Genomic DNA, 44,122 nt, shown 5'->3' with positions numbered 1-44,122 from the left:
CCTGACGGGCGTTCAGGTTGCTAAAGCAGCCTGTGTGAGCACTGCCCGGGGCCAGAATGGCAAATAAAATAGCCTGACCCGTCAGGCGTACATTGTTGCAGTCAGTCTGGTCATTTACAGCGCGCAACAACCGGAGCGTACACATAGTACGTGAGGATTACTCGCTGTGCTCGCCCCTTCAGGGCCGCCCTGACGGGCGTTCAGGTTGCTAAAGCAGCCTGTGTGAGCACTGCCCGGGGCCAGAATGGCAAATAAAATAGCCTGAAGTGGCGCTTAGCGACCGCCGCGGATCAATCCACCCAGCCCGCGACGCTCCATAAAGGTCGAGACCAGATGACGAACCTCGGTGGCGGTATGAGCATTCATACCCTGCTCGCTGAGTTGCTGCGCTTCTTCGTGATCCAGATGGCGCAGCAGGTATTTCACCCGTGGTACGTTTTTGCCGTTCATGCTGAGATGGTGATACCCCAGCCCGACCAGCAGCGCCACGCACATTGGATCGCCGGCCATTTCACCACACAGGCACAATTCCAGATTGGCCAGACGGGCTTCCTGCGCAATCGTATTCAGTGCACGCAGCATCGCCGGATGCAGCGAGTCGTAGAGATTGGCCACGCGGGTGTTGTTGCGATCCACCGCCAGCAGATACTGGGTCAGATCGTTGGTGCCAACCGAGACAAAATCGACCCTTGACGCCAGATGCGGGATCATAAACAGCATCGACGGCACTTCAATCATGATGCCGATGCGCGGCGCGGGGATCGTATAGCCCAGCATCTCTTCGACTTCGCGTCCTGCGCGATCGATCAGCTTTTTCGCTTCGTCGATCTCATCGATATGGCTGATCATCGGCAGCAGAATACTGAGGTTGCCGGATGCGGCGTTGGCACGCAGCATCGCGCGCACCTGCACCAGGAAAATTTCCGGCTGGTCAAGCGTCAGGCGGATGCCGCGCCAGCCCAGACAGGGATTCTCTTCACTGATAGGCATGTAGGGTAGCTGTTTATCTGCTCCTACATCCAGGGTACGCAGCGTCACAGGCTTGTTGTGAAACAGCTGTAACATGCCCTGATACTGTGCCACCTGCTCCTCTTCCGACGGGAAGCCGTTCTGCAGCATAAACGGGATTTCGGTGCGGTAGAGACCGATGCCATCCACCCAGTTGCCCAGCGTCTGCTCATGCTCCGGGCTTAAGCCAGCATTCAGCATCACCTGCACGCGCTCGCCGCTTTTCAGCTCACCGGGCTGATCGACCACGCCTTCCGCCATTTTGCTCAGCGCATTCTCTTCGCTGATCAAACGCTGGTACTCCTGCACCAGCACCGGCTCGGGATCGATCAACAGCTCACCGCGATACCCATCGACGATAAGCAAACGTTTGTTGAGCTGATGAGGCTGGATGTCAGCGCCCATGACCGTCGGGATCCCCATCGCGCGGGTCAGAATCGCCGCATGGGAGTTAGCTGCGCCGTCACGCACCACCACGCCCGCCAGCCGCTCATGCGGCAGCTCAGCTAAAGTGGTGGCGGTCAGCTCATCGGCCACCAGCACAAAGCGTTCCGGCCAGGCATTGGTCCCGACCAGCGTATCGTCAAGGTGAAACAGCAGGCGCTGACCCAGCACCCGCAGATCGCCTGCGCGTTCACGCAGGTAGGTGTCCGTCAGGCTGGCAAACTGTTCAGCAAACTTCTCGATCACCTGTTTCACTGCCCATTCGGCGACCGATCCGCGTTCGATCTCATCGAACAGATCTTTTTTCAGTCGGGCATCGGTTAACAGGTGAGAGTAAAGGTCGAAAATGGCCGCACTCTCTTTCTGAGCGCTGGCGCTGAAGCGTTTACTGAAGCGACGAAATTCACTGGTGGCTTCACTCATGGCGAGCGACAGACGCTCACGTTCGCGATGAACATCCAGCGTTGAGGCAGCCGAAACCTGATCGAGCAGTGGCTGCGTCTCATCTACCCAGCCCGGTGCCACCGCCACGCCAGGCGCAGCTGCAATCGCGCGCACCCGCGTCTGCCGGAACTGACCAAACAGCTGGGCCATCTGCGACTGCGACAGCAATGCCGCCATCTGGGTGGCAAGGGTGACCAGAAACGACTCTTCGCTTTCATCAAACTGACGGTGCTCGCGCTGCTGTACCACCAGCACGCCCAGTAACTGGCGACGGCTGATAATCGGCACGCCGAGGAAGGAGCGGTAGCGCTCCTCTTTCACTGCGGGGATATATTTAAAGCTGGGATGACTCTGGGCGTCAGCAAGGTTAATCGGTTCGGCCAGACGGCCCACTAAACCGACGATCCCCTCGTCAAACGCCAGGGTCACGGTGCGGCCACGCGGTTTTTTAAGTCCGCGCGTCGCCATCAGGTAGTAGCAGTGACGATCGTGGTCGGCGAGGTAAACGGAACAGACTTCCGTATCCATCGCCAGACAGATCTCATTAACCAGGATGTCGAGTGCTTCATTGAGACGCGGCGCACTCGCCACTTTTTCTACAATTTCGCGCAACTGAGTGAGCATAAAGGGCGTGGCCTATCCTCTCTTACGTCGATGGGCAGGATTATTTCGCTGCCCCGCACTCTCCTGCATAGACATCACCACGCCAGCGAATTCCTTCATCACCCGACGATAAACGTCGCGCTTAAAGGAGACAACCTGACGCACCGGATACCAGAAACTGACCCAGCGCCAGCCATCGAACTCGGGCGTGCTGCTGTGCTGCACATTGATATCCGCGTCATTACACATTAACTGCAGAAGAAACCACTTTTGTTTCTGGCCGATACATACCGGCTTTGTGTCCCAACGCACCAAACGTTTTGGCAACTTGTAACGTAACCAGTTACGGGTAGAAGCAAGTATTCGAACATCTTTCCGGTGTAATCCGACTTCTTCGAACAGTTCGCGATACATCGCCTGTTCTGCGGTTTCACCGGGATTGATGCCTCCCTGAGGAAATTGCCAGGAGTGCTGTCCAAAGCGCCTGGCCCATAACACTTGTCCCTGCCGGTTACAGATTACGATACCAACATTCGGGCGGTAGCCATCATCATCGATCACCGGACTACCTCAAAGCAAAATTTGAATGAGCTGATTGTTTCACACTCCTTACAGGCGGTAAACCACTGGATTCATGGGGGGTTAAGCCATCATCGCCGGGATAACTCACAGAAAATGGCAAAGTTATAAACAATGACCGAGAAAAAGATCGATCTTATTCACCTTTTCTGTGGATAGCTTTGTGCAGAACGCGGGAGTTATCTGAATAACCTTTTCCGTGCGCGCTGAAGAGCCAAAAAGAACCAACAACACATCAGTATGATTTTTAATGACATTAAATCGAAAATCTTACCGGTAAATCTTTTATAAACAGTGAATATTTTCATGGTAACTGACAATTGCTTAAAATATAAGCACACTGCTTTTTATCCACAGATAATCGCTCAGGGTTAGGCCAGAGCGACGAAATTATGGCCAGATCGTGAAAAGTCAAGGCTGTAAATGGAACCAGTACCGCACTCAGACGGTGGTTATCCCATTTTTCTGTGGATAACCGGGCTGGAGATCCTGTTCATTGTTGCGGGTAAGCTGGGATAACCCTGAAGCACCTGGGGCGGCGAGCGTGCAATCCGCTAAAAAAAGCACGATCTATCATGTTATTATCGATACCTGACGCGGATTATTTATGTGAGAAACGTGACTCACCTGCTACTGTACAAATTTTAATCATTGCGAGTGTTCACCATGAGTTACCAGCCAGGACCACCTGAAGATGAAGCCAGCCTGCTGGCACGCGCGCAGGATTTAGCCGGTTTGACCCTGGAAACCCTGGCCGCGCGCGCCGGTCTGCCCATGCCTGCGGATCTCAAACGTGATAAGGGCTGGGTCGGCATGCTGCTGGAGTGGCATCTTGGTGCCAGCGCAGGCAGCAAAGCGGAGCAGGACTTTGCCCATCTGGGTATCGAACTGAAAACCATCCCGATTGATGCGCAGGGTAAACCGCTGGAAACCACCTTTGTCTGCGTGGCACCTCTGACCGGCAACAGCGGCGTGACCTGGCTCACCAGCCATGTGCGACACAAGCTGGCGCGGGTATTGTGGATCCCGGTTGAAGGCGGGCGTGAGATTCCGCTGCGGGAACGCCGTGTCGGCGCGCCGCTGTTATGGAGCCCCGATGCGGAAGAAGATGAGATGCTGCGACAGGACTGGGAAGAGCTGATGGATATGATTGTGCTGGGTCGCGTAGAGCAGATTACCGCGCGACATGGTGCCTGGCTGCAAATCCGGCCCAAAGCCGCCAATAGCAAAGCGCTGACAGAAGGAATCGGCGATCAGGGCCAGCCAATCATGACGCTGCCGCGCGGTTTCTACCTGAAGAAAAGCTTCACCGGGCCCCTGCTGGCGCGTCATTTTCTCCTCTGAACGTCGCCACCCGCGTTGATGTGTCGCAATTTTGTGGGAGATCGGCGAAATGAATGCGTATAATCGCCGTTTACTTTTCGTTTAGGATTAAATGTCGGTATGTTTGAGTGGATTTCCGATCCCAACGCCTGGCTGGCGCTGGGCACCCTGACCATCCTTGAGGTGGTGCTGGGTATTGATAACATCATTTTCCTGTCGCTGGTGGTCGCTAAACTGCCAAAACACCAGCAAGCCAGCGCACGTCGCATTGGTCTGATGGGCGCGATGCTGATGCGTCTTGGCCTGCTGGCTTCTATCGCGTGGGTAGCCCGTCTGACTAACCCGCTCTTTACGCTGATGGATCATGCGTTCTCGGCGCGCGATCTGATTCTGCTGTTTGGCGGACTGTTCCTGCTGTGGAAATCGAGCATGGAGATCCATGAAACGATCGAAGGCAGCGAAGGCGAACACAACACCCGCGTCCATTCCTTCCTGGGTGCGATTGTACAGATCATGATGCTCGACATTATTTTCAGCCTCGACTCGGTGATCACGGCCATCGGCCTCTCCGATCATCTGTTCATTATGATGGCGGCGGTGGTTATTGCCGTGCTGATGATGATGTTCGCTGCGCGCGCGATCGGTGAGTTTGTTGACCGCCATCCGTCAGTGAAAATGCTGGCTCTCTCTTTCCTGATTCTGGTCGGTTTCACCCTGATCCTGGAGAGTTTTGCGGTCCACGTACCAAAAGGTTACATTTATTTCGCTATGTTCTTCTCAATGGCGGTTGAGTGTCTTAACCTGATGCGCAGTAAGAAAAAGCACGCCTGATAAAGTCAAGGGCGAGCCTGCTCGCCCGGTTATTTTCAGATTCATACGATTAACCCTGCCGGCAAAACCATTTATTACTACACTGTTTGCACTTGACCATTTGTGAGGATTAGGCGTGATGAAAGGGTTGGCAGGAGTAGCACTGGTGATGGTAACCGCCGCATTCTTAAGTGGATGCAGTTCTGATTATGTCATGGCGACCAAAGATGGCCGGATGATCATGACCGAAGGCAAGCCGAGCATTGATAAAGAGACCGGCCTGGTGGAGTACACTGACCAGACGGGTCATATGGTGCAGATTAACAGCGATGAGGTTTCTACGATCATTGAACGTTAAGTGCCCGATTTAATCACCTGCCACCGATTCCCGGCTGGCAGGTGATTTCCCCGACTTTTCCCCCTTCCTTCCCCGCCATTGCTCGCGCTATAGTCCCTGAGGACACAACATTCCATTCCATAAAGAAAAGGAAGCTGGCAATGCACTATCATCGTATTCCCCACAGCACGCTGGAAGTGAGTCAGCTGGGGTTGGGCACCATGACGTTTGGCGAACAGAACAGCGAAGCCGACGCCCATGCTCAACTGGATTTAGCTATCCGTTCCGGCATCAACTTTATTGATACTGCCGAGATGTATCCGGTGCCCCCGCGTCCGGAAACCCAGGGTCTGACCGAACAATATATTGGCAGCTGGCTTAAACAGCGCGGCAGCCGCGACAAAATCATTCTTGCCAGTAAAGTGGCCGGGCCTTCACGTGGCAATGATGCGTCGATTCGCCCGGATATGGCGCTGGACCGTAAAAACATCCGCGCAGCACTCGATGCCAGCCTGAAACGCCTGAATACTGACTACCTTGACCTCTACCAGCTGCACTGGCCACAGCGTCAGACCAACTATTTTGGCAAGCTTGGCTATCAGTACAGCGAAACCACTGCTCAGGTGACGCTGCTGGAGACGCTGGAAGCGCTGACCGAACAGGTGCGCGCTGGTAAGATCCGCTATATCGGGGTGTCGAACGAAACCGCGTGGGGCGTGATGCGCTATCTGCAGCTGGCGGAGAAGCATGAGCTGCCGCGCATTATCAGCATTCAGAATCCCTACAGCCTGCTGAACCGCAGCTTTGAAGTGGGTCTGGCCGAAATCAGCCAGCATGAAGGCGTAGAGCTGCTGGCGTATTCCAGCCTGGCGTTTGGAACGCTGAGCGGCAAATACCTGAATGGCGCGCAGCCTGCGGGCGCACGCAACACGTTGTTCAGCCGCTTTACCCGCTACAGCGGCGAGCAGTCACAAAAGGCGATTGCCGAATATGTGGCACTGGCTCAGCAGCATCAGATCGACCCGTCGCAGATGGCCCTGGCCTATGTGCGTCAGCAGCCGTTTGTGGCCAGCACGCTGCTGGGCGCTACCACGCCTGAACAGTTGCAGATCAATATCGACAGCTTCAATCTGACCTTAAATGCAGAGATCCTGGAAGGCATTGAGGCGATCCACCGTCGTTATACTTATCCGGCTCCCTGAGCGTTCTGTTGCCAGCTGCCGCGTGGCGGCTGGCATCACTTACAGGTCGCGATAATAGAGTTTTACCGGCTTAGCGGGATACTCCAGCGCTTCACCCTGTGGCAGCCAGCCATAACGTTCGTAGTAACCCTCAAACGTTGACCATAACCACAACTGTGGATAGCCCCGTGCCTGTGCATAGGCGATGACATGCTGCTGCAGCGCTTGACTGACACCTTTGCCGCGCACCGACTCATCAACATAGAGCGCCGCCAGCCAGGGGAAAAGATCCTGACGGCTGATCAGGTCGCAGCGCCAGAATCCCACCGTGCCGACTGCCCTGCCCGCCTCCACGGCAACGAAAGTCACTGGAAAATCAGCACCGATAAGGCTGCTGTTCACCACACTGGCAAAGAACGCCCGGCTGGTGGCTTCACCAAATGCGCGCCACTGCCAGTCGATGATCTGATCGGCAAATTGGGGGGCATCGCTGAGCGATACAATCTCAATCACATCAGTTTCCCCTGAAAGATCGGGACTGAATCAAACAGGTAGCCATCAAAGTCAGGCGCATCGGCGTCGGAAAGCTCCAGCAGCGTATTCTTGACGTTCTCAAGGTGCTGCCAGGTGGATTGCCAGGCCCCCATCACATCACGCCGACGCAGAGCGGCCAGGATTGTCTGGTGATCGCCGAGCCACTTCAGGCGATAGGCGCGGGTTTCAAACTGCGGGCGCAGCTGCTGCCAGAGCGGGCTGCTGTCATGATGTCGCCAGATACTGGTGACGGTATCGAGCAGCATCTGGTTCTGACTGGCACCCGCCAGCAGCAGATGAAACAACTTGTCGTTGTCCTGACTGCTGTCGTTGGCGGCGATAGCACGCTGCTCCTGTTCCAGCGTTCGGCGCAGATTTTCAATGTCCGCTTTGGTCGCCATTTTTGCGGCAAAGGCTGCAATATTGCTCTCCAGCAACTGACGTGCCTGTAGCATTTCAAACGGGCCAACGTCGCTGCGGAAGAAGGCCTCTTCTTCGTCATCACTGGCGGAAGGAATACGCATCACATAGACGCCGGAGCTCTGGCGGATATCCACCGTACCTTCCAGCTCCAGCATCAATAATGCCTCGCGCACGATGGTCCGGCTGACGCCCCAGGTTTCAGCCAGCTGACGTTCAGGCGGCAGGCGCGATCCCACCGGATAGTGCCCGTCACAGATCTGCTGACGCAGGTGCTGACCAATTTCCTGATACTGCTTTTTTTCTTGCGGCGCTTCGGCTTTGTCCACACTGTCACCCTTTGCAATCAATGCGCTAACGGCATTGCCGCGGTTCCCTGCGCGACAATGCCCGCGAACCGGAGAGGCTGGCTCGCAAACTGGGGCTCAGTGTATCAAAGCCAGCGCCTGATCGAGTACCTTTGCACCATTCAGCGTGCCGTAAGCAACCGTATCGATCACCGCGATGGGCAACTGATAGCTGTCGGTGAGTTTTCTGTTCTCCTCCAGTTTGAAGCGCACCTGTGGCCCCAGCAGCACGACCACCACCTCGTTGCCGTAGTTTTGCAGCTCTTCACGCAGATTTTGCTCCGGAATGGCGTAGATCTGAAATGCCAGTCCGCGAGCGGCAGCCTCCTTTTCCATCCGCGTCACCACCATTGAGGTCGACATGCCCGCAGCACAGGCCAGAACAATTCGTTTCATGCTCGTTTCCTCGCGTTATTTCGGCTCATCATCAAGCCACAGGGTAAATTGCTGCGTGTCGCGCAGCGTACGGAACCAGTGGGCAGATTTCTTCATACGGCGCTGACGCTGCTTATCTAAGTCGATTTCGATAAGACCATAGCGATTTTTAAAGGCATTCATTGGCGAGACATTGTCGGTAAACGCCCACAGCATGTAGCCCTGACAGTTAATCCCCGCCTGACTGGCGCGTATCGCCTGATGCAGGTGCTCGCTGATAAACGCGATGCGGTAATCGTCCTGAATCTCCCCGTCGGCATTTTTGAACTGCGCTTCGTTCTCTATTCCCATACCGCTTTCCGCCACAAACCACGGGATATTGCCGTACTCATCGCGCATCCGCTGCGCCATATCCCAGATAATTTCAGGCTGAATTTCCCAGCCGCGTGAAGGGTTCATCCGTCGCCCCGGCAGTTCAAAGTGTTCGTAATACCAGGCGGGATGAAAGGGTGTCCTGGGATGCCAGGCGCGGGACGGTGCCTTCACGCGATGCGGATAGTAGAGATTAAGCCCGACTTCATCGACGGTATTGGCGGCAATAATCGCCAGCTCTTCCGGGGTGGTTTCCCACTCAATCTGATGCTTATCAAGCAGCGCCAGCAGCTCCGCCGGATACTCGCCTTTAATGGCGGGATCGAGAAACACCCGGTTGTAGAACAGGTCATAAATATGCGCCGCTTTCTGGTCGTGCGGGGCTGACGATCGCGGATAGGTGACTTCCGGATTGAGTATGGTACCAATGCGACCGGCATAGCCTGCCGCGCGGAACAGCTGCACTACCCGGGCGGTAGCAAGATTCTTGTGGTGGTTCCACTGCATCCATTTATGGGTGTTCTGCTCATAAGGCCAGCGCAGCGCGTCGAGATAGACGCGGGTCTGCACCACAATCGGCTCGTTAAACACAAACCAGCGCGTGACCCGACCGGCATAGCGTTTAAACACCTGTTCGACATAGCGGATAAAGAGTTCAACGACATGTTTTGACTGCCAGCCGCCATACTGGTCCAGCAGCGTGGCGGGCAGCTCGTAATGCTCCAGACAGAGCATCAGTTCAATGCCCTGGCGCTGCATTTCATCAATCAGCCGGTCATAGTAAGCCGCGTACTCCTCATCGACCGTAGCGGTTTCGTAATCGATCAGGAAACGCGACCAGTTGATTGAAGTGCGGTAGTGGGTCAGCCCGCTGGCCTTCATTAGCGCCACATCCTCACTAAAGCGGTTGATAAAGTCGGTGGCAACCGCCGGGCCGTAGCCGTTGTGCCAGACGTGACGATCCTGCTGATACCAGGCGTCAGGCCAGGAGTCCTGCCCCGCTTTTTTTCCGCTCCAGCCTTCCGTCTGCCAGGCGGAGGCAGCAGCTCCCAGAATGAAATTCTCAGGTATGTGGACAGTCTGACGACTCATAACACCTCCGTTCGGTTAGGGTTCAGCTCAGGTTGCAGGCTCTTTGCTTCCGCTGCTTCTGCTGCATCCGCGCGGCGGGCTGCGACTTTCACAAATGGCAGATAGATAAGTACTGACACCAGAATGCAGACGATCTGCGTCACCACCGCACCCATCGATCCGGCCGTTGACAGCCAGGCATTGATAATCGGAGGCGTGGTCCATGGCACCATCACCACGGCTTTCCCGGCAAATCCCATCACCGTAGCGAAGTAGCCGATAGAACCTGTCACTAGCGGTGTGATGATGAAAGGGATAGCCAGTATCGGGTTAAGCATAATCGGCATACCAAATATAACCGGCTCGTTGATATTGAAAATGCCTGGCCCGAACGACAGTTTGGCGATTTCACGCATCTCTTTGCGTCGCGTTGCCAGCATCACGGCGGTGAGCAGCCCGATGGTCAGGCCGGAGCCGCCGATGCTCATATAAACATCCCAGAACGGCATGGTGATAATGTTCGGTGCCTCTTTTCCCTGCTCAAAAGCGGTCATGTTGACCATAATCGCGCCCAGCAACAGCGGCTCACGGATCGGCTTCACCATCTGATTGCCGTGAATACCAATCACCCAGAACAGCTGGGCAACGAACATCAGAATCAGAATGCCCCACAGGCTCTGCACCACCGACTCCAGCGGCTGCTGCACCACCTGGTATACCGCGTCGTAAAGGTACATGCCGGTGACGCGATGGAAGATAAAGCCAAAAGTCGCTATCAGCGTCACGGTGATGATTGAGGGGATCAGCGCGGAGAAAGAGGCGGCCACATTGGGCGGCACCGTGTCGGGCATTTTGATTTTCAGCCGCTCAACCTGTTCGAGGCGGCAGTAGATCTCTACTGATAGGATGGCGATAAACATGCCGAGAAACAGGCTTTTGGTATCGGAGAATTGTTTGGCCAGCACGTCGGTGACCTGGTGCATCTGCCCATCGACCATCATCTGTAAGGTGGTCGGCGTCACGGATACAAAGCAGATGATCGCCAGCAGGCCGGGAAACAGCGTTTTTATACCGTTGATGCGCCCAAGCTCAATACCAATCAGGAACACCGCACCAATGTTGAGAAAGCTGAGCGTGGCGTAATTGATACTGCTGGTGATGGGCTTGAGGTCAGCTAAAAAAGCCAGGGCGGCAAAGCTGGCAAGGCCATTTTTGCTGTCCAGCACCATGTTAGAGATCAATACCGAGAAAGCGCCAACAATGATCACCGGCATCAGGGTAATGAATGAGGCTTTAATCGCCATGATGTAGCGATAACTGTTAAAGCGGGTAGCAAAGCTGCCCAGGGAATCGATAAGGCGGTCCTGTAGAGACATGATCAACCCTCAGAGATGTAAGATCGGTATTCCTGTAATCGTCGTGGTCTTCCCTGTTAGTGGCATACCAAAATGACGAATTCCCTCGGTTTTTTCTGTGACGAGCCTCCCGGAAACGCTTATTGGCATTCCAGTATGATTAAAACGGCCAATTTGGCATACCAATAGCGGAGGCGTTATGGATTACGAACAGACCATGATGGAATTGCTGATCAATGCAGGGGAAGCCCGTTCGTCGGCGATGATGGCGATTCAGTGTGCGCGCAAACGCGACTGGACCGGGGCTGACGCGGCGCTGGCTGCTTCAGATACCGCGGCAAAAGCGGCACATAAAATTCAGACCGCGTTGATTGGTGCAGACGAGGGAAGCGGAAAATTGCCGGTCACGCTGATTCTGGTGCATGCGCAGGATCATCTGATGAATGCAATGCTGTGCCGCGAGCTGGCAGAGGAGCTGGTCATGCTGCGCAAAGAGATCTATGGCTGACAGGCGGCGCGCCGGCCGCCTGAGCGAGGTGATTAGCTGATTTCCAGTGCCAGTAGCGACTCAATAGTCTGCGCGCGGCGGATCTCGCGCGGCTGGCCCTGCTCAAACAGCACTTCCGGGATCAGCGGACGGCTGTTGTAGTTAGAGGACATGGATGCACCGTAAGCTCCGGTGTCGTGGAACACCAGGTAATCGCCAACCTTTGCCGCCGGAATCGCGCGTGGTTCGACCATGCCGCCCTCCAGCTGGGTAAAGACATCACCCGATTCGCACAGCGGGCCAGCGACCACGGTGTCGATAGTCTGCTGCTCATCAATGGCCCGCTCATCGCCCGCCATCAGCGAGATATGGTGATAGCTGCCATACATGGAGGGACGCATGAGGTCACTGAAACCGGCATCGACCAGCACGAAGTGACGGCTGCCCATCGACTTAACCGCCCGTACCTGAGAGACCAGCACACCGGCCTCGGCCACCAGGAAACGGCCCGGTTCGATCTCCAGCTTTATCGCGTGACCCAGATGCTGAGCGATACGCTGCCGCGCTGCATCCCACAGGCCGAAATAGTGATCGGTATCGATCGCCTCTTCGCCATAGCGATAAGGCACAGAGAGGCCGCCGCCCGCAGAGATCGCGGTCAGATCCTGACCCGACGCCATCACCAGTTCAACCATCGCATCACAGACCTGCTGCAGATGCGCATAATCGACGCCAGAGCCGATATGCATATGAATGCCCACCAGCTGCAAGCCGTGCTGTTTAATCGCCGCCAGCGCCACGGCTAAATCGGCATGCCAGATCCCGTGCTTGCTGTTTTCGCCACCGGTATTGGTTTTCTGACTGTGGCCGTGACCAAAACCAGGATTGACCCGCAGCCACACCGCATGTCCCGGTGAGACCGCGCCGAGCTGATGCAGCATATCGATCGATCCGGCATTAACCGGCACCTTTAACGCGGTCACCCGCTCCAGCGTCGGCTGATCGAACAGATCCGCGGTAAAGACGATCTCATCACCGCCAGGCTGGTAACCCGCGGCCAGCGCACGTTCGATCTCACCCAGCGATACCGAGTCCACTTTCACGCCTGCTGCGCGCATCAGGCGCAGGATATGCGTATTCGAGCAGGCCTTCTGCGCAAAGCGCACCACATCAAATGCCTGCAGCTGGGCAATACGCGCCTGAATAATCTGCGCATCATAAGCCCAGAATGGCCCGGCGTAGCGGCGTGCCAGCGGCAGCAGGTTAGCGGCGCTGAGTGCGGTTTCGGTACTCTGTAAGGAACGTGGCATGGCAATTCTCCTGTGGCAATAGCTGCATTAAGCCAGAATCGTGTCATAGCGAAAAATATCTGTTTTAATAGCATCTATGCAGAATGGATATAGGAAGGGTGCGTGGCGAACATTAACTGGCGGCATATCGAGATTTTTCATGCGGTGATGACCAGCGGCAATCTGACTCAGGCCGCGACACTGCTGCACACCTCACAGCCGACGGTGAGCCGGGAGCTGGCACGCCTGGAGCAGCAGCTGGGATTAGAGTTGTTCGGACGGGTTCGTGGTCGCCTGCAACCGACGGTGCAGGGATTGCGTCTTTTCGAAGAGGTGCAGCGATCCTGGTACGGACTGGATCGCATCATGGAAGCGGCTGAAGGGCTGCGCCAGTTCCGTCAGGGTGAGCTGTCGATCGCCTGCCTGCCCGTTTTTTCGCAGTCGCTGCTGCCACCACTATGTCAGCCCTTTTTACAGCGCTACCCGGATGTGAGCCTGAATGTGATTCCGCAGGAGTCGCCGCTGCTGGAGGAGTGGCTGTCAGCACAGCGCTACGATATCGGCTTAACCGAAACCCAGCACGCTCCGGCCGGCACTGACCGTCTCGCCCTGCTGACCTGCGATGAAGTGTGTGTATTGCCTCAGCATCACCCTCTGAGTCAGCGTTCAGAGCTGACGCCGCACGATTTTGCGGGCGAACAGTATGTGAGCCTGTCGCGCAGTGACAGCTATCGTCAGTTGCTGGATGCGCTGTTTCATGAGCAGGGAGTCGAGCGGCGGCTGGTGATGGAGACGCACAGTGCCGCTTCGGTGTGCGCCATGGTCAGAGCGGGCGTGGGCATTTCAATTGTGAATCCGCTGACGGCGCTGGATTACGCCGACAGCGGTGTGGTGATGCGTAAGTTCAGCGTGGCGGTTCCGTTTACCGTCAGCCTGGTGAGGCCGCAGCACCGCCCTGCATCGGCGCTGGTCGATGCCTTTGTCAGCCATCTGCAACGGCAGGTGGCTGACTTTCCGGCACGCATCGCCGCCCGCCTGGCTTAAGCGCGAACCCTGGCGGCTGCGCGGCCCGATTTGCGGAAGGTGATCAGACAGATCAGCAGGCCGATTGCCGCCAGCGCAGCGGCAGCAACCGGCACCGCCGTCAGGCCATATCCACGGCCAATCACCGCACCGCCGACCCAGGCACCCAGCGCATTGCCCACGTTAAACGCCGAAATGTTCAGGGTTGAGACCAGGTTAGGCGCCTCTTTGCCATGACGTACCACGTTGATCTGCAGGCCCGGCACCGTCGCAAAGGTCGCCATCGCCCACAGGAACAGGGTGATCTCTGCCAGCCACAGCGCATGGCTGGTCCAGCTGAACAGCAGCGAGAAGATGGCGATCAGGGAGAAGCTGAGGATCAGGCTAAAGGAGACTTTCCAGTCGGCCAGTTTGCCGCCAAGAATGTTACCGACCGTCAGGCCTGCGCCAATCAGGAACAGCGTCCAGCTGACGCCGCGATCGCTGATGCCCGTCACCTCTAGCAGCAGCGGCGCAATGTAGCTGAACAGCGCAAACATCGCCGCGGCAAAGAACACCGTCATCAGCAGCGACAGCCACAGTTTCCCGTTGGCCAGTGCACCAATTTCACTCGCCAGGTGAACCGGCTTTTCCTGTTTATTGTTGGGCAGACTCACGATCAGGGCGATAAACGCCAGCACGCCAATCACTGCCACGCCCCAGAAGGTGGCTCGCCAGCCAAACATCTGTCCGAAACTGGTTCCCAGCGGAACGCCCAGCACGTTGGCTAAGGTCAGTCCGGTGAACATCAGTGCGACAGCGGAAGCCTGACGACCGGCTGGCACCAGACTGGCGGCGACCACCGCGCCAATACCGAAGAAGGCACCGTGACAAAGCGCGGTGACGATGCGTGCCAGCATCAGCAGGTTATAGTTGTAAGCCAGCGCACACAGCAGGTTGCCGACAATAAATATCATCATCAGCAGAATCAGCGTTTTTTTACGCGGCAGCCTGGCGGTGAGCAGCGCCATAATCGGCGCACCAATCGCCACGCCCAGCGCGTAGCCGCTGATCAGCCAGCCCGCCGACGGAATCGACACCTGAAGGTCACGCGCCACCTCCGGCAGCAATCCCATAATGACAAACTCAGTGGTTCCGATGGCGAACGCACTCAACGCCAGCGCCATTAATGCTACAGGCATAACACTCTCCCAATATCATTTGCAGGTGAACTGCACAGACGCGCAGCCCCTCGACGCTTATTAAAATTTGATCTGCGTCACGGTGAGCATTACAGCACAGTGATGATGCGCGACATAGCCTGCGCGCAGCAAAGGATTATTGCCCGGGCCGCAATAATCCTGCCGCTTTGCCGGAACAAATGGCTTTGTCAGCCTGCTGGCTAAGCCCGTTAAAGCGCACATGACCCAGGGTCAGGTTGTCATTTCCCGCGAACCCGTTACGCTTTTTAGTGCGTATTTAATTAATAAATCCTTAACGTTGCCGATATATCCCTAATCAATTGCCAGGTGATGTGATCAACTTCTGACGCAGGGAGAGAGAATGCAACGACTCATAGCCTTAATGGTGTTTGGCTTAACCGGCTGCTCGGTGGGTCATTATGAGTACAGTAAAGAAGCTGAAAAACGGGTGGATATGACCGTGACCGGCATTCCCACCGTGCTGGGTTTAGGCACGCTCGGTACCACCATCCCACTGACGCCGGAGTACAGCCTGACCGCCGCACATGTGGCAAAGTTTTCGCTTTACCGGGTCAAAGCCTGGCATCCGCAATGCGATCTGGCCGTGGTCTACCACAAAAACAGCGAAATGAACCTGCCACCCAACTTTCGTAACAGCCACATCGGCGATCAGGTCAATCTCTACGGCTACAGTTTTATTTCGGCCATGCCGGTCAGTTCCAGCGGGCAGAACCTGATCAATACCACGCTGGCGAACAGCTGGAACAAATCAGACTGCGTCGTGGTGGCGGCGAATGCGGGGGTGGTTAAAGGGATGTCGGGCGGCGCAGTCTATAACGCCTCTGATGATACGCTGGCGGGCGTGATTATTGGCTACAGCAATAACATCAACGACAATGTCAGCGGTAAGACACTCTATAAGAACGTTGCGCTCTATGTGCCTTACTCGCGATTTCAGACATGGCTGGATCAGGCGATTAAATCCTGATATCTGCTGAACGAACAGATGTAAAAAAGGCCGGAATTTCCGGCCTTAAGCTTGGTGACAAAGTCGGGCCTGGTTCGCTGTAAGACCGAGCCTGCACAGGTAACACGGTCAGATCGGAAAGACGCAAAAACTGTCATCCATGACCGCTCGGCCCACGCGATTACGCACCTCATCCCTGAGGTGCGCCCGTAGCCCGGGCCAACGCTTTGCGTTGTTCAAAAACGCTCCCGGCGTTTTTGTCCATTCGCGGGACGCTTTCCTCTTCTGACCGTGTTCCCTGTGCCGTGAGTTTATCAGTTGCTGCCAAATTCACTCTGATTCGGCTTTGTCATCACGCTGTCAGGCCTGAAGATCAGGCCTGACAGCGACTCATAACGATTACTTGCTGCCTGGGCGCAGTGCCGGGAACAGAATCACATCGCGGATAGTGTGGCTGTTGGTAAACAGCATCACCATACGGTCAATACCGATACCCAGACCGGCGGTTGGCGGCAGACCGTGCTCCAGTGCGGTGACATAGTCTTCGTCGTAGAACATCGCTTCGTCGTCGCCAGCATCTTTGGCATTCACCTGCTGCAGGAAACGCTCAGCCTGATCTTCCGCATCGTTCAGCTCGGAGAAGCCGTTACCGATTTCACGACCGCCAATGAAGAACTCAAAGCGATCGGTGATTTCCGGGTTCTCGTCGTTACGACGGGCCAGCGGAGAGACTTCAGCCGGATATTCGGTGATGAAGGTCGGCTGAATCAGATGCGCTTCAGCGGTCTCTTCAAAGATTTCGGTTACGACACGGCCCAGACCCCAGCTTTTCTCAACCTTGATGTGCAGTGATTGAGCAATCGCCACCGCTTTATCAAAGTCTTCCAGATCGGCCAGATCCGTTTCCGGACGGTATTTCTTGATCGCTTCACGCATGGTCAGTTTTTCAAACGGCTTACCGAAATCAAACTCCTGCTCGCCGTAAGGCACCACGGTGCTGCCCAGCACATCCTGCGCCAGCGTACGGAACAGGCTTTCGGTCAGCTCGATCAGATCTTTGTAATCCGCATAAGCCATATAGAGTTCCATCATGGTGAACTCTGGGTTATGACGTGGCGAAATACCTTCGTTGCGGAAGTTACGGTTGATCTCGAACACGCGATCGAATCCGCCCACCACCAGACGCTTCAGATAAAGCTCTGGAGCGATACGCAGATACATGTCGATATCCAGCGCATTGTGATGGGTGATGAACGGACGCGCAGACGCGCCGCCAGGGATCACCTGCATCATCGGGGTTTCCACTTCCATAAAGTCGCGGCCCACCATGAACTGGCGAATGCCGGCCATGATCTGCGAACGAATTCTGAAGGTGTTACGCGACTCCTCGTTGGCGATGAGATCAAGGTAACGCTGACGGTAGCGCGTTTCCTGATCGGCCAGGCCGTGGAACTTGTCCGGCAGCGGACGCAGTGCTTTGGTCAGCAGGCGCAGTTCAGAACAGTGAATCGACAGTTCGCCGGTTTTGGTTTTGAACAGTTTGCCGCGCGCGCCCAGGATATCGCCGAGATCCCACTTTTTGAACTGCTCGTTGTAGATGCCTTCAGCCAGATCGTCACGCGAGACGTAAAGCTGAATCCGGCCACCCACATCCTGCAGGGTCACGAAAGAGGCTTTACCCATGATACGACGGGTCATCATACGTCCGGCAACGCTGACTTCGATGCCGAGATCTTCAAGCTCTTCGTTGCTCTTCTCGCCATAGCTCTCATGCAGCTGGTTTGAGAGACTGTCACGACGAAAATCGTTAGGAAACGCCACGCCATTTGCACGCAGCACGCTCAGCTTTTCGCGACGCGCTTTCAGTTCGTTATTTAACTCAACGGCGGCATCAGCGCTCTGCGGTTGTTGTTCAGACATGTCGGTTCCTTATAACCCTGCTTTTAAACTAGCTTCAATGAATCGATCCAGGTCGCCGTCCAGCACCGCCTGGGTGTTACGCGTCTCTACGCCGGTGCGCAGATCTTTGATGCGTGCATCATCGAGAACGTAAGAACGGATCTGACTTCCCCAGCCGATGTCGGACTTGTTGTCCTCCAGCGCCTGTTTCTCAGCGTTTTTCTTCTGCATCTCAAGCTCGTACAGCTTCGCTTTCATCTGCTTCATCGCCTGATCTTTGTTCTTGTGCTGAGAACGGTCATTCTGACACTGGGTGACGGTACCGGTTGGAATATGGGTAATACGTACCGCAGATTCCGTCCGGTTAACGTGCTGGCCGCCCGCCCCTGACGCACGATAGACGTCAATGCGCAGATCGGCTGGGTTGATGTCGATATCAATATCGTCATCCACTTCCGGGTAGATAAAGGCGGAGCTGAATGAGGTGTGACGACGACCACCGGAGTCAAACGGGCTCTTACGCACCAGGCGATGCACGCCCGTTTCGGTGCGCAACCAGCCAAAGGCGTAGTCGCCTGACACGCGAATGGTCACAGATTTAATGCCTGCAACTTCACCTTCAGACTCTTCGATAATTTCAGTTTTGAAGCCTTTGGCTTCAGCCCAACGCAGATACATACGCATCAGCATGCTGGCCCAGTCCTGCGCTTCGGTGCCGCCGGAACCCGCCTGCAGATCGATGTAGCAGTCGGCGCTGTCATACTCGCCAGAGAACATGCGGCGGAATTCCAGCTCGCCCAGCTTGCCCTCAAGGACATCCAGCTCGGCAACCGCTTCGTCGAAAGTCTCTTCGTCTTCCGCTTCTACCGCCAGTTCAAGCAGACCCTGCACATCTTCCAGGCCCTGCGACATCTGATCCAGCGTCTGCACGATCGCTTCCAGCGAGGAGCGCTCTTTGCCCAGCGCCTGAGCACGCTCAGGTTCGTTCCAGACATCGGGCTGTTCCAGCTCGGCGTTTACTTCTTCGAGGCGTTCTTTCTTGGCATCGTAGTCAAAGATACCCCCGAAGAACGTCGCTGCGCTCACTGAGGTCCTGAATACGGTTTTTGACCGGGTTGATTTCAAACATGGCTTTAGCGTCTTTCTTATGTTCGATGGGACAGGAAATTTAACGCACAAGTTTACCCGAAACTGGCGGCAGATTGTAGCGCTGAGACAGCGGGCTGATGCCGGGACGGCGTGACGCGTTGCATTTGCTTATCAGGCTGCGACGACCACCGCTCGTACAGCAGGTTAACGCAGGGAAAAAACAGGCTGACGCGCCTCTGCCGTGACCGGAGACGCGCGCGCCTTAGAAAAATCAAAGCGGCCAGATATGGTCAATGATTAGCTGTACCGAGCGGTTACCGCGATACTCATTGATATCCAGCTTATAGGCCAGCTCGACCTGACGAATGCTGCTGTCGGGCCACAGGGTGGTATCGACATTAAAGGCGATACCGTCGATCAGCGGACCGCCGTCCAGCGGTTCGACCATCACTTTCAGATGTCGCTCGCCCACCAGCCGCTGTTGCAGCAGCTTAAATTTGCCGTCAAAGGCGGGTTCCGGGAACGCCTGGCCCCAGGGCCCCGCTTCGCGCAGCATCTCAGCGGTCTGCAGCGAAAACTCCTGCGGCTGCAACGCGCCATCTGACCAGATGATGCCCTGCAGAGATTCGCCATCCAGCCACTCACCGACCAGATCGGCAAAGCGCTGACGAAACTCCTCGTAGCGTGCGGTTTCCAGTGATAAGCCTGCCGCCATGGCATGACCGCCGAACTTCAGCATCAGGCCGGGATTCAGCGTATCCAGACGCTCCAGCGCGTCGCGCAGATGCAGACCGGCAATTGAGCGGCCTGAGCCTTTCAGCGTGCCGTCGCCCGCCGGAGCAAAGGCAATCACCGGACGATGGAAACGCTCTTTCAGACGGGAGGCGAGGATCCCCACCACCCCCTGATGCCATTCGGGATGATAAAAGGCCAGCCCCAGCGGCAGATCGCGCTGCTCACGCTCCAGCGCCTGACACAGCGCCAGCGCTTCGCTCTGCATGCCCTGCTCTATCTCTTTTCGTGTCTGGTTCAGCGCGTCCAGCTCACTGGCTAACATCCGTGCCTGACTGAGATCCTCAGTCATTAACAGCGCCACGCCCACCGACATATCGTCGAGCCGGCCTGCGGCATTGAGCCGTGGCCCCAGCGCAAAGCCGAGATCGCTGGCCGCCATCTGACGCGCATCGCGATTAGCAATCTCCAGCAGCGCCCGGATGCCTGGCCGGCATTTTCCGGCCCGGATGCGGCTGAGTCCCTGCCACACCAGAATGCGGTTGTTGACGTCGAGCGGCACCACGTCGGCAACCGTGCCGAGCGCCACCAGATCCAGCATCTCCGCCAGATTGGGTTCGGTGCGGGTGGCACCAAACCAGCCCTGGGTGCGCAGATGGGCGCGCAGCGCCAGCATCAGATAGAACGCAACGCCCACGCCCGCCAGTGCACGTGAGGGAAAGTTGCAGTCCGGCAGATTGGGATTAACGATCGCCTCAGCGGCTGGTAAGGTCTCGCCCGGCAGGTGGTGGTCGGTAATCAGCACCGGAATCCCGTGCTGATGGGCACATTCAACGCCGGCGTGGGAGGAGATGCCGTTGTCGACGGTCAGGATCATCGCCGCGCCGCGCGCCCGCGCCTGCTCAACCACTTCAGGGCTGAGGCCATAACCATCTTCAAAGCGGTTAGGCACCAGATACTGCACGTTGCCGCCGCCCATGCTGCGCAGCGCCATGACCGTCAGCGCGGTACTGGTCGCGCCATCGGCATCAAAGTCGCCCACCACCATAATGCGACGCCCATCCAGCAGCGCCTGATGCAGCAGTTCCACTGCGCTCTCAATCCCGCTTAAGGACTGGTACGGCAGCAGGTTTTTCGCCCCGCGCTCCAGCTCTGCCGCGTCGCGCACGCCGCGTTGCAGATAGAGTCGTTTCAGCAGCGGCGGCAGCGTCGCCGGAAGCGCATCATCAACCGTCACCTCACGGCGACGGAGTTCCACATCCTGTTTTACCACCGATTAACCACCACGCTTCTGATTGTCCAGCACCTGCTTCAGCTCCTGCGGCGACTGATAACCTGGGATCATCATGCCGCTGTCAGTCAGCATCGCGGGCGTGCCCTGAATGCCGAACAGCACGCCAAGTTTATAGTGCTGGGCGATATCGATTTTGCAGCTGTCTGGTGCGGCCATCTTCGGCGCATTGCCTTTCATCGCCTCATCAAACGCTTTATTGCGGTCAGCGCTGCACCAGATCGCTTTCATCGCTGGTTCAATCTGACCATTCAGCCCTTCACGCGGAAACGCCAGGTAACGCACGGTGATGCCCAGCGCATTGTAGTCCGCCATCTGCTCGTGCAGCTTGTGACAGTAGCCACAGGTGATGTCGGTAAAGACCGTGATCACGTGCTGCTCTTTAGGCGCTTTGTAGACGATCATCTCCGGCACCAGCGCTTCGACTTTTTTGTCCAGCAGCTGGTTGGTGACGTTGACCGGCTGTTTGCCGCTGACGTCATAGAGCGGACCCTGGATCATGTGTTTGCCGTCGTCGGTCACGTAGAGCACGCCGCTTTCTGACAGCACGGTTTTAAAACCCGGCAGCGGTGACGGGCTAATTTCTGTCTGGTTCAGACCGAGCTTTTTAAGTGATTGCTGAATGGCGCTGTCATCGGCCTGTGCGAGACCGGAAAAGGCGCTGGCTAAAAGAGCCAGCATGGCAAAATGCTTGTTCATTTTTGTCCTTATCGCCGCGGTTCAGGCCCGCGGATGGTGTTGTTGATGCAACTGACGCAGGCGCTCAGTGGCGACGTGCGTATAAATTTGGGTGGTGGAGAGATCGCTGTGTCCCAGCAGCATCTGTACGACACGCAGATCGGCACCGTGGTTCAGCAGATGGGTCGCAAAGGCATGGCGCATCACATGCGGTGATAACTTTTCGCTGTCGATCCCCGCCAGCGTGGCGTAATGCTTGATGCGATGCCAGAAGGTCTGGCGCGTCATCTGCTGCGCCCGATTACTGGGAAACATCACGTCCAGCGTCTGACCGTTGAGCAGCCACGGACGACCATGTTCCATATATTGCTCCAGCCAGTAAACCGCTTCTTCACCTAAAGGCACCAGCCGCTCTTTATCCCCTTTACCGATAACCCGGACAACGCCCTGGCGCAGGCTGATGTCGCTGAGCGTCAGGCCAATCAGTTCGGAGACGCGCAGGCCCGTGGCGTAGAGCAGCTCCAGCATCGCTTTGTCGCGCAGCTCCAGCGGGATATCGATATTCGGCGCCTGTAACAGTCGCTCGACCTGCGCCTCACTGAGATCTTTCGGTAAACGCTGCGGCAGTTTTGGGGCTGACAACAGCGCGCTGGGATCGTCCGGGCGCAGCTTTTCGCGGTAAAGATACTGGAACAGGCGACGCATGGCGCTGAGCAGCCGCGCTGAGCTGGTCGCCTTGTAGCCTCCCTCCAGCCGTTCAGCCAGAAACTGCTGCAGATCCAGCGGCGCCACGCTAAGCAGCGTCAGCTGATGATGCGCCAGCCATCCGGTCAGCGTCTGGAGGTCCTGGCGATAAGAGGAGAGAGTGTTCTGCGCCAGATTGCGTTCAATCCAGAGCGCATCAAGAAACTGTTCTGTCAGATCGCTGTCCTGCACGTTATCTCCGCCGTCTGGTGTAAAATCATGCTCATTATGCCTGATTCAGCAGCGCTTCTGGTACAATTGCGCCAAAGTCAGTATTTACAGAGTGTTATCTGCATGAAAATCGGTCTTTTTTACGGTTCCAGTACCTGTTACACCGAAATCGTAGCGGAGAAAATTCGCGATTTTATTGGCGAAGAGTTAGTGACGCTGCATAACGTGAAAGATGACGACCCGCGCCTGATGGAGCAGTACGATTTGCTGATCATGGGCATCCCGACCTGGGATTTCGGTGAGTTGCAGGAGGACTGGGAGGCGATCTGGCCGCAGTTGCCCGCGCTGAATCTGCAAAACAAGATTGTCGCACTCTATGGCATGGGCGATCAGATTGGCTATGGCGAGTGGTTTTTAGATGCGCTCGGCATGCTGCACGATTTGTTGCAGCCGATGGGAGTACGTTTTGTTGGCTACTGGCCGCTTGAAGGCTATGAGTTCACCAGCCCGAAACCGCTGAGTGCCGATGGCTCACAGTTTGTGGGTCTGGCGCTTGATGATGTGAATCAGTTTGAGGTCACCGATGAGCGCGTTGAGCAGTGGTGCGAGCAGGTGTTAACCGAAACCGCCGGACTGCTCTGACGGCCCTTCTGCCGGTGTCGAACCCTGGCATGAACAGGTGAGCGGCTTTAATCGCTCTTGCCTGTCATTATTGAACCGCAATGCAGGCAGATGAACGGCTTCAGACGCTCTTGCCTGCACTGCTGCCATTAATGCCGCGCCGGGCTGAAGCAGCAGGCGCGTAACGCCCGCCATTCGCCAGGCTGCATATTGTCCTGCATCAGCCACCAGCGCAGCGTGGCACCCTGTTCGCTCTTCGCCACCAGCAGCACGCCAACGGGTAACCAGCGTAGTGGCTGAGTTGGCCGCCAGCGTTTTCCCTGCCAGATCCAGCAATGGACGCTTTCCCGCTGTAACGTACCGTGCCGTTGAATCAATCGCCAAACGCTGCGCCAGCCCTCAGCCAGCAACAGCAGAATAATCGGCGCTTTAACCAGCCAGCCGCCTGCAGGCAGCGTCATCAGCACCACGCCTGTTACGGCTGCTATCAGCCAGGCGCAGACTAACCCGCACGCCAGACGAGAGGGCCGCAGCTTACATTGCCACCGGGCCGCGAGCATGGTTACGCTGCTGGATCAGGTTCACCATCCGCTTAAGCTCCGGATCCTTTGGCTCACCGTGATTCATCAGCCAGTTAAACAGATCGGGATCGTCACTCTTTAGCAAATCCACAAAGACCTGCTTATCGGTGTCGCTCAGCGTCTCATACTCAAATTTGAAGAACGGCATAATAGCCACATCCAGTTCCAGCATGCCGCGACGGCAGGCCCACTGAATGCGTGATTTATCATTAATATCCATGCATCAATTTCCACAATTCACAACGTGGCGCCTAGTGTAACCTGGTTTAATGCCGCTCGCAGGCGCAGCGTCGCATGCTGTGCAACCTGCCACATTTCAGGCTGGATCTTTTCAGGGTTATCACGCCTTTTGTGCGCCGTTTTCCGTAAACAGGTTGCATTGCCAGTCGGCTCTTTTAACATTGAAGATATTATTCCGGATGAACCTTCTTATACAGGATATCTCCATGCCCACATTTACTTTACCGCCGCGCCAGCCTGCCGCGTCGTCTCGTCTGCCGTTAACCCTGATGTCACTGGATAGCTGGGCGCTGGTTTCTATTACCGGCGCCGACAGCACCTCTTACCTGCAGGGGCAGTTAACGCTGGATGTCGCCGCGCTGGATGCCGACCACCATTCGCTCGCCGCACACTGCGATGCTAAAGGCAAAATGTGGAGCAATATGCGCCTGTTCCATCGCGGTGAAGGCTATGCTTATCTGATCCGTCGTGAGCTGCGCGACACCCAGCTGCCCGAGTTAAAGAAATACGCCGTGTTTTCGAAAGTGTCGATGGTGGCTGATTATGAGTCAGTATTGCTGGGCGTGGCCGGTTTTCAGGCGCGCGCCGCGCTGGCAAATCTGTTTGATAGCCTGCCCGACAGCGAAAAACCGGTGGTGCAGCAGGGAGAAACCACGCTGCTGTGGTTTGCCCATCCGGCCGAACGTTTTCTGATTGTCACTTCGCTGGCCCAGGCAGAAGCGCTGAAGCAGAAGCTCAATGACGATGCACAGTTTAATGACAGTCAGCAGTGGCTGGCGCTGGAGATTGAAGCGGGCATTCCGGTGATTGATCCCGCCACCAGCGTGCAGTTTATTCCGCAGGCCACCAACCTGCAGGCGCTGGATGCTATCAGTTTTAAAAAAGGGTGTTATGCCGGTCAGGAGATGGTGGCACGGGCGAAATATCGCGGCGCCAATAAACGCGCGCTCTACTGGCTGGCGGGTCAGGCAAGTCATCTGCCCGAAGCCAATGCCCCGCTGGAGTTGCAGATGGGTGAACGCTGGCGTCGAACCGGCAGCGTGCTGGCTGCGGTGCAGTTAGATGACGGGATTAGCTGGATTCAGGTCGTGATGAATAACGATCTGGAGCCGGACAGCGTGCTGCGGGTGGAAGGCGATGAAGGCGGACATCTGACCATTCAGCCACTGCCCTACTCGCTGGATGAAAGCTGATTGAGCGTATGGCCCTTCCGCTAAGTGAAGGGCCAGTGCCACAATTCAGAGGCTCACTTCAGCGCACATAAAAGTAGATAGCGCAGAAGTGACAGAGACTGCCGCCCAGCACGAACAGATGCCAGATGGCGTGGTTAAACGGAATGCGGCGCGCCACATAGAAAATCACCCCCAGCGAATAGATAATCCCGCCTGCGGCAAGCAGCCAGATGCAGCCCGGCGGCAGGATCATCGCCAGCTGATAAACCACAATCAGCGACAGCCACCCCATACAGAGATAGGTCACCAGCGACAGCGCTTTAAAGCGATGCGCAATCGTGAGCTTGAACAGGATACCGGCCAGCGCCAGCCCCCAGATCACCGCCATTAATCCATACGCCAGCGGCGTCCTCAGCGCGACCAGCAGAAACGGCGTATAGGTGCCGGCAATCAGCAGATAGATGGCGCAATGATCGAACTTTTTCAGCCAGGGTCTGGCCGGGCCAGCCGGAATAGCGTGATAGAGCGTCGAGGCCAGAAACAGCAGGATCATGCTGCCACCATAGAGGCTGTAACTGATAAAAGTGAGGGTGTCGGCCTGCCTCTCCGTTGCCTGATTGAGCATCAGTATCAGTCCGACGATGCCGAACAGGCAGCCAAGACCGTGACTGATACTGTTGGCAATTTCCTCGACAAACGAATAGCCCGCAGCGTGTTGATGTTTGTGAGAGAGTGTGGGGGTCATAACAGATTCCTGATCAGCTCCATAGCAGTGATATCGTTATCCAGCGTAGCCAACAATTTTTTCAGTGTACACTTGTACGCTAAAATTATCCTGGTGAAATTCACTATCCCTTAAACCGGGTGATGAATCTGGTAAACTGGCCGCCAGTCAACTGTTCAATGAGTCATTCATGTTTTCGCATAGCGATCTCGCCCGCCTTAACGATCTGGAAATGCAGGTCTATCAGTTCATCATTAAGCACCGCGAAGGCGTCAGCTACATGACGATCCGCGAGCTGGCTGAGCAGGCTGGTGTCTCCACCACCACCGTGCTGCGTTTCTGTCGCAAGATGGGCTGTGAAGGCTGGTCGGAATTCCGCATCCGCCTGCGCTTAAACGAACAGCAGAGTGCGCCAATGCTCAACACGGCGGGCGTCAGTGAAATGCTGAGCTTTTTTAAGAGCATCAATAATCCTGAGTTTGAACAGCTCATCGCTGAGGCCGCGAAGAAGATTAATCAGGCTGAGCGGGTCTTCTTTATTGGCGTCGGCACCTCCGGCAGCCTGGCAAAATATGGCGCACGCTTTTTCTCTAACCTCGGTAAATTCAGCCACGCGATTGACGATCCCTATTATCCGGTCAGTCCCGATCTCTATGAAAACGCCATTGCCATTATTTTATCGGTCTCCGGCGAAACGGAAGAGATCCTGCGCATTGCCAGCCAGTTCAGCCTGAATAAGTGCAAAATCATTGCGATAACCAACACGGAAAGCTGCTCGCTGGCGAAGATCGGTGATTTCAACCTCTGCTACCATGTGCCCATCATCCGTATGGCGGACAATTCCGACATTACGACTCAGGTGCCAGTGACCTATATTATTGAAGCAATCGGCCGCCAGCTGGGGAAATAAAACAGCCTGTTTTTTGGATGTAACAAACGCAATTATTGCCGCGCTGTTATATCGTGACTTTCATTATTGCCTTGCTACACTCAGCTCAATTTCAATATCCGTAATGGGGTGAAGCATGAGTGCAGAATTGCAGTTACCAAAAGGCTTTCTTTGGGGCGGAGCGGTGGCAGCGCATCAGGTTGAAGGCGGCTGGGATCAGGGCGGCAAAGGCGTCAGCATTGCTGACGTGATGACCGGCGGTTCACATGGCGTTGACCGGGTGATCACCGACGGCGTGCAGCCGGGTCATTTCTACCCGAACCACAAGGGTGTGGAGTTTTACTCCCACTACAAACAGGATGTCGCGCTGTTTGCCGAGATGGGCTTCAAATGTTTCCGCACCTCCATTGCCTGGACCCGTATCTTCCCTAACGGTGACGAGCAACAGCCCAACGAAGCGGGCCTGCAATTCTATGACGACCTGTTTGATGAACTGCTGAAGTATGGCATTGAACCGGTCATCACCCTTTCGCACTTCGAAATGCCTTATCACCTGGTCAAAGAGTATGGCGGCTGGCACAACCGCAAAGTGGTCGACTTCTTTGTGCGCTTCAGCGAAGTGGTGCTGAACCGTTATAAAAGCAAAGTGAAGTACTGGATGACCTTCAATGAGATCAACAACCAGCGTAACTGGCAGTATCCGCTGTTTGGTTACTGCTGTTCAGGCGTGATCTTTACCGAACATGAGAAACCTGAACAGGCGATGTATCAGGTGATGCACCACCAGTTTGTTGCCAGTGCAAAAGTGGTGAAACTCGGCCACGACATCAATCCTGATTTTCAGATTGGCTGCATGATCGCCATGGTGCCGGTCTATCCCTTCTCCTGCCACCCGGACGATGTGGTGCTGGCGCAGGAATCGATGCATCAGCGCTATGTCTTCAGTGACGTGCAGATGCGCGGCTACTATCCGGCCTACACCCTGAAAGAGTGGGCGCGCAAGGGTTACGACATTCAGATGGAAGCGGATGATGCCGAGACGCTGCGCCAGGGCTGTGCAGACTATGTCGGTTTCAGCTACTACATGAGCAACGCAGTGAAGACCGATGCCAGCGGCGTTGACGATCCGATCACCGGCTTTGAAGGTGTGGTGAAAAACCCGCATGTGAAAGCATCCGACTGGGGCTGGCAGATCGATCCGGTTGGTCTGCGCTACGCCATGAACGAGCTGTATGAGCGTTACCAGAAGCCGCTGTTTATTGTTGAAAACGGCTTTGGTGCTATCGATAAGCCAAACGCCAGTGGCGTAATTGAAGATGATTACCGCATCGACTATCTGCGTGCGCATATCGAAGAGATGAAGAAAGCCGTGGCGTACGATGGTGTTGAATTAATGGGCTATACGCCGTGGGGCTGCCTCGATTGCGTCTCGTTTACCACCGGCCAGTACGACAAACGTTACGGTTTTATTCATGTGAATAAAAACGATGATGGCAGCGGCGATTTTTCTCGTGGGAAGAAAAAGAGTTTCAGCTGGTATCAGCAGGTTATCGCCAGTAACGGCGAAAACCTGTAAGTCATCACGCCGCATCAGCGGCGAAGTGAGTTAACGCCCACCGGCAGCGTCAATGATGCTGCCGGTGACGTAAGAGGCCGCGTCGCTGGCCAGCCAGACGATCGCTTCCGCCACCTCTTCTGCTTCACCGCCGCGTCCCATCGGGATCACGCTGGCAAGCCTGTCTACTCTGCCTGGCTCTCCGCCATCGGCATGCATCTCTGTATAGATAAATCCCGGACGTACGCCGTTGACCCGAATCCCCTGCTGCGCCACTTCCAGCGACAATCCTCTGGTCAGCGTGTCCATCGCCCCTTTTGAAGCGGCGTAATCGACATATTCGCCAGGCGCACCGGTACGCGACGCTGCTGATGAGACGTTGACGATGGAGCCGCCCTGGCCGCCGTGATGCGTGCCCATCCGCTTAACCGCCTCACGACAGCAGAGAAAAGACCCAATCACGTTGGTGGCAAAGACCTTGTGCAGGCGTGCCGCATCCAGCTGCTCGGTGCGACACTGCTGAAACAAAATCCCGGCGTTGTTCACCAGCAACGTCAGCGGTTCGGACTGCTGATCGAGCTGCGCAAACATCGCCATCACCTGGGCTTCATCACTGATATCCGCCTGAACAGCAAAGGCTTCACCGCCCTGCTGCCGGATCTGCGCCACCACCTGTTGAGCTTCCGCTTCGCGCTGACGGTAGTTCACCGCAACCCGATAACCCCGGGCGGCCAGTAACAGCGCTGTGGCCCGCCCGATACCGCGGCTGCCCCCCGTAACCAGTGCCAGTTTCATGCTGATTCTCCAGAACAAAGGGCCGACGAATCGGCCCTTTATGGTTGACGTTTGCCTGCGGGAAAATTACTGATAGTCGCTCATCGGCACGCAGGAGCAGAAGAGATTACGGTCGCCAAACACATCATCCAGACGTTTTACCGTCGGCCAGTATTTGTTGTGGCTGCCCGCCGGGAAGACTGCCAGTTCGCGGCTATAAGGATGTGACCACTCACTGACGATTTCCAGCTGAGTATGCGGCGCATTAACCAGTGGATTGTCATCCAGCGGCCATTCACCCGACGTCACCCGATCAATCTCCATGCGGATCGCCAGCATCGCGTCGATAAAGCGATCCAGTTCGATTTTGCTCTCCGATTCGGTCGGCTCCACCATCAGGGTGCCCGCCACCGGGAAGGACATCGTTGGTGCGTGGAATCCGTAATCGATCAGGCGCTTAGCAATATCCAGCTCACTGATGCCGGTCTGCTCTTTCAGCGGACGGATGTCGAGAATACATTCGTGCGCCACACGACCGTCACGGCCGGTGTAGAGCACCGGATAGGCAGACTGCAGCCGGCGGGCAATGTAGTTGGCATTCAGAATCGCGACCGAGCTGGCCTGTTTCAGCCCTTCCGCGCCCATCATGCGAATGTACATCCAGCTGATTGGCAGAATGGATGCACTGCCAAACGGCGCTGCGGATACGGCGCCCTGCTGCGTCAGCACACCGTCAATCTGCACCACGCTGTGTCCCGGCACAAACGGGGCCAGGTGCGCTTTGACGCCAATCGGTCCCATACCCGGACCGCCGCCGCCGTGCGGAATGCAGAAGGTTTTATGCAGATTCAGGTGCGAGACATCCGCGCCGATATAGCCAGGCGTGGTGATGCCGACCTGCGCATTCATGTTCGCGCCATCCAGATAGACCTGACCGCCATACTGATGCACGATCTGGCACACTTCGCGGATGGTCTCTTCATAAACGCCATGAGTTGACGGGTAAGTCACCATGATGCAGGAGAGCCTGTCGCCCGCCTGAGCCGCTTTCTCGCGCAGATCGCCAAGGTCGATGTTGCCCTGTTTATCGCAGGCCACTACTACCACGTCCATGCCCGCCATCTGGGCTGAGGCCGGGTTAGTACCGTGCGCCGAGCTCGGGATCAGGCAGAGATGACGATCGCCCTCGCCACGGCTTTCGTGATAGCGGCGGATCGCCAGCAGTCCGGCATATTCACCCTGCGCGCCGGAGTTTGGCTGCATACAGAGTGCATCATAGCCGGTGAGCTGCACCAGCCACTGTGAAAGCTGGCCGATCATCTGCAGATAGCCGGTAGCCTGTTCAGCCGGGCAGAATGGATGCAGCTCCGCAAATTCCGGCCAGGTGATCGGGATCATTTCTGCCGCGGCATTGAGCTTCATGGTGCAGGAGCCCAGCGGGATCATCGCCTGATTCAGCGCCAGATCCTTTTTCTCCAGGCTGTGCATGTAGCGCATCATCTCGGTTTCGCTGTGATGACGGTTGAACACCGGATGGGTCAGGATCTCACTGTGGCGTTGCAGGCCAGCAGGAATCGCGTGGCTTTCGCTGGCCACTTCGCTGTCGAGCTTTTCCAGGTCCTGACCGTGTTCATCACCCAGCAGAATGGCAAACAGCGCCAGAATATCTTCGCGGCAGGTGGTTTCATCCAGCGTGATACCCACGGCGTTATGGATGTCGCTACGCAGGTTAACGCCAAAGCTCAGGGCGCGGTTCAGCACAGCGGCTTTATCCGCCACCTCCACCGTCAGCGTATCGAACCAGTGCTGATGGCGCAGCTTCAGGCCGCCCTGTTGCAGCCCAGCCGCCAGAATGTTGGTGAAGCGATGAATGCGTGAGGCAATGCGTTTCAGGCCCGCCGGGCCGTGGAACACCGCATAGAGACCGGCGATGTTTGCCAGCAGCACCTGCGACGTACAGATGTTGGAGTTGGCCTTTTCACGGCGGATATGTTGTTCACGGGTCTGCATCGCCATACGCAGCGCCGTGTTGCCCGCTGCATCACGTGAAACACCAATAATACGGCCTGGCATAGAGCGTTTATGCTCGTCGCGGCTGGCGAAGAAGGCCGCGTGAGGGCCGCCGTAGCCCATTGGCACGCCGAAGCGCTGAGCTGAACCAAAGACAATGTCTGCACCCTGTTTGCCTGGCGCTTCCAGTAACACCAGCGACATAAAGTCCGCCGCCACGCTGACCACCACTTTGCGGGCTTTCAGTCCGGCAATCAGCGCGCTGTAATCGTGCGCTTCGCCGGTGGTGCCCACCTGTTGCAGCAGCACACCAAACAGGTCGTCATGATCGGGTGCTTTGTCCGCGCTATCAATAATCAGTTCGAAACCGAACGTCTCCGCACGGGTGCGGACCACATCCAGCGTCTGCGGATGGATATCATCGGCAATGAAGAATTTATTGGCATTTTTGAGCTTACTGACGCGTTTTGCCATCGCCATCGCTTCAGCGGCAGCGGTTGCTTCGTCCAGTAGTGAGGCGGACGCGATATCCATGCCGGTAAGATCCAGCGTCAGCTGCTGGAAGTTCAGCAGCGCTTCCAGACGGCCCTGAGAGACCTCAGGCTGATACGGGGTATAGGCGGTGTACCAGCCCGGATTCTCCAGCATATTACGCAGGATGACCGGCGGGGTGATCACCGCGCTGTATCCCATACCGATCCAGGATTTGTAACGCAGATTCTGGCTGGCAATCGCTTTCAGTTCGGCCAGAGCCTGCTGTTCAGTGGCGGCTTCGCCAACCGCTGGCGGGCCTGGCAGCTGAATGTCTGCCGGCACAATCGTGCTGATTAACGCTTCCAGCGAACGGGCACCAATAGCGTCAAGCATCTGCGCCTGCTGCTCAGGTGAAGGACCGATATGGCGCTCAATGAATGCACCGTTGTGTTCAAGCTGGCTGAGAGTCTGAGTCATTAGCAGTAAATCCTGAATCGGGCTGGGGGAACCGGAGAGCAAACATAAATCTGCGGCCTCTGTGTGAGGCCGCCTGACGACTACTCGTCGATGGAGGCTTTGTAAGCATCCGCATCCAGCAGCGTGTCGATTTCAGACGCGTCGCTGGCTTTGATTTTGAATAACCAGCCGCCTTCATAAGGCTCGCTGTTGACCTGCTCCGGTGAGTCAGTCAGTGCTTCGTTGACCGCCACAATCTCACCGCTGATCGGCGCATAGATATCTGAAGCCGCTTTAACGGATTCCGCGACCGCGCACTCTTCACCGGCGGCAAACGTCGCTCCCACTTCCGGCAGATCGACAAACACCATGTCGCCCAGTAGCTCCTGCGCGTGTTCAGTGATACCCACGGTGTAGCTGCCATCTTCTTCTTTGCGCACCCACTCGTGGCTGTCGCGGTACTTCAACGTATTCGGCACATTGCTCATTGGCCATTTCTCCTGAATAAAATTTACTGAGCGACCGGTTTACCGGCGCGGACAAAAACGGGACGGGTAACCTGGACCGGCATCTGGCGGTTACGGATCTCAACGATGGCGGTGCTGCCGACTGAGGCCGGTACGCGCGCCAGGGCGATGCTGCAACCCAGCGTCGGAGAGAAAGAGCCACTGGTGATGATCCCCTCCTGCGGCTGCCCCTGGTCATCGGTGAAACGCACCGGCAAGCCGTTACGCAGCACCCCTTTTTCTGTGAGGATCAGCCCCACCAGCTTTTCGGTACCGCGTTCACGCTGCAGTTCCAGCGCTTCCCGGCCGATGAAATCGCGGTCAGCAGGTTCCCAGCAGACCGTCCAGCCCATGTTGGCAGCCAGCGGTGAAACGCCTTCATCCATCTCCTGACCATACAGATTCATACCCGCTTCCAGACGCAGCGTGTCGCGTGCGCCCAGTCCGGCAGGTTTAACGCCAGCAGCCAGCAGACGCTGCCAGAAATCGGCCGCCTCCTCTGCAGGCATAGCAATCTCATATCCCGCTTCGCCGGTATAGCCGGTGGTGGCGATAAACAGATCGCCCGCCTGCACGCCGAAAAATGGCTTCATGCCGGCAACAGCCTGACGTTGCTCCTCGCTGAATAGCGTCTGTGCCTTCTGCTGCGCCTGCGGACCCTGCACGGCAATCAGCGCCAGGTCGTCGCGTTCCGTCAGCGTAATGCCATAGCCCTGCGCGTGTTGCGTGATCCAGGCAAGATCGTTTTCACGGGTGGCAGAGTTCACCACCAGGCGGAAGAACTCTTCGCTCATAAAGTAAACAATCAAATCGTCAATGACGCCACCCGAGGCATTCAGCATCCCGGTGTAGAGCGCTTTGCCTGGCTGGGTCAGTTTTGCCACATCATTTGCCAGCAGGTAGCGCAGGAATTCACGGGTACGCGGGCCTGTCAGGTCGACGATGGTCATGTGAGAGACATCAAACATACCGGCGTCGGTGCGCACCACATGATGTTCATCCATCTGGGAGCCATAGTGCAGCGGCATCATCCAGCCATGAAAATCCACCATGCGGGCACCGCAGGCCTGATGCTGTTCAAACAGAGGTGTTTGCTGAGTCATAACCATCCTGTGCAGAAGCGAGTAAGTGCAAAAGTGCGCCGGAATTCAGTGCCGACGCAAACGTTCTCTTAGGGCTGACGTTACCACCGAATCTGACGATTAACCATAAGCAAACCGGGGTCGAAAGCAGAGGCACAGCCTAACCAGGAACGGCTGCCAACAGGATATAAAACTGCAATTTTGTGATTAATCGCGCAATAAATGCAGGGAATTTAAATATACGCAGCAAATTTATGCGGGATGGCATTCAGGATGTTAAAAAAATCCCGCGCCCAGCGGACAGAAGAATGAGAAAAAGTAATGCGAATTCGCCCGCAAAATTAGAATAAATCAAACGAAGACCTGTGCTGGTGCAGCGTTGCCTTTTTGTGGTGCAGAGCGGTGTCAGGCGTAAAAAAAGCCAGCAGAAGCTGGCTTATCAGAAGGGCTAATTTAGCGTAGCCAGGCGGGCAGATCATTCAGCCCCATCGCCTGCTTCAGCATCATGGGTTTAACACCCGGCAGGCGGTCAGCCAGTTTCAGACCCACGTCGCGCAGCAATTTTTTCGCCGGATTATTGCCTGCGAACATTTCACGGAAGCCCTGCATTCCCGCCAGCATCATTGCGGCGCTGTGCTTACGGCTGCGCTCATAGCGACGCAGATAGAGGTGCTGACCAATATCTTTGCCCTGCTGATGCAGACGGCGAATCTCACCGATCAGCTCGGCGGCATCCATAAACCCAAGGTTAACGCCCTGACCCGCCAGCGGATGAATGGTGTGAGCCGCATCGCCCACCAGCGCCAGACGGTGTGCCGCGAAGTTGCGGGCATAGCGCGCCACCAGCGGAAACGATTTGCGCTCGCTTTCCAGCTGGCACAGGCCGAGCCGCATATCAAACGCCACCGAGAGCTGCTGATTGAACAGCGCTTCCGGCATGGTTTCCAGACGGCTCGCTTCCTGCGGCGAGAGCGACCAGACGATGGAACTGAGATGCGGATCCTGCATCGGCAGGAAAGCCAGAATGCCGTCGCCGTGGAACACCTGGCGCGCTACTGCGTCGTGCGGCTTCTCAGTGCGGACGTTTGCCACTAACGCATGGTGATCGTAATCCCAGAAGGTCAGCGGAATATCGGCTTTGTTGCGTAGCCAGGAGTTAGCGCCGTCAGCGGCAATCATTAATCGCGCACTTAACATGCTGCCATCCTGCAGGGTAACAAAGGCTTCGTTGTCACCAAACGCGACCTGCTGTAACTGCGAGGGTGCCATAATCGTCACGTCGCTGCAGGCGCTGGCACGTTGCCAGAGCGCATTGTGGATCACCGGGTTTTCGATGATATGTCCCAGATGCGACAGGCCCTGCTGCTCATCATCAAAGGCGATGGAGCCGAAACTGTCCTTATCCCACACTTCCATCCCGTGATAAGCGCTGGCGCGCAGCGAGAGAATGGTCGACCAGACATCCAGCTTCTGCAGCAGCCGTTCGCTGGCGGCATTGATTGCCGACACGCGAACTGACGGTGACGCACTCAGCGCCAGCGGTGGCTCGGGTGATTTTTCCAGAACGGCGATGCGCAGTCCGCTGCCCTGCAAGCCGCAGGCCACCGCCAGTCCCACCATACCGCCACCGGCAATCACCACATCAAAAGTTTGCATCTGAGCCTCTTTATTAACGCTTAACCCAGCCAAGCGTGCGCTCAGCCAGTTGATTTCTTAACCACGGCAGATGATCCATCGCCAGCAGGCCCAGGTTCCGTCCTGCCACCAGCGGGCCATAGTGATTCGCAAAGATGCGAACCAGTCCGTCGGTGATACCGATGGTGGCGGCGCGGTCGGGCTGACGACGCTGCTGATAATGATGCAGCACCGCATAGCTGCCGGGGTCCTGCTGCTGCCGATGGGCGGCTGCCAGCGTTTCAGCCAGCGACATCACATCGCGCAGGCCCAGGTTGAAGCCCTGCCCGGCAATCGGATGTAGCGTCTGCGCCGCATTGCCCACCACCGCCACGCGATGCGTCACTGGCGACATCGCCCGGTGCAGCGCCAGCGGGTAATACTCACGCTGGCCGGTGTGGGTAAATTTACCCAGCCGCCAGCCAAAGGCACGCTGCAGCTGGCTGAGGAATTCGGCCTCGCTCCACTGCTCAATGCGTTCACGCTGCGAAACCGGATGACACCAGACCAGCGACAGGCGATTGCCGGACATCGGCAACAGCGCCAGCGGGCCATGTTCGGTAAAACGTTCAAATGCCCGGCCCTGATGAGGCAGCGCGGTGGAGACATTGGCAATCACGGCAAGCTGTTGATAGTCGTCTCTTTGCCACTGAATGCCGCACGAAGCCGCCAGCGCAGAGCGCGTGCCATCCGCCGCCACCAGCAGTTTGCCGCTGAGTTGTTCGCCACTGTCCAGCGTCACCTCAACCTGCTGCTCATGGCGGTTAGCCTGGATGACACGAGCCGGACAGCGCAGCGTTACGCCGGGTGCTTTTTTCAGTTCCGCAAACAGACGCTGACCGACGTCAAACAGCTCGACAACCTGTCCCAGCGCCGGAATAGCGTAGTCAGACGCCGCCAGCGACACAAAACCGGCGTGACCGCGATCGGAGACATGGATGTCGGTAATCGGCGTGGCACAACGGGCGATGTGCTGCCACAGATTGATGTCCGCAAGCTGCTGGCAGGTACCGGCAGAGAGCGCAATAGCGCGGCCATCGAAACCGGGATGCGCCCGACTGCCAGGCTCGCTGCTCTCTATCAGCGTTACCGGCAGTGTGCCCTGGGTCAGATGGGAGATCGCCATCGCCAGCGTCGCCCCGGTCATGCCGCCACCGGCAATCAGAATCGTCATGCCTGTTTTGCCGCCGCCATCAGTGCTTCAATCTCATCCGCCTCTTTCACGACGCTGTCGGTGAGATTTTCAATGCCATCTTCAGTGATCACAATGTCATCTTCGATTCGGATACCAATGCCGCGATACTGCGCGGGCACGTCGGCATCCGGTGCGATATAAAGACCCGGCTCGACGGTTAACACCATGCCGGGCTCCAGTACGCGGTCGCGGCTCGGGGTGCCGTAGTGGCCGACATCATGCACATCCAGTCCCAGCCAGTGGCCCAGGCCATGCATATAGAACTGACGATGGACTTCCTCGGCGATCAATGTATCGACGTCGCCCTCCAGGATGCCCAGCTCCACCAGCCCGGTGACCATGATACGCACCACTTCATCATTCACTTCACGAATGCTGATGCCCGGCCGGAACAGTTCAAGCGAGCGGTTGAGGCAAGCCAGCACGATGTCATAAATCGCGCGCTGCGCCGGGCTGAATTTGCCGTTAACCGGGAAGGTGCGGGTGATATCGCCTGCATAGCCGTGGAACTCACAGCCTGCATCGATCAGCACCAGATCGCCGTCGCGCATTTCGCTTTCGTTTTCGGTGTAGTGCAGAATGCAGCCGTTAACTCCGGCACCCACAATGGTGTTATAGGAGGGAAAACGCGCGCCGTGACGGTTAAATTCGTGCTGAATTTCCCCTTCGAGCTGATACTCGAACAGGCCTGGCCGGCAGGTTTGCATGGCGCGGGTATGCGCCAGTGCACTGATTTTCCCGGCGCGACGTAACAGTTCAATCTCATCCGCATCTTTAAACAGGCGCATCTCATGCACCCAGGGACGCCAGTCAGTGAGGGTATCGGGCGCACTGAGATGCTGGCGGAAGCCGCGACGCAGCTTATCCAGCGCGCTGAACACCAGTGTGTCCGCGTGGGCATATTCGCCCTGCGCATGGTAAACCACATCCAGGCCATTCAGCAGCAGGTGCAGCTGGTCACCAATATCATTCCAGGGTAAAGCGCGATCGACGCCCAGTTTGTCGGGTGCGGCCTCCTGACCCAGGCGACGGCCAGACCAGGTTTCCGCCGCAGGATCGCGCACGCGATTAAACAACACGCTGTGGTTATGATTCTCATCGCTTTTGATCAGCACCAGCAACGCCTGCGGCTCGTTAAAACCGGTGAAATACCAGAAGTCGCTGCTCTGGCGGAACGGATATTCGGTGTCATTACTGCGCATCACTTCTGGCGCAGCAAAGATTAACGCTGCGCTGCCAGGCACCATCTTCGCCAGCAGCGCCTGACGACGCTGCAGGAATCGTTCCAGTGAAATCATCTCTGCACTCCCTGTAAACTGACCGGTTAAACTCGTTGACCTGAAATTAGTGTAGCGTCGGTTTTTGCACTTCTGGCGCGGTTGGCTGCGGGCGGGTGAACGTATCGTGGCACAGCAGCGCGGCGACACGTACATACTCAATCACCTCCTCCAGCGACTGCTCCAGCTCCTCCTGGTCTTCATCTTCTTCGTAACCGAGCTGTGCGATGGTGCGCAGATCATCGATTGCTTCGCCGGTTTCGCCGGTGACTTTATCCAGTTTAGGCTGTGTTACGCCCAGGCCGAGCAGAAAATGGTTAACCCAGCCCGCCAGCGCATCGGCACGGTCAAATACAGTGATGTCGTCGTCAGCAGGCAGCAGCAGCTGAAACAGGAAGCCTTCATCTTCCAGCGTAGTCGCCGTATGCTCGTGTAGTTCCGCCAGCGGCACGGCAAGAGTGTGTGAAAACGCCATGCCTTCGTTAGCCAGATCGTGTACCAGCGTCTTCCAGCTGGTGTCCTGGTTCCCACCGCAGAGGATGCCGCTCAGCAGGCCATGCATTTCCGCAGGCGTCATTCCAACACCCTGCTGTGAGAGCACCGCCGCGAGCGCGTTGTAATCGGGAGTTGCGTTCTGTAAGGACATAAGTTTTCATCGTCGTTGGCAGAATAAGTTCGTGTTATGCTACCACTAGCTGCCTCAAGGTTTCCAGAAAAGGGGTTGTATCTTATTTCGTGGGTCTATATAGTTGCCCGCCTCCCAAGCCATTGACTGCTAAGGGAGTTGCGAGCGAAGTAATCAGTCAGGAAGGTGGCATGTCTGCACAACCGGTAGATTTACAAATTTTTGGTCGTTCGTTGAGAGTAAATTGTCCGCCAGAGCAGCAAGATGCGCTCAATAGCGCGGCTGAAGATCTCAATCAACGGTTGCAAGATCTAAAAGTTCGCACTAGAGTCACCAATACAGAACAACTGGTGTTCATCGCCGCGTTAAACGTCTGCCACGAGCTGGCGCAAGAGAAAGTGAAAACGCGCGATTATGCTGCTAATATGGAACAGCGTATCCGTATGTTGCAGCAGACGATTGAACAGGCATTAGTTGAGCAAGGTCGCATCTCTGAGCGTGAGGGTGCGAAGTTCGAATAAAACTTCATGGTTGCTATACTTAAGTAACGGTGAGGTAAATTTTCTCTGAGATGTTTGCATGTGGGCCAGTCCCCTGAGCCGATATTTCGAAAAAACAGAATGTGACGCTCGTAACCTGTGTGCATGCTCGGTTCGTCCGAGAAGCCTGATGGTTATGACGGCATGTTCACCTTGAACCAAGGGTTCAAGGGTTACAGCCTACGGCGGCATCTCGGAGATCTCTCTTCCTGTAGTCCTGCTTTTTTCCCCTGACTGACATGTTATAGTCGCTCAACAGCGACTTATCCGGCGGGGAAATCATGTCTGAACCTTCCATGTCTGAACCTTCAATGACCCAACGTCAGGCGATTCGCCAGCATGTGCGACATCTGCGACGGGCACTTACCGATGAGCAGCAAACGCAGGCCGCTGAGCAGCTCGCCGAACACGCGCTCAACTACGCCCCGGTGACTGAAGCGCGCAATATCGCCCTGTTTCTGTCGGTAGATGGCGAACTCAATACCCGTCCGCTGATTGCCCGCCTCTGGCATCTGAAGAAGACGGTCTGTCTGCCGGTTTTACACCCCTTCTCCCCCGGTAATTTGTTGTTTCTGCGCTACTCGCCCGATACCCCATTGCTCAAAAATAAGCTGCGCATTCCTGAACCGCCGCTGGATATCCGGCAGGTGATCACCCTTGATCAACTGGATCTGATGATGGTGCCGCTGGTGGCGTTTGATCAGCATGGACAGCGTCTGGGGATGGGCGGCGGCTTCTACGATCGCACCCTGCAGAACTGGCGGCAGCACGGTTTTTTGCCGGTGGGCCTGGCACACGATTGTCAGCAGGTCGATAGCCTGCCGGTGGCAGAATGGGATGTGCCTTTGCCGGCGGTAATGACGCCATCAAAACTCTGGCAGTGGGAGTAGAAGAGTCGCTTTTGCAGACAAGTGAAAACCCATACCTGGGCGCATCTGGCAGCAATGAAATAGCTTAACGCGCAGGAAACATGGTCAGAAGAGGAAAGCGTCCCGCCGCCCGGATAAAAACGCCGGGAGCGTTTTTAAACAACGCCACGCGTTGGCCCGGTTACGGGCGCACCTCAGGGATGAGGTGCGTAATCGCGCGGGCCGGGCATGCCATGGATGGCGGCTTTTGCATCTTTCCGATCTGACCGTGTTCCCTTCGCAGTCTCGGTCTTACAGCAAATCGGGACAGCCTGTATTAACTACCTGAAGAGACGCGACTAAGCGCCTGTTCAGGTTGGTAGCGCTTAGTAAAGCAGACGGGCGCGGATGGTACCCGGAATCGCCTTCATCAGTTGCAGCGCGTTCTCGGCCACTTCCGGCTCTGCATCAATGTCGATCACCACATAGCCCATAAACGGCGAGGTTTGCAGATACTGGGCGGCGATGTTGATGCCCTGCTCGGCAAAAATCTGGTTGATGGCCGTCAGCACGCCAGGGCGGTTCTCATGGATATGCAGCAGACGACTGGCGCTGATACCGTGAATCGGCAGTGACACTTCGGGGAAGTTAACAGCCGAAAGAGTCGAGCCGTTATCGGAGTATTTCGCCAGCTTGCCCGCCACTTCAATGCCGATGTTCTCCTGCGCTTCTTCCGTCGAGCCGCCAATGTGCGGCGTCAGGATCACGTTGTCGAACTCACTCAGTGGAGAGATAAACGGCTCGCTGTTGGTAGCTGGCTCGCTCGGGAAGACGTCGATGGCTGCGCCACCCACATGCTTGCTGGCCAGCGCATCGCACAGCGCCGGGATATCCACCACCGTGCCGCGTGAGGCGTTAATCAGCAGCGCGCCAGGCTTCATCTGCGCCAGCTGCTCTGCACCAATCATATCCTGTGTAGAGACGGTTTCCGGCACGTGCAGGCTGACAACGTCGCTCATGTTGAGGAGATCGGCCAGATGGCGTACCTGCGTGGCATTACCCAGCGGCAGCTTGTTTTCAATGTCGTAGAAGAAAACATGCATACCCAGGCTTTCTGCCAGCACGCCCAGCTGCATTCCGATATGGCCGTAACCGATAATACCCAGTTTTTTGCCACGCGCTTCAAATGAGCCTTTGGCAATCTTATTCCAGATGCCACGGTGTGCTTTCGCATTTGCTTCCGGAATGCCACGCAGCATCAGCAGCATCTCACCAATCACCAGCTCCGCAACCGAGCGGGTATTTGAGAACGGCGCATTGAACACGGGAATACCCCGGCTGGCAGCCGCCTGCAGATCAACCTGGTTGGTACCGATACAGAAACAGCCAACGGCGACCAGCTTTTCAGCCGCCGCAAAAATCTCTTCAGTGAGCTGGGAGCGGGAACGGATACCAATAAAGTGTGCATCACGGATCGATGCTTTTAACGCGTCGGAATCCAGTGCGCCCTTATGGAATTCGATGTTGGTATAGCCTGCAGCCCGCAGGTTCTCCAGCGCGCTCTGATGGACACCTTCCACCAGCAGGAACTTAATCTTATCTTTTTCCAGTGATACCTTTGCCATTTCCCGATCCTATTCAGCATTCAATGAGGACTACCATAAGCCAGCCTTCTGTCAAAATATCAAAAAAATCGCGTCGGGCAATACAAACGATTGCCCGGCCGCCAGCACGGCAGCGGCTGACGGCAGCACATTGCCGGACAAAATAAGGAGGTCGGACTGGAAGAGAGAACGAACCCGCTGCCGATGACGGTTATGTGACATAAGTCACCAAATTTCACCGCAGCGAGAAAAGATGATTTGCAGGCAGAAATAACCGACGCCGCATCGACGCCGGACAGATCATTTTTTGATGGTTTTCACGCCATCAGGCCCGCCAATCAGTGCAATATCGGCACCACGCGCGGCAAAAAGGCCCACGGTCACGACGCCAGGCAAGGCGTTGATGGTTTTTTCCAGCTCAATGGGATCGAGAATGCGCAGATTATGCACATCGAGAATAATGTTGCCGTTATCGGTGACCACGTTCTGACGATACTCAGGCAAGCCGCCCATTTTCACCAGCTGACGCGCCACATAACTGCGCGCCATCGGGATCACCTCGACCGGCAGCGGGAAACGGCCCAGCACATCGACCTCTTTTGAAGCGTCAGCGATACAGATAAAGGTTTCAGCCACGGCGGCCACGATCTTTTCGCGCGTCAGCGCTGCGCCGCCGCCTTTGATCATCTGCATCTGTGGGTTGATCTCATCCGCGCCATCTACATACACCGACAGCAGGTCAATCTCGTTCAGGTCGAACACCTGAATACCCAGGCTCTTCAGCTTCTGGGTTGAGGCATCCGAGCTGGAGACGGCACCTTCAATCTGATGCCTGACCGTGGCAAGCGCATCGATAAAGTGGGCAGCGGTGGATCCGGTGCCCACACCAACAACGGTGCCCGGCTGCACGTACTCAAGTGCAGCCCAGCCAACGGCTTTTTTCAGTTCATCCTGGGTCATGGTATGTTTAAAACCTGTGCGACAACGAAGTGCGCGTAGTATAAAACAAGGCTTGCTGAAAATGCTCGGCTGACCGACGCGGATTTATCGCTTTGGAAGCCAGCCCACAAAAAACAAGAGAGCCATCACAGGTGACACTTTTGTGGCATAGTGACATCCATCCTGAAGGAGAGAGAAGAATAATGAAACGCCCGGATTATCGAACGCTTCAGGCGCTGGATTCAGTGATCCGCGAACGCGGATTTGAGCGTGCCGCTCAAAAATTATGTATCACCCAGTCAGCGGTTTCACAGCGTATCAAGCAGCTGGAGAATCTGTTTGGTCAGCCGCTGCTGGTGCGCACGGTGCCACCACGTCCGACCGAACAGGGTCAGAAACTGCTGGCGTTGCTGCACCAGGTGGAACTGCTTGAAGAGGAGTGGCTGGGCGATGAGAACAGTGGCACCACGCCACTGCTGCTTTCGCTGGCGGTCAATGCCGACAGTCTGGCGACCTGGCTGCTGCCTGCGCTGAAGGATGTGCTGGCAGATTCACCCGTACGCCTGAATCTGCAGGTCGAAGATGAAACCCGCACCCAGGAGCGTCTGCGTCGTGGTGAAGTGGTGGGTGCGGTGAGTATTCAGCCGCAGCCGCTGCCCAGTTGCCTGGTGGATCAGCTCGGTGCGCTCGACTACCTGTTTGTGGCATCGCGCGACTTTGCCGATCGCTTCTTTCCCAACGGCGTCACCCGCTCTGCCCTGCTGAAAGCGCCTGCGGTGGCGTTTGACCATCTTGATGATATGCATCAGGCCTTCCTGCAACAGAACTTTGATCTTTCACCTGGCAGTGTGCCCTGCCACATCGTGAACTCCTCTGAAGCCTTTGTGCAGATGGCGCGACAGGGTTCGACCTGCTGTATGATCCCGCATCTGCAGATTGAGCGTGAGCTGGCGAGCGGTGAGTTAATAGATCTGACGCCAGGCTTGTGTCAGCGCCGGATGCTCTACTGGCATCGTTTTGCGCCGGAAAGCAGGTTAATGCGTCGGGTGACCGATGCGCTGATTGCGCATGGACATCGGGTACTGCGTCAGGATGACGTCGCAGCCTGAAAACAAAAACGGGGCGAAAGCCCCGTTTTTACTGCTGACAAATTATGCCCCGAACGGCTGTAAGGATGGATTGGCTCAGGGAACAAGGTCAGATCCTGAGATTCATCGGCAGTCTTAACGGGGCATCAGCCCCGTTTTGCACTATGGCGTATTGGGCTTGATCTCAAACACCACATCAACCTGATCGTCAAAGTTGATGCTCTGCTGATCGTAGGTCTCCTGCGCCGAGGTATCTGCCGCTGCAGCCGCTTTATACATACGGTTCATCGGCATCGGCTGATAGTTAGCGACCTGATAACGAATGCTGTAGATCGATCCCAGCTTCGCGTTAAAGCCTTCAGCCAGCTGTGATGCCTGCTGAGTCGCATTTTTAATCGCTGCTTTACGCGCCTGCTCTTTGTAACTCTCCGGATTTGCCACGCCTAACTCGACGCTACGCACCTCATTCAGACCGGACTTCAGCGCCCCGTCCAG

The 44,122-nt window shown here is 56.3% G+C and carries 42 protein-coding genes and 1 other RNA gene (1 of these 43 only partly in view); 15 read left to right on the top strand and 28 right to left on the bottom strand.

Annotation, left to right across the window (positions count from 1 at the left end):
• Positions 1-273: 273 nt before the first annotated feature.
• Both ptsP and rppH read right to left on the bottom strand, forming a co-directional pair.
• Positions 274-2,520 carry a phosphoenolpyruvate--protein phosphotransferase gene (gene ptsP / locus NR195_RS10835; protein ID WP_010248647.1) on the bottom strand — a complete coding sequence of 749 codons (2,247 nt, stop codon included), beginning with the start codon at positions 2,518-2,520 and terminating at the stop codon, positions 274-276.
• Positions 2,521-2,532: 12 nt separating this feature from the next.
• Positions 2,533-3,060, bottom strand: coding sequence for an RNA pyrophosphohydrolase (gene rppH / locus NR195_RS10830; protein WP_009087042.1), 528 nt, complete (start codon positions 3,058-3,060; stop codon positions 2,533-2,535).
• 684 nt (positions 3,061-3,744) lie between these two features.
• Between rppH and mutH the strand changes: the two genes are divergently transcribed.
• The 4 genes from mutH to NR195_RS10810 all read left to right on the top strand — a co-directional run bounded on the left by mutH (position 3,745) and on the right by NR195_RS10810 (position 6,750).
• A complete protein-coding gene (mutH, locus tag NR195_RS10825; protein ID WP_010248652.1) occupies positions 3,745-4,422 on the top strand; it encodes a DNA mismatch repair endonuclease MutH in 678 nt (225 codons plus the stop codon).
• Between the two features lie 99 nt (positions 4,423-4,521).
• Positions 4,522-5,232, top strand: coding sequence for a TerC family protein (locus NR195_RS10820; protein WP_010248654.1), 711 nt, complete (start codon positions 4,522-4,524; stop codon positions 5,230-5,232).
• A 118-nt stretch (positions 5,233-5,350) separates the two neighbouring features.
• On the top strand, positions 5,351-5,569 hold the full coding sequence (locus NR195_RS10815) for a YgdI/YgdR family lipoprotein (protein ID WP_003853956.1): 219 nt from the start codon (positions 5,351-5,353) through the stop codon (positions 5,567-5,569).
• A gap of 140 nt (positions 5,570-5,709) precedes the next feature.
• Complete coding sequence (locus NR195_RS10810) at positions 5,710-6,750, top strand: NADP(H)-dependent aldo-keto reductase (protein WP_010248659.1); 1,041 nt, start codon at positions 5,710-5,712, stop codon at positions 6,748-6,750.
• A 39-nt stretch (positions 6,751-6,789) separates the two neighbouring features.
• Here NR195_RS10810 and NR195_RS10805 read toward each other — a convergent pair whose 3' ends face one another.
• The 5 genes from NR195_RS10805 to NR195_RS10785 all read right to left on the bottom strand — a co-directional run bounded on the left by NR195_RS10805 (position 6,790) and on the right by NR195_RS10785 (position 11,224).
• A complete protein-coding gene (locus tag NR195_RS10805) occupies positions 6,790-7,242 on the bottom strand; it encodes a GNAT family N-acetyltransferase (RefSeq protein WP_167430391.1) in 453 nt (150 codons plus the stop codon).
• Positions 7,239-8,012, bottom strand: coding sequence for an FCD domain-containing protein (locus NR195_RS10800; RefSeq protein ID WP_010248663.1), 774 nt, complete (start codon positions 8,010-8,012; stop codon positions 7,239-7,241). Before NR195_RS10800 ends, NR195_RS10805 begins: the two co-directional genes overlap by 4 nt.
• Before the next feature lie 96 nt (positions 8,013-8,108).
• Positions 8,109-8,426 carry a PTS sugar transporter subunit IIB gene (locus NR195_RS10795; protein ID WP_010248665.1) on the bottom strand — a complete coding sequence of 106 codons (318 nt, stop codon included), beginning with the start codon at positions 8,424-8,426 and terminating at the stop codon, positions 8,109-8,111.
• A gap of 15 nt (positions 8,427-8,441) precedes the next feature.
• Positions 8,442-9,869 (bottom strand): glycoside hydrolase family 1 protein, encoded by a 1,428-nt coding sequence (locus tag NR195_RS10790; RefSeq protein ID WP_256844506.1) that lies wholly within the window; start codon positions 9,867-9,869, stop codon positions 8,442-8,444.
• Complete coding sequence (locus NR195_RS10785; RefSeq protein ID WP_256844505.1) at positions 9,866-11,224, bottom strand: PTS sugar transporter subunit IIC; 1,359 nt, start codon at positions 11,222-11,224, stop codon at positions 9,866-9,868. Before NR195_RS10785 ends, NR195_RS10790 begins: the two co-directional genes overlap by 4 nt.
• A gap of 178 nt (positions 11,225-11,402) precedes the next feature.
• Between NR195_RS10785 and NR195_RS10780 the strand changes: the two genes are divergently transcribed.
• Complete coding sequence (locus NR195_RS10780) at positions 11,403-11,711, top strand: PTS lactose/cellobiose transporter subunit IIA (protein ID WP_010671044.1); 309 nt, start codon at positions 11,403-11,405, stop codon at positions 11,709-11,711.
• 32 nt (positions 11,712-11,743) lie between these two features.
• On the opposite strand, the gene lysA is transcribed toward NR195_RS10780, so the two are convergent.
• Positions 11,744-13,000 (bottom strand): diaminopimelate decarboxylase, encoded by a 1,257-nt coding sequence (gene lysA, locus NR195_RS10775; RefSeq protein ID WP_250488845.1) that lies wholly within the window; start codon positions 12,998-13,000, stop codon positions 11,744-11,746.
• Between the two features lie 102 nt (positions 13,001-13,102).
• On the opposite strand from lysA, the gene NR195_RS10770 reads away from it, so the two are divergent.
• The gene (locus NR195_RS10770) at positions 13,103-14,023 is read left to right on the top strand and encodes a LysR family transcriptional regulator (protein WP_010248675.1); all 921 of its coding nucleotides are present in this window, start codon (positions 13,103-13,105) and stop codon (positions 14,021-14,023) included.
• On the opposite strand, the gene NR195_RS10765 is transcribed toward NR195_RS10770, so the two are convergent.
• Entirely contained in the window at positions 14,020-15,183 is a 1,164-nt protein-coding gene (locus NR195_RS10765; protein WP_256844504.1) for an MFS transporter, read from the bottom strand. The genes NR195_RS10770 and NR195_RS10765 overlap by 4 nt on opposite strands.
• A 361-nt stretch (positions 15,184-15,544) precedes the next feature.
• Here NR195_RS10765 and NR195_RS10760 point away from each other — a divergent pair, with 361 nt between their 5' ends.
• A complete protein-coding gene (locus NR195_RS10760) occupies positions 15,545-16,171 on the top strand; it encodes a serine protease (protein WP_029519406.1) in 627 nt (208 codons plus the stop codon).
• 378 nt (positions 16,172-16,549) lie between these two features.
• Here NR195_RS10760 and lysS read toward each other — a convergent pair whose 3' ends face one another.
• From lysS to xerD, 5 genes are all read right to left on the bottom strand, one after another.
• Positions 16,550-18,070 carry a lysine--tRNA ligase gene (gene lysS, locus NR195_RS10755; protein WP_010248682.1) on the bottom strand — a complete coding sequence of 507 codons (1,521 nt, stop codon included), beginning with the start codon at positions 18,068-18,070 and terminating at the stop codon, positions 16,550-16,552.
• Positions 18,071-18,079: 9 nt separating this feature from the next.
• A protein-coding gene (gene prfB, locus NR195_RS10750) for a peptide chain release factor 2 (RefSeq protein WP_099257461.1) occupies positions 18,080-19,178 on the bottom strand; the annotation gives its coding sequence in 2 pieces (ribosomal slippage) (positions 18,080-19,102 and positions 19,104-19,178; 1,098 coding nt in all).
• A 231-nt stretch (positions 19,179-19,409) separates the two neighbouring features.
• A complete protein-coding gene (gene recJ / locus NR195_RS10745) occupies positions 19,410-21,143 on the bottom strand; it encodes a single-stranded-DNA-specific exonuclease RecJ (protein ID WP_033769918.1) in 1,734 nt (577 codons plus the stop codon).
• Between the two features lie 3 nt (positions 21,144-21,146).
• Entirely contained in the window at positions 21,147-21,860 is a 714-nt protein-coding gene (gene dsbC / locus NR195_RS10740) for a bifunctional protein-disulfide isomerase/oxidoreductase DsbC (RefSeq protein WP_010671049.1), read from the bottom strand.
• Positions 21,861-21,881: 21 nt separating this feature from the next.
• Positions 21,882-22,775 (bottom strand): site-specific tyrosine recombinase XerD, encoded by an 894-nt coding sequence (xerD, locus tag NR195_RS10735; RefSeq protein WP_010248689.1) that lies wholly within the window; start codon positions 22,773-22,775, stop codon positions 21,882-21,884.
• Positions 22,776-22,877: 102 nt separating this feature from the next.
• Here xerD and fldB point away from each other — a divergent pair, with 102 nt between their 5' ends.
• Entirely contained in the window at positions 22,878-23,396 is a 519-nt protein-coding gene (fldB, locus tag NR195_RS10730) for a flavodoxin FldB (RefSeq protein ID WP_010248777.1), read from the top strand.
• A gap of 128 nt (positions 23,397-23,524) precedes the next feature.
• Here the strand turns inward: fldB and NR195_RS10725 are convergent, their stop codons facing one another.
• Positions 23,525-23,935, bottom strand: a complete 411-nt coding sequence (locus NR195_RS10725; protein WP_010671050.1) for a protein YgfX — start codon at positions 23,933-23,935, stop codon at positions 23,525-23,527.
• The gene (gene sdhE / locus NR195_RS10720; RefSeq protein ID WP_010248781.1) at positions 23,910-24,176 is read right to left on the bottom strand and encodes an FAD assembly factor SdhE; all 267 of its coding nucleotides are present in this window, start codon (positions 24,174-24,176) and stop codon (positions 23,910-23,912) included. Before sdhE ends, NR195_RS10725 begins: the two co-directional genes overlap by 26 nt.
• 226 nt (positions 24,177-24,402) lie before the next feature.
• On the opposite strand from sdhE, the gene ygfZ reads away from it, so the two are divergent.
• On the top strand, positions 24,403-25,389 hold the full coding sequence (gene ygfZ / locus NR195_RS10715; protein ID WP_256844503.1) for a tRNA-modifying protein YgfZ: 987 nt from the start codon (positions 24,403-24,405) through the stop codon (positions 25,387-25,389).
• Between the two features lie 58 nt (positions 25,390-25,447).
• Here ygfZ and NR195_RS10710 read toward each other — a convergent pair whose 3' ends face one another.
• Positions 25,448-26,113 (bottom strand): hemolysin III family protein, encoded by a 666-nt coding sequence (locus NR195_RS10710; RefSeq protein WP_163850346.1) that lies wholly within the window; start codon positions 26,111-26,113, stop codon positions 25,448-25,450.
• Between the two features lie 169 nt (positions 26,114-26,282).
• Here NR195_RS10710 and NR195_RS10705 point away from each other — a divergent pair, with 169 nt between their 5' ends.
• On the top strand, positions 26,283-27,002 hold the full coding sequence (locus tag NR195_RS10705; protein ID WP_256844502.1) for a MurR/RpiR family transcriptional regulator: 720 nt from the start codon (positions 26,283-26,285) through the stop codon (positions 27,000-27,002).
• A 115-nt stretch (positions 27,003-27,117) separates the two neighbouring features.
• Positions 27,118-28,557 carry a 6-phospho-beta-glucosidase gene (locus tag NR195_RS10700; protein WP_163657887.1) on the top strand — a complete coding sequence of 480 codons (1,440 nt, stop codon included), beginning with the start codon at positions 27,118-27,120 and terminating at the stop codon, positions 28,555-28,557.
• A gap of 30 nt (positions 28,558-28,587) precedes the next feature.
• Here the strand turns inward: NR195_RS10700 and NR195_RS10695 are convergent, their stop codons facing one another.
• The 8 genes from NR195_RS10695 to NR195_RS10660 form a co-directional block, all read right to left on the bottom strand.
• A complete protein-coding gene (locus NR195_RS10695) occupies positions 28,588-29,331 on the bottom strand; it encodes an SDR family oxidoreductase (RefSeq protein WP_256844501.1) in 744 nt (247 codons plus the stop codon).
• A 66-nt stretch (positions 29,332-29,397) separates the two neighbouring features.
• On the bottom strand, positions 29,398-32,271 hold the full coding sequence (gcvP, locus tag NR195_RS10690) for an aminomethyl-transferring glycine dehydrogenase (protein WP_050680494.1): 2,874 nt from the start codon (positions 32,269-32,271) through the stop codon (positions 29,398-29,400).
• Between the two features lie 80 nt (positions 32,272-32,351).
• Positions 32,352-32,738 carry a glycine cleavage system protein GcvH gene (gene gcvH / locus NR195_RS10685; RefSeq protein WP_010248802.1) on the bottom strand — a complete coding sequence of 129 codons (387 nt, stop codon included), beginning with the start codon at positions 32,736-32,738 and terminating at the stop codon, positions 32,352-32,354.
• A 23-nt stretch (positions 32,739-32,761) separates the two neighbouring features.
• Entirely contained in the window at positions 32,762-33,859 is a 1,098-nt protein-coding gene (gene gcvT / locus NR195_RS10680) for a glycine cleavage system aminomethyltransferase GcvT (protein ID WP_010671055.1), read from the bottom strand.
• 432 nt (positions 33,860-34,291) lie between these two features.
• Positions 34,292-35,494 (bottom strand): FAD-dependent 2-octaprenylphenol hydroxylase, encoded by a 1,203-nt coding sequence (ubiI, locus tag NR195_RS10675; RefSeq protein WP_010671056.1) that lies wholly within the window; start codon positions 35,492-35,494, stop codon positions 34,292-34,294.
• Between the two features lie 13 nt (positions 35,495-35,507).
• The gene (gene ubiH, locus NR195_RS10670) at positions 35,508-36,686 is read right to left on the bottom strand and encodes a 2-octaprenyl-6-methoxyphenyl hydroxylase (RefSeq protein WP_060681016.1); all 1,179 of its coding nucleotides are present in this window, start codon (positions 36,684-36,686) and stop codon (positions 35,508-35,510) included.
• On the bottom strand, positions 36,683-38,005 hold the full coding sequence (pepP, locus tag NR195_RS10665; RefSeq protein ID WP_080717682.1) for a Xaa-Pro aminopeptidase: 1,323 nt from the start codon (positions 38,003-38,005) through the stop codon (positions 36,683-36,685). The genes ubiH and pepP overlap by 4 nt, the downstream gene beginning before the upstream one ends.
• 46 nt (positions 38,006-38,051) lie before the next feature.
• Positions 38,052-38,630: a YecA family protein gene (locus tag NR195_RS10660; protein ID WP_022623836.1), complete on the bottom strand. Its 579-nt coding sequence runs from the start codon at positions 38,628-38,630 to the stop codon at positions 38,052-38,054.
• A 170-nt stretch (positions 38,631-38,800) separates the two neighbouring features.
• Between NR195_RS10660 and zapA the strand changes: the two genes are divergently transcribed.
• The 3 genes from zapA to NR195_RS10645 all read left to right on the top strand — a co-directional run bounded on the left by zapA (position 38,801) and on the right by NR195_RS10645 (position 40,038).
• On the top strand, positions 38,801-39,130 hold the full coding sequence (gene zapA / locus NR195_RS10655) for a cell division protein ZapA (protein WP_008925677.1): 330 nt from the start codon (positions 38,801-38,803) through the stop codon (positions 39,128-39,130).
• Positions 39,131-39,169: 39 nt separating this feature from the next.
• A non-coding RNA gene (ssrS, locus tag NR195_RS10650) (6S RNA) lies at positions 39,170-39,352 on the top strand.
• A gap of 92 nt (positions 39,353-39,444) precedes the next feature.
• Entirely contained in the window at positions 39,445-40,038 is a 594-nt protein-coding gene (locus tag NR195_RS10645; protein ID WP_010671060.1) for a 5-formyltetrahydrofolate cyclo-ligase, read from the top strand.
• Positions 40,039-40,382: 344 nt separating this feature from the next.
• On the opposite strand, the gene serA is transcribed toward NR195_RS10645, so the two are convergent.
• Both serA and rpiA read right to left on the bottom strand, forming a co-directional pair.
• The gene (gene serA / locus NR195_RS10640; protein ID WP_010248817.1) at positions 40,383-41,621 is read right to left on the bottom strand and encodes a phosphoglycerate dehydrogenase; all 1,239 of its coding nucleotides are present in this window, start codon (positions 41,619-41,621) and stop codon (positions 40,383-40,385) included.
• 279 nt (positions 41,622-41,900) lie between these two features.
• Positions 41,901-42,560 carry a ribose-5-phosphate isomerase RpiA gene (gene rpiA / locus NR195_RS10635; RefSeq protein WP_010248819.1) on the bottom strand — a complete coding sequence of 220 codons (660 nt, stop codon included), beginning with the start codon at positions 42,558-42,560 and terminating at the stop codon, positions 41,901-41,903.
• Positions 42,561-42,742: 182 nt separating this feature from the next.
• On the opposite strand from rpiA, the gene NR195_RS10630 reads away from it, so the two are divergent.
• The gene (locus NR195_RS10630; RefSeq protein WP_010248822.1) at positions 42,743-43,648 is read left to right on the top strand and encodes a LysR family transcriptional regulator ArgP; all 906 of its coding nucleotides are present in this window, start codon (positions 42,743-42,745) and stop codon (positions 43,646-43,648) included.
• 141 nt (positions 43,649-43,789) lie between these two features.
• Here the strand turns inward: NR195_RS10630 and NR195_RS10625 are convergent, their stop codons facing one another.
• Positions 43,790-44,122: the final stretch of an oxidative stress defense protein gene (locus tag NR195_RS10625; protein ID WP_010248826.1), read on the bottom strand. It continues 390 nt past the right edge of the window; 333 of the gene's 723 nt are visible here — the last part of the coding sequence; the start codon falls outside the window, past its right edge; its stop codon occupies positions 43,790-43,792.

Source organism: Pantoea sp. Ft-CA_14, from assembly GCF_024520875.1.
GTDB lineage: Bacteria > Pseudomonadota > Gammaproteobacteria > Enterobacterales > Enterobacteriaceae > Pantoea > Pantoea agglomerans.
This window is presented reverse-complemented; position numbering and strand designations above follow the sequence as displayed.

Bases quoted from the DNA above. Each gene is read 5' to 3' on its own strand.
- ptsP (WP_010248647.1), bottom strand. From the start codon at position 2,520: ATGCTCACTCAGTTGCGCGAAATTGTAGAAAAAGTGGCGAGTGCGCCG.
- mutH (WP_010248652.1), top strand. From the start codon at position 3,745: ATGAGTTACCAGCCAGGACCACCTGAAGATGAAGCCAGCCTGCTGGCA.
- NR195_RS10820 (WP_010248654.1), top strand. From the start codon at position 4,522: ATGTTTGAGTGGATTTCCGATCCCAACGCCTGGCTGGCGCTGGGCACC.
- NR195_RS10815 (WP_003853956.1), top strand. From the start codon at position 5,351: ATGAAAGGGTTGGCAGGAGTAGCACTGGTGATGGTAACCGCCGCATTC.
- NR195_RS10810 (WP_010248659.1), top strand. From the start codon at position 5,710: ATGCACTATCATCGTATTCCCCACAGCACGCTGGAAGTGAGTCAGCTG.
- NR195_RS10795 (WP_010248665.1), bottom strand. From the start codon at position 8,426: ATGAAACGAATTGTTCTGGCCTGTGCTGCGGGCATGTCGACCTCAATG.
- NR195_RS10790 (WP_256844506.1), bottom strand. From the start codon at position 9,869: ATGAGTCGTCAGACTGTCCACATACCTGAGAATTTCATTCTGGGAGCT.
- NR195_RS10785 (WP_256844505.1), bottom strand. From the start codon at position 11,224: ATGTCTCTACAGGACCGCCTTATCGATTCCCTGGGCAGCTTTGCTACC.
- NR195_RS10780 (WP_010671044.1), top strand. From the start codon at position 11,403: ATGGATTACGAACAGACCATGATGGAATTGCTGATCAATGCAGGGGAA.
- lysA (WP_250488845.1), bottom strand. From the start codon at position 13,000: ATGCCACGTTCCTTACAGAGTACCGAAACCGCACTCAGCGCCGCTAAC.
- NR195_RS10765 (WP_256844504.1), bottom strand. From the start codon at position 15,183: ATGCCTGTAGCATTAATGGCGCTGGCGTTGAGTGCGTTCGCCATCGGA.
- NR195_RS10760 (WP_029519406.1), top strand. From the start codon at position 15,545: ATGCAACGACTCATAGCCTTAATGGTGTTTGGCTTAACCGGCTGCTCG.
- lysS (WP_010248682.1), bottom strand. From the start codon at position 18,070: ATGTCTGAACAACAACCGCAGAGCGCTGATGCCGCCGTTGAGTTAAAT.
- dsbC (WP_010671049.1), bottom strand. From the start codon at position 21,860: ATGAACAAGCATTTTGCCATGCTGGCTCTTTTAGCCAGCGCCTTTTCC.
- fldB (WP_010248777.1), top strand. From the start codon at position 22,878: ATGAAAATCGGTCTTTTTTACGGTTCCAGTACCTGTTACACCGAAATC.
- NR195_RS10725 (WP_010671050.1), bottom strand. From the start codon at position 23,935: ATGCTCGCGGCCCGGTGGCAATGTAAGCTGCGGCCCTCTCGTCTGGCG.
- sdhE (WP_010248781.1), bottom strand. From the start codon at position 24,176: ATGGATATTAATGATAAATCACGCATTCAGTGGGCCTGCCGTCGCGGC.
- ygfZ (WP_256844503.1), top strand. From the start codon at position 24,403: ATGCCCACATTTACTTTACCGCCGCGCCAGCCTGCCGCGTCGTCTCGT.
- NR195_RS10710 (WP_163850346.1), bottom strand. From the start codon at position 26,113: ATGACCCCCACACTCTCTCACAAACATCAACACGCTGCGGGCTATTCG.
- NR195_RS10705 (WP_256844502.1), top strand. From the start codon at position 26,283: ATGTTTTCGCATAGCGATCTCGCCCGCCTTAACGATCTGGAAATGCAG.
- NR195_RS10700 (WP_163657887.1), top strand. From the start codon at position 27,118: ATGAGTGCAGAATTGCAGTTACCAAAAGGCTTTCTTTGGGGCGGAGCG.
- NR195_RS10695 (WP_256844501.1), bottom strand. From the start codon at position 29,331: ATGAAACTGGCACTGGTTACGGGGGGCAGCCGCGGTATCGGGCGGGCC.
- gcvP (WP_050680494.1), bottom strand. From the start codon at position 32,271: ATGACTCAGACTCTCAGCCAGCTTGAACACAACGGTGCATTCATTGAG.
- gcvH (WP_010248802.1), bottom strand. From the start codon at position 32,738: ATGAGCAATGTGCCGAATACGTTGAAGTACCGCGACAGCCACGAGTGG.
- gcvT (WP_010671055.1), bottom strand. From the start codon at position 33,859: ATGACTCAGCAAACACCTCTGTTTGAACAGCATCAGGCCTGCGGTGCC.
- ubiI (WP_010671056.1), bottom strand. From the start codon at position 35,494: ATGCAAACTTTTGATGTGGTGATTGCCGGTGGCGGTATGGTGGGACTG.
- ubiH (WP_060681016.1), bottom strand. From the start codon at position 36,686: ATGACGATTCTGATTGCCGGTGGCGGCATGACCGGGGCGACGCTGGCG.
- pepP (WP_080717682.1), bottom strand. From the start codon at position 38,005: ATGATTTCACTGGAACGATTCCTGCAGCGTCGTCAGGCGCTGCTGGCG.
- NR195_RS10660 (WP_022623836.1), bottom strand. From the start codon at position 38,630: ATGTCCTTACAGAACGCAACTCCCGATTACAACGCGCTCGCGGCGGTG.
- zapA (WP_008925677.1), top strand. From the start codon at position 38,801: ATGTCTGCACAACCGGTAGATTTACAAATTTTTGGTCGTTCGTTGAGA.
- NR195_RS10645 (WP_010671060.1), top strand. From the start codon at position 39,445: ATGTCTGAACCTTCAATGACCCAACGTCAGGCGATTCGCCAGCATGTG.
- serA (WP_010248817.1), bottom strand. From the start codon at position 41,621: ATGGCAAAGGTATCACTGGAAAAAGATAAGATTAAGTTCCTGCTGGTG.
- rpiA (WP_010248819.1), bottom strand. From the start codon at position 42,560: ATGACCCAGGATGAACTGAAAAAAGCCGTTGGCTGGGCTGCACTTGAG.
- NR195_RS10630 (WP_010248822.1), top strand. From the start codon at position 42,743: ATGAAACGCCCGGATTATCGAACGCTTCAGGCGCTGGATTCAGTGATC.